Below are 57,671 nucleotides of genomic sequence, written 5' to 3'. Positions count from 1 at the left end.
GTCTCTTAATTGAGACAGGTTTTATTCTGTGATCCCGCTGGGACTCGAACCCAGGGCCCATACATTAAAAGTGTATTGCTCTACCAACTGAGCTACGGAATCAATCACCCCTCGTTTGTAACGGGAGTGCAAAGATAGGAATTATCTGATTCCCACCAAATTTTTTTGAAAAAATATTTAAACCTCTGAAAATGAGTAGTTTATTTACCCGTAAAAATCGCTTTATAGCGAATCACCGGATCATCCTTCTGCGATGGGTCCAGGATATGTAACTGGTTATACTTACCCGCTACCCAATCCGCTACTGCATTATCATAATACGGTGAACCTGGATTACCACTCTGCCCTCCAGGATAGATGCCATAAGCCTCCGTTTTGCCTGTCAACTGTACGATCATCCTCCAGGAAGGACCATGCGTTTTCTTCGTAGCATTCACCACATTGGCGCCGCCACCTGTATTCAGGTTCATCGCACTGAATGCTGGTAATGCTCTCGTTAAATGACGGATATCCGTACCACGGTATTTACCCCAAGCAAGCTTGCCTGACTTATCTACCGGCGCTAAATCATTCACTGTAGCTACAAAAGATGCATATACCAGATCTGATAACGTCTCTTTCTGTGGGGTGTGAATATTATCAATGAAATGTACACTCGTATCTTTCAACAACATCATCAACGTTGCCACCGTTTGCGGGAATGGCAACCATACACTGTCTGCCGGCTTCACATTATCCAACCACAACGTATCTTCGAAATGAGTCCACATCACGTTGAAGATAGTACCAGCACGACTATCAGCAGATTGTACTGCATCCCAGTCGCTCAGCTCCTTCCAGTACCCACGCTGCTGCGCACTTAATGCGGCCGTATCCATATGCTGCTTAAACAACTTGATTGCTGTAGCAGCAAAGAGGTTCTTGTTATCATTTTGCAAGCCCATCATATCCTGAGGCGTAATACCATTCATCTCCGCTAACCTTTCATTGATACGCTTTCCACGATACAAATCAAACTGACCATACAAATTATACGGATAGGTTTCATCTGTTGCACGCTGGTTGGCTGAGCTAACAAAACCCCTTGCCGGATTCTTGATATGCGGCAGCTCTTCATGTGGAATATATCCCTGCCATGCATAGGTGCTATCACCTCCTGGCATCACCAGTTTTCCCTGGTCTTTCCAACGTGTCGGAAACTGTCCGTTATGCCAAATGGCTATGTCGCCGTCTTTATCTGCAAATACGAAGTTCTGCGCCGGACACTGGTATGTACTCAATGCATCAAGGTAGTCGTCGTAATTCTTAGCCCTGTTCAGTTTCAGGAAGGTCAGAAACTCATTGGAAGGGTCCAGCGCTTTCCAGTGCATCGCCAGGAAATGCTGCCCTGTAATCTGTTCAGGGAAAGTATTATCAAACATTACCGGGCCCCAAACAGTATAAGCCACGGTATCTAGTACAGTGGCACCACCGCGCACTTTAATATTTTCAATACGAAGGTCAGCTTTGCGATAGCTGCCATTAAACATATATTCTGTTTTACCATTACGGAAATCCATACGGTAAAAATCTTTTACATCTTCTTCTCCATTCGTAACGCCCCAGGCTATATGATCATTGAAGCCAATAATCACGCCTGGCGCACCTGGTAAACTGGCGCCATATACGTTCATGGCTGGCGTGTGTATCTGTACTTCGTACCAAAGACTAGGCAAGCTCAATCCAAGATGCGGATCGCTACAAAGAATAGGCGCGCCCAATCTTGTTTTACTTCCTGCTACCGCCCAGTTATTACTACCGTTTGCAGGATCGGGATTGTTCATCTTATATTTCATATAAGCGGCATCCATCTCCAGTATACTATCAGGTGGCGGCACCGCTTTCACGGTAGCAGGCGAATACATCGTTCCCTTAGGAATGATAGGATCCGTACTATCCAGGAAATCCGGGTACATTAAATTAAAATCTCTGATGTCATAATACTGACGCGCTTTCGTATAGCCAAGGTCGTTAGCAAACCCTGATAAATCATGCGCCATATATTTTAACAGGTATGCAGCATTGATTAACTCCCACTTCTGTGGTTTGTAGTCCAGCAGCTTGTATTCAACAGGCAATGTAGCATCTGTTAAGGTAGAGATATAAGCATTTACACCTGCAGTATAAGATTCCAGCGCTTCTTTGGTGTCAGGATTTTCCATCATCATCTTCAATGCCTGCTCAGCGGCATATCCCATTCCTCTCCTCCGGGCTTCCCGATCATAATTGATCATCTGAGGTCCGAGGATTTCTGACAAACGGCCTGCAGATGCAAATGTCTGCAACTCCATCTGCCAAAGCCTGTCACGCGCGGTGACATATCCTTGCACATAATAAGCATCTGCCGCATTGGAAGCGAAGATATGCGGCACCATACGGTCATCAAACCATACTTCCGCACTACCCTTGAAACCTGGTAGCTTGATTTGCTCTTTTTTCTCATCAATGGGTTCGGCATTTACCCAAAAGCCCTGCTGGGGACTTAACAATTTTCCTAATGGAGGAACGGAACCTATTTTAGTGTTCAACGCCCAGGTCAACGATAAAGTGATGGCGCCGGTTATCACTGCGGGGATTATTCTCATATTAATTCATGGGATGTAATATGTAAAATACATCAAATTTGTTTGAAAACAATCATTGTTTTAAGACATCTAACAACTGCTGTATTTCCGCAGTGGTATTGAAGCTATGCAATACAACGCGTAGTCGTTCTTCCCCCTTTGGCACCGTAGGATGTAATATCGGTCTTACGTCCAAACCAGCTGCCTCCAATGCTGCTGCCAACGTTCTCGTATACGCGTTACCTTTAGTAATAATAGCCTGTATCGGTGTATCGCTATTGATTAATGTGAGATGCCCGGCATTTTTTCTGAAATAAGCAATAAGTGCTTGCAAAGATGCCCTCGCATCTTTCATATAGGGAAATAAACTGTAAGCCGCCTGAATAGTAGCAATAGCCGTTGGCGGTAATGCTGTTGTATAAATAAATGCCCTGCAGAAGTTGATCAGATAATCTCTCAACACCTCAGATCCCAACACCACAGCACCATGACAACCTACCGCCTTTCCAAAAGTATGTACTCTCGCAAAACATTGATCTGCCAGTCCTAAATGCTGTACCAGCCCTTCTCCCCTGCTGCCTATCACGCCGGTAGCATGTGCTTCATCCACTATCAGCTGGCAGTTCAGCTCTTTACACATCGGCGCAATCAGCGCCAACGGCGCCATATCACCATCCATAGAATATACCGATTCTACGGCCACAAATATATTCCCGCTCCCACGCTCTATCTTCTGTTGCAGGTCGATCATATCATTGTGCTTAAACGCCCATGACTGTGCGTTCGATAATCGGATACCATCGCGTATGCTGGCATGTATCAATTGATCGTAAATAATAGTATCACCTTTTTGCGGCACCGTCGAAAAGAGTCCCAGGTTTGCATCATAGCCCGAATTAAAAATCAGCGCTGCCGGCGCGTGATGAAAAACGGCCAGGTCCTGTTCTGCTTCAGCTATCCAGGGATAATTTCCTGCAAGCAACCGGGAACCTGTACTACCCACCAGGTAAGGCCTTTCCTGTAAAAGGTTATGCACAGCCTCCTGCATAGCCGCACTGCGCGCAAGTCCCAGGTAATCGTTGGAACAGAAATCGACCAAAGCGCCCGACAGGCGCAGGCTACGAAAGGAGTGCGCTTCGCGGCGCTCCTGTAACTGCTTACGTAATATATCTTCCATGGTACTGATTCTTATGCCAAACCTGGCAAATTAACCGAATGACGCGTATCTTCGCAAAAATTATCTCACTGCTGATATTATGAGTAAAGTTTCTATATTAGGCCTGAAACTCCCAACGGATCCCCGCTGGGTAAACCTCGCCGCTATTTCCTTACAGGATATTCTGACAGACCACGCCTATTGCGAACAAAAGGCTGCTTCTTCAGCGATATCCCTCATCCAACGCAATCCCGACAGAGAAAGACTGGTAGCCGAACTAGCTCCCATCGTTACGGAAGAATGGGGCCATTTCCGCCAGGTACTCGCCGAACTGAAAAAAAGAGGCCTCCCTCTGGGTAAACAAAGAAAGGACGAATATGTTAACGCCCTGCTGAACTTTAAAGTAAAAGGCGGCAGCGCGGAAGACTCCCTCCTCGACAACCTCCTCATCTTCGCCCTCATCGAAGCACGTAGCTGCGAACGTTTCCGACTACTTAGCGAAGGCCTCGAAGATGAATACCTCCGCGAATTCTATCGTAAGTTCATGGTATCTGAAGCAGGCCACTATCGCCTCTTCATCGACCTGGCCAATGAATATTTCCAGGAAGATAAAGTAAAAAACCGCTGGCAGGAATGGCTGCGCCAGGAAGCTGAAATCCTTAAAGAGATTGAAGTTCGTGGAGACAGAATGCACTAGAAATTAAAGCCCAGGTTGACATAAAACTTCAACCTCCCACTCTGATCACTATACATCATAGTGGCCTCAATAGGCCCAAGCCGGCTACTGTAGCCAGCTCCAAGTCCATAGCCACTCAGATATTTATATTTACCGGTGGTGCTGGCGTTTAAATCATATACGGCAGCACCTACCCTCGGTATCGCAAATACGTTTCTTAACACCTCCCATTGCCACGCCACCTGCACCGCACTGATACTAGTGGTATTCACCTCCCCCTCATACAATCCCACAAACGGCACCTGATTATGCATCACATCATTCATACCACCCACAAAATAAGTATTCACACCTGATACTTCTCTTCCGAAATTTACCATGCCTGTAGCATCTAATTCCAATGCAGACCTGTCATTAAACGGAATATAATATTTCAACTTCAGATTTGCATACTGGAAGTTCTGAAAGCTAATACCAACGCTGTCTACATCTATCGGCGTTCCATTCACACTCACCCTGATACCGGAATGCTGATTGTAAATATATCCCGACTGAAAATCCAGCAACATACCACTGGTAGGATACATCTTTCTGTCAAGCGAGTTAATACCAAAATATCCATATGAATTCAACTGATTGGTACTTCCTCTTAACTCCAGATAAGGACTGAAAGTAGGTTTATATTTGATATACTCCCAGCGTGTACCAGCCCCCATAGCCATTATACCATTAAATGCAAATTGTACGTTCATCCCTACATTCGCATATTTATTACGGTATTGCTGCATTTTATCAAAATGCTCATCATAGAAATTAATCCCATTATTTTCATAGTAGGTATTCAGGCCGAAACCGAAGTTCCGCCTGCGTCCTAGGTACTTGAAATACTCTGCCTTTAATCGCGGATTTTCACTGATGCCCAGCGTTACAAAGGAGCGGGAGTTTTTGATAATAAAATTTCTTTGGGTTAGGTTAATGATCGCCATAGCATTGGTAAACGTATTATAGTTCAACGCAAACTTCACGGCTGTCAGCGAGTTCTCCTCCGCAGTAATATCCATCCGGCTTTTACCATACCCTTCGGGAGAAAGACTATAGGTGATCAGTTTATAGAAACGTGTACCAAAAACATTATCCACTGCACTCTTCAGCTGCTCTGCGCTGTAACAGCCCCCAGGCTTGAGTCGCAGACGCTGAATAAAAAATTTCTCATCGGAATGTACTAAACCGCTTACATGTATACTACTTATTTCAATATCTGTAGAATATGGTAAACGATTAGCCACAAAGGATGCTGGCTGAATCTCATTCAACGAATCTGCCAGATGCCTGAAGTAAGGATACATTTCGCGACCTACACGTTTTCCGGCTTCAATGATAGAATCCACACTACCAAAACTCGCTGCAGAATAAGGTTCCAGCTCTTTCTGCAAAGAAATATATACGTCGCATAACTTCCTTTCCATTTCAAAATCGGAAGCATCTTTATAAAAACCTAACTGGTAAATAATATCAATGGGCGTTATCAGCTGATCAGCTTTTCTCAGTCCACCGCTTACATTAGAGCCAATAACAATATCAGCGCCCATATCTTTGGCGGTGACAACCGGAAAGTTACGAACTACGCCGCCATCTACCAGCTTATGTTTGCCGATAGTAACCGCCGTAAAGATAGAGGGGATGGCCATACTGGCGCGCAGGCTCGTTACCAGTTCGCCACTATCCAGTGTCACGATTTGTCCGGTGGCTACGTCAGTGGCTATACATTTAAAGGGAATATTAAATTTTGTAAAGTCTTTTTCATCTTTTGCAGGCCAGCATAATTTAGCGAGCTGCAGCCATAGCGCCTCCCCGGAAATCACGCCGGATGCTAGTTTTGGCCTGCCATATTCAAATGGAATTTCTATAATATACTTGTTGTATTCCGCTTTTTCTTCATAAGCGATGTCTCTGATCGTAGGTTGATTACTGAACAGGGAATTCCAGTCCATCTTCCTGGCTACCGCTTCAATGGAATCACCACTATAACCTAACGCGTACAGGCCTCCGATAATGCTTCCCATACTCGTTCCCGTTACATAGTCTATTTTCAGGCCCGCACTATCAAGCGCCTCCAGTATGCCAATATGCGCTAATCCCCTGGCGCCGCCACCACTAAGGGTGAGGCCCAGTTTGGGGCGCTTAGCCTCCTGCTGCCCATTGGCAACGGTATACATACCTAGAAATACGACTAATAAGATGCTGCTAATGATTCGGTAACGTCCTGGGTTCATGGTTCTGATTGCACTATTCTAAAGATAAAGAAAGATTGTATGCGGAACTTCTCCTTTTCCTGTTTGATACTCGATAAATATTTATTAATTTATGGGGATATCATTATTCCACAGATTTATTCCATCCATCCATTTTACACGTTCATGGAAACACTAACCAGATCTAAATCCATTTCTGCCACGAAAAACATCTGGCAGGTAATCCTGGCTTCATCAGCAGGTACACTGATAGAATGGTACGACTTCTACATTTTTGGTAGTTTGTCTGCCATTATCTCGGAAAAGTTCTTCCCCCCGAGCAACCCTGACCTGGCCTATATTGCGACGCTGGCCTTTTTTGCCGCCGGCTTTATCGTAAGGCCTTTCGGAGCTATCGTTTTTGGCCGCCTGGGCGACATCGCCGGCAGGAAATACACCTTCCTGCTTACGCTGCTGATCATGGGTGGATCTACATTTGCCATAGGCCTCATTCCTAGCTATCAAACGGCGGGCATCATAGCGCCGGCGCTGGTATTGATACTACGGCTCCTTCAAGGCCTTGCACTGGGCGGAGAATACGGCGGCGCTGCTACCTATGTAGCGGAACACTCGCCTGCCGATAAACGCGGCTATTATACCAGCTTTATTCAAACTACCGCCACCCTCGGACTCTTTGTATCGCTGGGCGTTATCCTCGCCACCCGCACCAGCATGTCGTCAGATGCCTTCAACAGCTGGGGATGGCGCATTCCTTTCCTCCTGAGCATTTTACTGGTGATCATGTCTTACTATATACGTATACGACTACACGAATCGCCTTTATTTGCACAAATGAAAAAAGAAGGTAAAACTTCTGCTAACCCAATCAAAGAAAGCTTTGGCAATAAAGAAAACCTGAAACTGGTACTCATCGCACTTTTCGGCGCAGCCATGGGGCAAGGCGTGGTATGGTATACCGGGCAATTTTATGCGTTGTCTTTCCTCCAAAAAACAATGAACATAGAATTTGTGCAGTCGAACCTCATTATAGCGGCAGCACTGCTTTTAGGTACGCCTTTCTTCATCTATTTTGGTAGTCTCTCCGATAGGATAGGTCGTAAAAAGATCATGCTCAGCGGCATGCTCATAGCGGCACTGGCATATTTCCCCATCTATTCCGCTATGGACAACATCGGTAATGTCAGCAAAAAAACGGAAGACGTCTCCCAATATCGGATTGAAACTAATTCACATACCAACGATCAAGGAGAGACCATACTGGTAACCACCAAAATACATATGTTTACCGATGGCACCACACTCAAAACCACTGGCAGTAAAGAAGAGAAAAATGAGAAGAATGAAATCACGGTGAGTCGTACCAACATGATATTCCTGATACTATTAGTTTTTGTACAGGTATTCTTTGTAACGATGGTATATGCGCCTATAGCGGCTTTCCTTGTAGAGCTGTTCCCTACGCGCATACGCTATACCTCTATGTCGCTGCCGTATCATATTGGCAATGGTGTATTCGGAGGCTTGCTGCCTACCATCTCCACCATCCTGGTGACAGACTATAAGCATCATCTGGCGGGATTGGTATATCCAATTGCTATCGCATTGATTTGTTTTGTGGTGGGGTTGTTTACAATCAAGGATAATAGAGGGGCTGCACTCTGACAGCTAGGCATATTTACAAAAAAGCGCTGATGCCTTTGGCATCAGCGCTTTTTTGTGCGGGGAATTTTTTTGGACTACGACTAGAAAAAATCCCCCCGCACCCCCATTATAATAACTGTTGCTGAAATACCGCTAACAACGGTGCCAGTTGCAAATCAGGATGTCCCGCCTGCAATTCTTTTATTTTAGCAATATACGTTTTCAGAAACTGTTGATGCTGCGATGTAGCCGGATTAAAAGGCCTGTGCGCCGCCGCCCTGTTGATATCTGCAATGGTATGCAATATCTCCTGGGATGCAGGATGAATACAATTTTGCACTACTTTCTCCCACACATAGGCAATCGCCTGATCGTTGGGATGTACCATATCTTCTTTATAAAAACGATAATCGCGTAAATCATCTATCACCAGCTCATAGGCAGGGAAATAATACAATCTGTCGAATTTATTGACAAGATGATGCACTGCCTGTAGCAGCACCGCTTTGCTGAGATTATTTTCTACCACCCCATCTCGTATATACCTCACCGGACTCACTGTAAACAGCAGCTTGGCTTTCTTGTTACGGAAAAACAGCCGATGCATAACGTTATCCAATGCTGTAATGATTTCTTCGGCAGATATCAGCTTTTTATAGAAATGTCCAGCCGGCACTTTGTGATTATTGGCTACCAGCTTATTATTTTCTTTGAGAAAATGAGCGTGTGCAGACCCCAGCGTGATAACGAGCCAGTCTGCCTGCTCCAGAAAAACAGCCGCCTCCTGTTGGTGCTGGTTAATTCGCGCCAGAACTACATCAGGATTAGCATCAGAAAACCGGCTATGATGATCCCAGCTATGCCAAAGATCATTGTGCAGGAAAAGATCATTTTTCGTATATACTTTCCCGTCAAGATAGGAAGTGAGCGCATGTGTTATGCTCAACGGATTGAAGAGTATCCCATGCGGGTTGATATTGACATCGAAACGGTGTGACTGTAACTGTGCGCCTATTTCTTCTGCAAAGCAGGAGCCCATCAGCAGCAGTTTATCACTGTACTCCACCGCCTGTTCCAATGGCGTTATAGGAAAGCTAAGGTGAAATTGCATGTAATGCTGTTAATCTTTAAAAACTTTATCCGCCAGTGCCTGTGCATGAAGCAGTGCTTCACGGTCCAGCGTTAGCGGCGCCTGTTTTTGTTCACAGAAAGCAATCAGGTTTTCGGTGGCCAGGTTGCCTACCAGCTCATCTTTAGCCATAGGACAGCCACCAATGCCTTTAAGGGCGCTATCGAACCTACGACAGCCATGCTCCCAGGCCGCCTGTACTTTCTCCTCCCAGTTGTGTGGCGCGGCATGAAAATGCGCACCAAATTCCACTTTGGGATATGCAGGTATAAGATGACTGAATAAATTGGAAATCGTTGCTGGATCTGCAACACCTACAGTATCTGCCAGGGAAATCGTATTGATCTCCATCTTCACCATTTCTTCTACCCAACGTAATACTATCTCCGGGCTATAGGCATCTCCGTAAGGATTACCAAAGCCCATGGAAATATATACCACCAGTTCTTTATTATTTTTCAGACAGAGTTCCTGCATGGTATGTACCTGCTCCAGCGATTCCGCAATCGTTTTGTTCGTATTGCGAAGCTGAAATGTTTCTGATACAGAGAAAGGAAATCCCAGGTAACGTATTTCATCAAATGTCACTGCCTCTTCCGCTCCACGAACATTAGCCACTATAGCCAGCAGCTTACTTTTGCTGCCATCCAGCTGCAAACGGGGCAATACCTGCGCGGTATCGGCCATCTGCGGGATAGCTTTAGGAGATACGAAACTGCCGAAATCAAGGGTATCAAATCCTACTTTCAACAGTGCATTGAGGTACTGCACCTTTTCATCCGTGCTGATCAACCGGTGCCAGCCTTGCATGGCGTCTCTTGGGCATTCTATCAGTTTAAGCATATGCGATGTTTGGAATTGGCAGTGAGTAAACAGGCGGTTTAGAGTCGCTGTTTCATGGCTTCGTACAGGATAATACCTGCGGCCACAGAAACGTTGAACGACTCAAAATTACCGGCCATGGGTATACGGAATAATACATCTGAGGCCTTTTGTAAGGCCGGATAAACACCATTATCCTCAGAGCCCATGATAACCGCTACTGGTTCTGTAAAGTCACAGTCGAATAATTTGGTTTCAGTTTCCATTTCGCTGGTCAGCACTTTAATACCATTCAGGTGAAGGGTATCAATAGCTTTCAGCAAACTATTCACGCGGCAGATAGCAATTTTTTCCAGCGCGCCGGCAGAAGATTTCATTGCTTCTTCATTGAGGGAAGCCACGCCTTTATCAGGGATGATAATGGCCTGGGCACCACAGCAAACGGCACTGCGGGCAATAGCCCCAATGTTCCTTACATCAGTAATGCCATCGAGGATCAGGAATAAAGGCGTTTGTCCTTGCTCTGTTACATGCGAAATCACATCCTGAAGGTCCAGGTAAGTAACGTTACCGGCAAGGGCAATAACACCCTGGTGATTAGCCTGGGTAAGCCCATTCAGCTTTTCCACCGGTACCAGGTTAACGGGTATATTAAAATTTTGTGCTTGTTCTTTGATCTGAGGAATAATATCTCCGGTAGCAGTACGCAACATGAAGATGCGTTCAATAGGTTTGCCACTGTTGATGGCTTCTATTACTGGCTGGCGGCCGATAATCAGCGACGACTGTTTCGGGCGGGGAGTTGCATATTTCTTGTTATGAAGCCCCCCTGGTTTCTTATTAAATTTTCTTTCCATTGCCGCAAAGATACTCTTCCTTGCTGACATAGCGATTAATACCCTAACAGCTTCAGTTTGAGTCGCTGTATAGCCGCTACAGACAATGAGTCGGTAATTTCGAAATCCCTTACCATCCTGTATGCTTCCTCAAAAGGTACTTTTTTTACTGTCAACTGCTCGGTTTCTTCCGGCGTAGATTCGCCCTGCTCCAGTCCCCTGGCCAGGTAAATCACCGCAATTTCATCTGTAACAGAGTTAGACGTATCCAGCTTTACCAGCAGTTCATATTCTTTTGCTATCAGGCCGGTTTCTTCCAGCAGCTCTCTCCTGGCGGCATCCAGCGGATCTTCATCCAATGCGCCGCCACCTTCCGGTATCTCCCAGCTAAAACGCCCCAGCGGAAAACGATACTGTCCCACCAGATAAGTATTCATTTCTTCATCCAGGGCAATGACGCCCACCGCAATATTCTTGAAGTGCACTACCCCGTAAATGCCGGCATTACCAGCAGGGTTCAGCCCTTCGTGATGCGTAATGCTGATCCAGTTGTTCTCATATTTCGTTTCACTGGAATGAATTTTCCAGGGATTTTTGTGCATATCCATCCTGCAAATAAAATGAAAATAGATGATGATAAATTATACGGACAGATAATAATAGAAAGAATTTGAATCTTTTTTATATCCTTTTTTTTCATACAGTGACTGCGCGTTGGTGTTAGACACATATGTCTGCAACATCAGCCACGCCGCATCGGTTTTCTTAGCAAGCGCCTGTGCGGCATCCAGCAAGATGGAGCCCGCACCTTTACTACGATGCTCTTCCAATACAAAAAGGTCGTTCAGCAACCAGGCTTTTTTCATAGACACCGAACTAAAAATTGGGTATAACTGCACAAAACCCACAATTTCATCCAAATCCATCGCCACATAAATGATGCTGTCCTGCTTCTCTATCCTTTCGTTGATATACTTCAGGGCGCCGTTGAAATCAGGAGCCTGATCATAATAGCTGCGATATGCATCAAATAAAACGGCTACTTCATTGGTGTGAAGCTCTGTGGCACGTACTACTTCCATAAGATATATTTTATTAAGATTTTTCAGTCTCAAATTAACTCCTTTTCAGGAGAAATAGTTCAGGGGATTTTCGCGCAACATGTAAGATACGCCTGCGGCGATTTTCACGCAAAGCAGCAAAAGGAGCAAAGCAGCAAAGACCTGCGTTGTGTTGTCCTTTAAGAGAAAATGATTTTCTGCTAAAACAACATAACATATTCCTTTGCTGCTTTGCTCCTTTTGCTGCTTTGCGACAAACAAAAGCGCCGAAGGCGCCAAAGTAATAGCCCAGATGCCTGATCCGGTAGATACCGGCGCGGCATCTGACTATACTTCTACCTTAAAAAAAAATACATCCTTTCGTATAGCTATTACTGTTGGGATGCCAGTTTCTTATTTTTTGCCACTGCATTATTTACAAGATATACACCACCCAGTGTCACCAAACTACCCAGTCCCATCAACCATGTCAATCCTTCTCTCAATAACAACCAGCCTAACAGTACCGCCACGATCGGATTAATATAAGCGTATACGCTTGCCAGTGAGGGCGGCAAATTATTTAACACAAATACATAGGCAGAATAACTCAGCAACGACCCCACAAAAATCAGGTAGAGCAGGCTTTCCCATAATTCGCTGTCAAAGCTGGATAGTGTGATATGCTGCCCCATAAATAAAGTGGATATCACCAACATCACCACTCCACTGAAAAACATCTGGAAGCCTGCGCCATACAAAAAGTGTACACCTAAAGCCCACTTAGCCGTCAGTACAGATCCTAATGCCCAGAAGATACAGGCCATGAATGATAACAGGATGCCAAACTGAAAATCAGGATTTACCAAACTGGAAAGATAGTTATAGAAAATACCCGCCACTCCTGCAAATCCCAGTATCAAGCCAATGATCAGCTGTATGCTGATCCTGGTGCGTTGTACCAGGAAATAACTGAACAGCGTAATCCAGATAGGCACTGTAGCCGCAATGATAGCGCCAAGGCCACTGGGTATATATTGCATGGCCCATGTCAATAATCCATTACTACCACACAACATCAACAAACCGATCACAAACAATTTGGATAACACAATACGTTCTGGCAGCTTATATCCACGTATCAGGAAGAAAAGAATGATAAGGAGGCCTGCAGCTCCCTGACGTAGGCCCGCCAACGTGATACCGTGTATATGCCTTACGCCCACCCTGGCGGCGAGGTAGGTGGTTCCCCAGAATACGCTTACGATGGCCAACGCAATGTAAGCCGTGCGTGTTGACTTACGCATCTCTTTATTATTTATGGATTAACAATTGTTGTATGGTTGCCCATACCATCTCTATATCTTTATCGGTAGTACGCCAGTTCACCAAAGCCGCTCTGATGGCTGGTTGTCCGTTATAAACGGTGCGGGTCATATACACTATGCCACTATTATTGATACGCTCCAGGAACTGATCTACGGCGCTAGCCTGTTCCTCTGCTTCCACGTCCATAGTAAAACACACCACGCATAAACGGACCGGGGCCAATAGTTTCAGCACAGGCTCGGAAGCAATGTATGTTCCGAGCTTTCTTGCCAGGCGTACATTATTTTCTACGATATAACTGTATCCTTCTTTTCCATAGGCCTGTAGCGTAAACCATACAGGTAAAGCGCGCAGCCTGCGGGAGTTTTCAGGGATATAATTGGAGTAATGAAAAGTTGCAAAAGGATCGCCGAGATAAGCGGCGCCTGGGTTCTGGAATACAGTCAACTGCAATGCCGGATGTTTGGCAAATATCATGGCCGCATCATATGGTACATTGAGCCATTTATGTGCGTCCACAGTGATGCTGTCCGCTTCTTCCCAGCCTTGCAGTAAGTGCGCGAATTCCGCACTGCAGGCGGCGAAGCCGCCAAAGGCAGCATCTACGTGGAGCCAGCAGTTATATTTTTTCTTGATGGCCACCATCGCTGCGATATCATCAAAATCTACGGTATTCACGGTACCAGCACTGGCCACTATAATATAAGGTTGTCCTGGATGTTCACGTAGGTAATATTCTAACGCGTGGAGGTCCATCGCTTCGCGGTTAGGAATGGTAGGAATGCGAACCAGGCTATTCCTTCCTATCCCTAGCATAGACATGGATTTCAATATACTTGAATGCGGCACTGCCGCCAGTACTTTTATTTCTTTGAGTGCGGAGATACCATCTGCCGCAATGTTGACACCTTGCTGCTCACCTACCCACTGGCGTGCAATTGCCATCCCGGTGAAATTAGCCATGGTGGCTCCGCTAACAAAGGCACCCAGGAAATGATCTGGCAATCCAAATAATGCTCTCAGTTGATGCAATACATCTTTTTCCAGCTGTACAGCTACTGATCCGCTATTGGAAGCATTCATATCCAATGCCGAAGTTATCCAGTCACCCATTAATGCAGCTGGTGTAACACCACCTGTTACAAAACCCCAATAGCGTGGCCCAGAGGCAGCTGTAAGTGCATCACCATAATGTTGTCTGAATTTTTCGAGGGTAGCGGCTCCACCCAAACCCGCTATAGGTAAGGAAACAGAGGGAAGCGATCGAATCTCCTTATGCGGCGCTAGTTTATCCGTTGCTGATAAAAATTTGCTGCTGAAGTCTTTCGTAAGTTGTAATAACTGATCTGTGTATTTTAAGTCGTCTGTTAGTCTCATCAGTGCCAATTATTTTATAGAAGAAATCTTTCGCTTTCCCAGCACAAAATTGAGAATAATTAAACTCTGAAAACAGATGCAGTTTTTTGTTTTTTGAGGATATCAGATTTTTTCTTGGGGAGGGAGCCTTCGGCGCCAAACATTTCATGCAAAGCAACATAAGGGGCAAAGCAGCAAAGGATTATGTTATGTGGTTAAGCAAGATTTCTTTTCTTACATAACAACAAAACGCAGGTCTTTGCTGCTTTGCCCCTTATGTTGCTTTGCGGGAAACAAAAGCGCCGAAGGCACCCCTTTGCGGGATAAAAAACTACACCGCGCGAAGCCCGGTAAACAAATCACCACGTTCATGGTCCAGCAACCAGCGCTTACGCCATAATCCGCCGGCATAGCCGGTTAGCGCGCCACCGCTGCCGATAACACGGTGACAAGGTACAATAATAGCCAATGCATTTTTTCCATTGGAAGTACCAACAGCACGAATACCTTTTATATTATTCATACGTCGGGCCAGTTGCATATAGGTAACCGTATGACCATAAGGAATATCCAGGAGGTGCTCCCAGACGTTTTGTTGAAACGTTGTCCCTGTTTGTTGTAACGGTATATCAAACTCGCGCCTGTCGCCAGCGAAATATTCAAACAGTTGCTGAGCGCATTCCAGCAATAGTGGTGGCGCTTGCGGGAAGTCTTCTTCCGGCGAGTCCGTAAAGCTAACGGCATTAATATAAGCCGCAGTGCCTGTGATCAGCACAGGCCCAACGGGGGAGTCTATACGAAGATGATACTGCGTATTCATATAATTTAATGGGGTAGTAGTGTTCTCCAAAGATAAAAAGTTGCATAAGCGGCATGCTCTTTCCAAACACCTGTCAGCTCCTGCAGTTGTGCCGGCGTAGGCTTTGCGCTCAGCTGCAAGCGTTGCTTGATGGCATTATGCAAGCCAGCATCTTCCAGGGGCAAGGCCTCCGGAAAACGGCGGTATTTCATCAGAATGTAATTCGCCGACCAGTTGCCGATACCCTTCAATGCGATCAAACTTTCTCTGGCAGTGACATAATCCTGTTGCAGCAATGCCTCGGCAGTAAGCTCTCCTTTCACCATGGCGTTAGCCACAAAGATCAGGTAGGCAGCCTTACTTCTTGAAAACTGCAACGGAGTAAGCACTTCTGGCGTTAAGGCAGCAATTACTTCCGGTGGAGGGAAAAGATGATAAGTATTACCCGCTACATCCAGCTTGTAGCCAAATTCAGTGATCAATCGCTGGCGCAGCGTATATGCGAAGGCCAGGTTTATCTGCTGCCCGATGATCGTCCAGCAGATGGCTTCAAACAAATCAGGGATACCAACTAAACGCAGCCCTTTATATTGTGCAGGTAATCCTTTCAGTAAAGGATCTTTATCAGTATAACGATAAAACTTATCAAGATTAGCATCTACATCCAGCCAGTGACTCACATACTGCCGAATATACTGCAGCCCTGATTCACTTACCGGCGCCGGCTCATCTGTTGCAGTGAGCGCCACCGGCAATACCTCCACTGTTAACTTATCAGGATCAGGCGCCGACACTGTGATCAACGCTACGCCTCCATCAACGGCCACCAGCCGCTGTAACTGCTCTCCACGAATAAAATGTAATATCTCCTTATCCGAACGCCCCAGAAAACGCAGACACTCCTGGAAGGAAAAATTCTCCGGATTGCTGATTGCTACAAAAATCTCCTGACCCTTCATATCCTACAAAAATAAAAAAATGCACCACAGTACCAAGCCCGATTCTTGCTATTCTTTTCAACTACAATGATTTAACATCTCACTGAAATTACATAAAAAAACAGATCTAATTTTTATTATTTTTGGGCATATCAGATTTTTGCTGCCATGATAAAAACCGCCGAACATCTTTACCTCCAGGTTGCTGATAATATAGAACAGCTGATAGAAAAGGAAGTCCTTAAAATAGGCGAGAAACTCCCTTCTGTACGCAATCTAAGCAAGCAGCAAGGCATTAGCCTCTCCACCGCTTTTCAGGCTTACTATCACCTGGAGTCAAAAGGACTAATAGAATCAAGGCCTAAATCGGGTTACTATATCCGTTTTAATACCCGCCGTCTGCCAGATATCCCCAGCCGCTGCGAACCGGTAAAAAAAGCAGCAGAGGTAACGGTTACAGAAATGGTGCAACAGGTGTTTCACCATATGACCAGCGATGATATCATGAAATTTTCTGTAGCCACGCCCCCTCCTTGTGTATTACCAGCGGCCAAGATGGCAAAGGCAGTAGTACAGGTAATGCGTGAACTGCCACATTATGGTATCGGCTATGAAGGTGTTAGAGGCAACCTCCGGCTACGCCGTCAGATCGCACTACTGTCGCTCAGCTGGGGTGCTGCACATACAGAAAATGATGTGATCACTACCAATGGTTGCGTAGATGCATTGACGTTATGCCTTACCGCCACCACACAACCGGGCGATACCATCGCCATTGAAAGCCCCTCCTATTACGGCGCACTTCAACTGGCGGAAAGCCTGGGCCTGAAAGTACTGGAAGTACCTACACATCCTACTACCGGCGTAGACCTCGCGTATCTCGATAAAGCTATCCCCCGCCACAAGATCAAAGCCTGCCTGTTCGTTCCCAACTTCAACAACCCGTATGGCTGTTGCATGCCGGACCAAAACAAACGTGAGCTGGTAAAGATTGTAGAGAAATATGATATCGCCCTCATCGAAGATGATATCTATGGCGATCTCTATTTTGGTAAACAACGCCCTGCTACCTGTAAAACCTTTGATAAAAAAGGAAATGTCCTCTATTGCAGCTCTATTTCAAAATCAGTAGCACCGGGCTTCCGCGTAGGCTGGACTATCCCCGGAAAATATATCGAGAAGGTAATACAGATGAAGCAAAACCATAGCATCGCCTGCTCTACCGTACCACATGCAGCCGTAGGCTATTTCCTGGAGACAGGTCGCTATGAAAATCATTTGCGTAATCTTCGTAAATCACTGCATACGCAATGTCTGCGTTATACGCAGGCCATTATGGAATACTTCCCTGAAAGTACGCGCGTAACCAGGCCTCAGGGTGGTTGCGTGTTGTGGATAGAGCTGGAAGAACATATCAATACCTTTGAATTGTTCCAGCTGGCACTAAAATCAAAGATCAGCTTCTGCCCAGGAAGGATTTTCTCGCTGCGTGATAGATACTCCAATTGTCTGCGTATCAGTTTCGGCATACCATGGTCCAAACAAGTAGATGACAACCTGAAAACATTAGGGAAATTGATCAGAAAGATGAGTTAATATGTAAATCATTATCTATAAAGAAAGGGCGCCACCAAGCAAAATGGGGGCGCCCTCTTCAGTTAATATGTTGTTGTATTAAGGATTAGCATGTTCCACCGCATATACCAGGTCATCTACATATTTATGCAGTTGCTTCAGGTCATCCGGGTCCAGTTTTTCTGCGGCCAGTTTTTTCTCATAGTCTCTCTTCAAGGCATCTAGTTTATCAACATATTGATTTCCTTTCTGATCACTATTCGTATTTACCAGGTCCGACAGATACTTATGGAACTCATCTGCCATTCTTTTTGCATTTTCTTTTTTAAAGTGCGGCACTGCAATTTTTGCCATAGCAGCATCGATATTGGCAACGATTGTTTCATTCTCTGCCGCTGCGCCACTGGCGGTTCTGTCAGCATCAGCCGTAGCGGCTTCCTGTTCTGATCGCGCCGCTTCATTGGCTTTTTTCTCCGCCTCTCTTTCATCATGTTTCTGAGGGTTCTGGCAAGCTACCGTGGCGGCCAAGGCCAGCATCAGAAAATAACCTGCAGATTTCATAACTATAAAATTAATTGTCTACGAATAATTACATCATATTAAAAACACTATTAGCAGATAGATGGTTTATTGTACAGACTGCAGAGGAGTATAAGACTATGTTAAAAAAGAAAGACGTCCCAACAATAATTGAGACGTCTTTTATTTATCGAGAATAGAAAAAAGCCTGTTAGATTATCAACCTGCGAGTGGATGCACTGCAAACCCGCCATCTACCTGAATTTCAGAGCCAGTGATAAAGCTGGCATTTTCTGAACTAAGAAAGAAAACCAGTTTCGCTACCTCAGCAGGGGCACCAATTCTTTTTAGCGGAATAAGGGTGCTCATGTGTTCTAGCAATTCATCTGAACCACCCGCCTTTCCGAAAATAGGCGTTTTAATAGGGCCAGGACTTACTGTATTCACTCTGATTTTCTTAGCCGCTAGTTCTCTGGACAATGTTCTGGCGAGTGAGTTTAAGGCCGCTTTGCTGGCGGAATAAACAGACGCGCCTGGCATACCTGTAGTGGCGTTAATTGAGGAGAGGAAGATGATGCTGGCACCTTCATTCAGTAATGGTAGCAGGTATTGCGTAGTGAAGAAAGCACCTTTGAAGTTAATGTCCATGGTATTATCGAAGATTGCTTCGTCGGTACCTTCGAAGGCTGCGAATTTCCCTACACCGGCATTCACGAATAATACATCGATGGAGCCATAACGGGTACGTATATACTCCGTTAATTTCTGGGTGTCGTCGATGCTTGCCTGATCAGCAGTGAAACCATCGGCAGATCCGCCGAGCTGCTGTACTGCTTTCTGTACAGCAGCTTCGTTACGGCCTGTTATCAATACTCTATATCCTTTGCTCAAATATTCTTCTGCTGTTGCATATCCTATACCGCTGTTGCCACCAGTGATGACAACTGTTTTATCTTGATATTGTGCCATTGTTTGATTTATTTAAAAGTATCGATATATTATTTTGAAAAAAAGCGCCTTAGCGCTATATATGAAAACGGCATGGTCAGCCTGCCAGTGGGTGTACGGAGAATCCTCCGTCTATGCTGATTTCTGCACCATTAACGAAGGAAGCGTCTTTGGAGGTAATGAAGCCTACCATTTTAGCTACTTCGTAAGGTTCCGCTACACGGCCCATAGGTACAAGAGAGGCCATATGGTCCAGTGCTTCCCGGCCTAGTCCTGCTTTTTCGAGAATAGGCGTATTCACGGGGCCTGGAACGATGGTATTGACACGTACCTTTTTAGGGGCCAGCTCTCTTGACAGGGTGCGTGTAAGGGAGTTTAACGCAGCCTTGCTGGCTGAGTGTACTGCTGCGCCAGGCATTCCGCCGTTAGCATTGCTGGAAGAAAGGAAGACGATACTTCCGCCTTCTTTCACCAATGGTAACAACTGCTGTGCAGTAAAGAAAGCTCCCTTGAAATTGATATCCATGACTTCATCGAAGAGCGCTTCTGTCACCGATTCGAAAGGGCCGAATTTGCCCACTCCTGCGTTGATGAAGAGTACATCTATTTCGTTGTAGCGCGACCTGACATGATCAGCGAGTTTTTGAATATCCGCCAGGCTGCCCTGGTCGGCCTGGAATCCTTCTGCAGGGAAACCAAGATTATGTACTGCCTCTTGTATGGCTCCCGGATTTCTACCAGTGATCAGCACTTTGTAACCTCTTCCCAGGAATTCTTCTGCTGTGGCATATCCTATTCCGCTGTTACCGCCTGTAATCACTATCTTTTTCTGTTCTTTCTTTGTCATTGATGCTTGCTGTTACTAAAATGTTGAATTGGTAGAAATCCCTTGGCTATACTTGATTATATGGACTCAAACAAAACCCGCAGTACGCGTAGCTGTTGGATATTATTTGAGGAAAATCCAGTATTCGATTTTTGGCGATACAAACATGGAAGAAAAATTTGGGGTGCGCCGTACTCCGGCGCGGAGCAATGAATGATTCTTAATGGCAAGTCCGAATAATTTTACAAAGCCCGATGGATTGTATTACTACCGGCAACGCCTCGCTAGTGTACCTTAACCTGTCTTTAGTTTTTTTTCCAGTCTGTTGTAGCAACTTGCCTTTATTTAAGATAATCCCTTCCCTCGTTTGTGCCGAGGGAAGGATATCCTCACACCATTACTGTACTTACAACTGTTTGTTTCTTTTTCCTGGTCCAAACCCGGTGCCCGTACCGGGGACGTCCCCTATTGATTCATTCGATTTATTTAAAACTTTCGATGTTTAAACATTTAAAAAAAGAGATTCTAAATCTCTCATATCTATACATTTAAAAATATCAATGTTTAAACGGATAAAAAAAGCCGAGCACGGCTATCTTATTGTTTATCAACTTAGTTTTAGAAAGAACATGCTCAGCTGTTTCATCATCTCTTTATTGATGGTCAGCTCTAATACACGGCCATTCTTCGTTGAATTAAGAACTCCACTGTCTACCAAAATCTTAACATGGTGAGACACCGTAGGCTGAGATAAGCAAGTCAGACCACACATATCGCCACAAGCCATACTTCCCTTCTTCGCGATCTCCATCAGAATAGATAATCGGTGTCTGTCCGCTATGGCATTGGCTGCTTTTTCAATTAATCCCAAATCCATGATGCAAATATAGGAACATTTTCGAAATATCGAAATTTATCAATGAATTTTTTTCGAGATTATTTTTCGGGAGATGATGAAAGCGGGTAAGTACGGTTAACCACACACCAGGAAATCAATATTTACTAAGCTTATAATCTCTGTTAAATAATACCCATCCTATCACCGCCCCTATCGGATAAGGCCATAATACGAAATAGGCCATATGCGCAATGCAAGCGATATATACAATGAGCAGGCCTGTAAACCCAATCACAGACAACGCCCACCAGCAAAGCCACCTGCTCAGCAATTTCGCCCGCAAATGTTCCTCTGATAATAGAAATGCTGGTATAAATACGATAAACATCCAGCCTCCTGCCAAAAGGATAATAAATAAGAAATAGTGGAAGTAATTAAGGTTATGCATGAATCCCGCGGTACTTCCAGTTTCATAAATACTGGAAATCAATAAATACAGCACCGTTGAGCAAAAGCTTACCAACAGCGGCCAAGTAAAACAAAAGTTGATGTATTTGCGCATGGTACAGGGATTTTATAGCTAATCATCTCGCACCAATCATCTACACAAAAAAAACAATACAATATAATAATGCTCCACTCACATCCTACTGCATAACAAGCTACGGTTAACTACCTGCTATGATTTATACTGATCATATTCCTGCGGCTCCTTCTCCAGGGCCTTGTTAAACAAAAACCAGCCTACCAGACTTCCGGCAATATGCGCCACCACTGCAATATAGATATAGGCAGTTCCCTTCTCTAAGCTGATAGCGCCGGGTTTTATCGGGAACGCTGCACTGATTAAAAAGATTAAATAGGCGCCTGGCAGCAACCACCACGACAAATACCTTTTAATCGGGCTTTCACGTATTTCTGATCTGCTATTCAGGAAAACAGGTGCAAACAATATTGCCAGTAAAACACCCAACCGTATAATTTCGATAAGGGTAATACCTAATCGATACCCTGCAAAATCAGCGCCCTGATCTACCGGACTTACAACGATAGTACATAACACCGTTAAAAGGATAGTCAGCGTCGCAGGATAAATCACACACCAACTGTAATACTTACTCATAGACATAGGCTACAGGGATCTCCCATTAATATTATGATAAACTCAACTTTACTCAGGATCATGTATAGTTGCAGTATACTCTGTTTTATATTTTTTCCTTCCAATTAATCCACCCACTAAATAAGGGCTTAGCATTAAGAAGCCAAAGCTTAACACCCAATATAAAAAGAAAGCACATAGCACCAGCAACATTGTAATTGGCCCTATCCACCAGTATAACCAGTTTTGAGAGGTGCGTTTTTGTTTTTCTTCGAATGCAAGTAAGAACACAGGCAGGTAGGCCAGCGCAGCTAATCCTCCGACAACTAACGTAGTAACAATCAGATAGCTTTTGAAAAAATTACCACCATATTGTATAAACTCTTTGATAATGAACACCAGACTGATTACAAAGGGATATATAACGCAGAAACGATAATACTTGAACATAGGCAGCATATTTCATGAAGTCTTCATCTGGTTGTTTAAGCATCATGCCGGCCATATTCTTTCATGAATTCTTTCAGGTCGCGGTCAAACATCACATATGCTGCTACGCTACCTGCAATATGCATTACGGCGCCCACCAGAAAGAAGCAGTACATGCTACCATCGAAGAAAGCAGCTGCGCCCTTTCCGTTTAACAACAAGTAGATGAACCAGGTTCCTGGCAATAACCACCAGGATAAAAATCTTTTAACGGCGTTTTCCCTGACATCCGCTCTGTTATTGAGGAAAACAGGTAAAAACAGAACGCCTAATATGATGGAGAGTAATATCACCATGAGAATGCCCGCACCGGTGGTTGTCTTATAATTAAGCCAGTTATGGCCTGCAATCATTGCACCGACTACAAACCCCAAAATTAAAACAATGGTGAGGATAGGAGGAAACACCACACACCAACGATAATACTTGAACATAAACTACAGTAATAATTTAATAGCGTGTTGGCAACACAATACAAATATCTATTTAAAAAACCATATCTCCATCGCTATTATGCTACTGGATAAAAAGCTTTACATGTGCTGGAATTCTACGGTAAACGTAGTACCGTGGTTTTCTTTGGAAACCACACTGATAGTGCCTTTATGCAGGCGCACTATTCTTGCGGCCAGCGACAAACCGATACCATTACCATCAGCATATTCCTTGTTTTTTCCACGGTAAAAAGGGGTGAAGATATTCGGAAGGTCTTGTTTGGAAATACCTACGCCTGTATCGATAAAACGCAGGAGGGTATGATCTTTAAACCAGGTTACCACCACCTGCATTTCATGGGAAGCAGAGAATTTACAACCGTTTTCCATGAGGTTCACGAAGGCCACTTTCAGTAAGTATTCGTTTCCTGCAATGGTTAGCACATCGCTGTCTTCCATGCTTTCCTCGAAGTTGATATGTATGCGGTAGAAAGGATGCGTTTTCAGCAATTCTTTCCGGGCTTCTACCAGCACTTCATCGAGGCGCATGTCTTTGAATTTGATCTCAGCAGGATCATAGCTGGCTTTTGCCAGGTCCAGCAAGCTATTGGAGAGCTTCACCAGTTTCTGTGCATCGGAGATGGCATGACGCATACTGGCAAGATATTCATCTGCAGGCCTTTCCCGGGAAGCGGAAATCTCAAGTTCGGCCATCATGGCTGTCAAAGGTGTTCTCAGTTCATGAGAAATATTAGATACGAATTGTTTCTGTGCATCAAAAGATTGTTCCAACCTGTCCAGCATCGCATTGAAAGTGATTGCCAGTTCTGCAATCTCGTCTTTCCCATTACCTTCCTGTAAGCGCAAATCCAGGTTGGTAGCGGTGATTTCCTCTACTCTGTCTACCATGTCTGACACAGGTTTCAGGGCCTGACGTGCAAACAACTGACCGGCAACAAACACCAATATTACAGCGCCCAGGAAGGAAAAGGCGAGTATATAAGCCAGGTAACGGAGCCTCGCCAGTCCGTATTCATCTTCTGCCACGGCTGTTATCAGGTATACCTGGTTATTATGTTTATAGACGAAGCCCACCACCTGTAATTTCCCCTGTTTAAACATCAGCTCCTGCTGCTGGGAGATTTTTTTCAGCATCACCGGTGTTTCTTTCACTTTGTCGATATCCACGGCATCGTGGTATAGCAGGTGGAAAGCCGTATCATAGATGGCTACTTCTTCTTGTGAGAGGCTACCGGAAGAATTCTTATATATCAGCTGTAATACCTGTGGATCTATTTGTGCATCAAACAGGAGGTTAGCTTTGGTAATAGCCTGCTGGCGCAGGTTTACATAGTATTCATCTTCACGATCGTTGGCATACGACACGTATACCGCTGCTACAAATAAGAGTAGCAAGGCTGCGATGATGCCGGTGAACAATAAGGTCAGCCGCGTTCGGATTTTCATGTTATCCTGCTTTAAAAATGAATCCCATACCGGGTTTGGTATGTATCAGTTTTACGGAAAATTCTTTATCTACCTTTTTACGAAGATAATTAATATAGACGTCAATGAAGTTAGTTCCTGTATCGAAATGTGTATCCCAAACATTTTCAGCGATCTCGGTGCGGGAAAGTACCCGCTCATGGTGTTGCATCATGTATTCCAGCAAGCGAAATTCTTTTGGGGTGAGATTGATCTCTTTTCCGCCTCTGGTAACGATTTTCGTTTGCAGGTTCATTTCCAGGTCAGCGTATTTCAGCTTTGCTGGTGCAGCTTGTACCGGCTGTGTATTTCTTTTCAATAGGGCGCGTATACGTACCAACAGCTCCCGTAAGTCGAATGGCTTTACCAGGTAATCATCTGCACCGGCATCAAAGCCTTCTACCTTATCATCAGTGGTACCCAGGGCGGTAAGCATCAGGATAGGCATATTAGGCAGCGCATTACGAATGCTACGGCTTAATACCAGTCCATCTGTACCTGGCAGGATAATATCAGTGATAACCAGTTCAAATTCCCCAGTAAGCGCCAGTTTAAGTCCGGCGTCTCCGTCGCGGGCCAGGGTAACTTCATAGCCTTGCTCCTCCAATCCTCTCCTGATAAGCATTCCCACGCGGGCTTCATCTTCTATTACGAGTATACGGATCATATCCAAAGGTCTGTAATTCTTGGTAAACGCTATTAAAGTTCGTAGTCTTTTAATAATTTGGCGGCAAATAATCCTAAAAAGTGAGCAAACCAATACTTGTCATCAAATTTGGAACGGCGTCTATCACCAGGGAAAATGGTGATCTGGACGAAACCGTTATTGCCGGAATAGCGCGTCAGGTAGCGGAATTGCATGAAGCATACCATATCGTGCTGGTATCGTCTGGCGCGGTAGCTGCGGGCAGACAGTTTATGAAGCACTATGGTGGCACTATCAGCGAGCGTAAGGCCGCAGCCGCCATTGGCAACCCCCTGTTGCTAAACAAATATAGCCGTTATTTTGCCCCCTATGGCATCGCAGTGGCACAGAGCCTCTGTGAACGCCAGCATTTCTCCGGGCGTGAACAGTTCCTACAACTGAAACGTACCTACGAAGAATTATGGGCTAACAATATCATCCCCATTGCCAACGAAAACGATGTGGTAAGTAGTACAGAGCTGAAATTTTCTGATAACGACGAGCTGGCAACCCTTATTGCTGTTGGATTTGGTGCCTCTCTCCTACTATTCAGCACCTCCGTTGCAGGTGTACTGGACCGTGAAGGAAAGGTAGTTAAACAGATAGATGAAATCGACCAACAGGCGCTGGGCCTTGCTGACAAAGAGAAATCAGCGCTTGGACTCGGAGGCATGGTATCTAAACTGACCTTCGCGCGACTCGCGACCCGCATGGGTATCCGTGTGGTCATCTTCGGTATTCGTACCACGGATGGTATTTTACAAGCCATGAAGGGCGATACAGGCACCCTGTGTTTACCACAGCCCTGCAGTATCCCCGCCCGCCGTAAATGGCTGGCCAGTGGCAGTCTTGTTACCGGTCGTGTACTCATCGACGCAGGCGCACAGGAGGCACTGGAAAAAAGACATAGCTTACTCGCCGTAGGTGTGAAGGAAATACTGGAGAAATTCGAAGGCGGAGAAGTAATTGAAATCGTTAATGAACAAAATATCGCTATCGCAGTAGGCAGAGCAAAGCTCTCCTCCGACGTGCTGGAACAAAACGGCAAGCAACAGAACACAGAGGTAGCACATGCTGATGATATCGTGCTGCTTTAAATAATCCCCGACATGCATACCATACTACCATTGCTGGAACAGGCAAAGAACGCTTCTTCCTCTTTACGCCAGCTTGCTGACGCCCAACGCCAGGAGCTATTACATGACCTCGCAGATATGCTGCTGGTAAGAGCCTCCGAAATCATGACTGCCAATAAGCTGGACCTGGACCGTATGCCGGACGATGACCCCAAAAAAGACCGTCTCTTACTAACAGGTGCGCGTATACGTAGCTTGGCCAGCAGCGTTAAAGACATCGCCCGTTTGCCCGACCCTGCCAACGAACTCCTGCTGGAACGCCACCTGGACAATGGTTTGCTGATACAGAAAAAAACTGTTCCATTAGGCGTTGTTGGTGTTATCTACGAATCACGTCCCAACGTAACCGTAGACGTAGCCGCCTTATGCATCCGCAGTGGTAATGTATGCGTACTTCGCGGCGGCTCCGATGCGCTGGATACCAATACCATCCTGGTGTCCCTCATCCAGGAATGCCTGCAAAAATATAATACAGATATCCATGCTGTTCAGCTACTGCCCACAGACAGGGCTTTCGTTACCGAAATGCTGACAGCAGTTAAATATATTGACATCATCATCCCACGCGGCTCACAACAGCTGATAGACTTCGTAAGAGCTAATTCCAAAGTGCCTGTTATCGAAACAGGTGCAGGTGTTTGCCATACTTATGTTGAAAAATCTGCAGACCTGGAACAAGCCGCGTTGATCGTTACCAATGCTAAGGTATCCCGACCATCTGTATGCAACGCCCTGGATACCGTTTTAGTAGATAGTGCTGTGGCAGCGGATTTCCTACGCATATTGACGCCGCAACTAGCAGCTCATCATGTAGACGTATATGCGGAACCGTTAGCCTTCCAATATTTGCAGGCAGCCGGTTATCCTCAGCTGCATGCTGCCACCCTGGAAGATTTTGGCCGTGAATTTCTCTCGTTGAAATGCTCCGTAAAAGTAGTAAGCGGCCTGTCAGAAGCGCTGGCGCATATCCAGGAATACTCCAGTAAACACAGTGAAGCTATCATCTCCCGCGATCCCGCTGTCAGCGAGGAATTCCTCAACGCCGTAGATGCCGCTGCCGTATACGTCAACGCCTCGACGCGTTTCACCGATGGCGGCGTATTCGGACTGGGCGCAGAAATAGGGATTTCCACCCAAAAACTACATGCCCGTGGACCTTTTGCATTAGAAAAACTAGTGACAGAGAAATGGGTGGTGTATGGTGCAGGCCAGATCAGGGAATAAATTTTTGTAATTGCGCCTTTGCAAAAAGGGCGGCGCCGAAAGCACCGCCCTTTTTGTGGAGAAAGCTATAACAGAAGCATCAGGCAATAGTAACACCGGTGTTCAAATAAACATCCTGTATGGCATGTAGCAACGCTACACCATCCACCATAGGCCGCTGGAACGCCTTTCTGCCAGAGATAAGCCCGGCCCCACCCGCACGTTTATTAATCACCGCAGAACGTACTGCATCCGCTAAATCTTCGCTACCCTTGGAAGCACCACCTGAATTGATAAGTCCCATGCGCCCCATATAGCAGTTAGCCACCTGGTACCGACAAAGATCTATTGGATTATCACTGGTAAGTTCTGTATAGATACGCTCATCCAGTTTTCCATAAGAAGAACCGCCAGTATTCAATGCTTTAAAGCCACCATTGACTTCCGGTAGTTTTTGTTTGATGATATCTGCCTGGATGGTAACACCGAGATGATTGGCTTGTCCGGTTAAATCCGCCGACAGATCATAGTCCACATCTTTCTTGAAAGCGTCGTTGCGCAGGTAACACCAGAGTACTGTAGCCATTCCCAGTTCATGGGCATGTTCAAATGCCTGCGCAATTTCTACCAGCTGCCTGTCAGCATTTTCGGAGCCGAAATATATAGTGGCTCCTACTGCTGCTGCACCGAGGTTCCAGGCTTCTTCCACCGTACCGTATAATACTTCATCAAAACGGTTAGGATAAGTAAGCAACTGGTTATGATTGATCTTAACGATGAAAGGTATTTTATGGGCATATTTCCTGGAAACTGCCGCCAGTACACCAAAGGTGGAAGCTACTGCGTTGCAGCCACCTTCAATGCCCAGTCTGACAATATTCTCAGGATCAAAGTAAGCAGGGTTCTTTGCAAAAGAGGCGCCGGCACTATGTTCCACGCCCTGATCCACTGGAAGGATAGACATATAACCCGTTCCTCCCAGGCGGCCACTACCGAAGAGCTGACCCAAACTACGCAATACCTGCGGGTTACGGCTACTAGGCCCATAGATATCATTCACCGTGTCGGGTCCCGGCAGATGCAGCATAGATTTATGGATAGTATTGCTGTTGTGCGCCAGCAGCATCTCACTGTCTTTTCCTAGTAATTCACTAATTTTTTCTAAGGATAACATACGATTGCTTTTTATCTCTCTAAATTTAAATAATTAAATCTTCAAAAAGATAAACAGCTGGTTACTTGTCTTGTTCTGTGAACATTCCCAGTCTGCTATGACACCCCCAACGATTTTCGTATCTTTGCGCACCAGAAATTAGTATTAACAGCGATATGACGACCCGTATAGCAATTATCAGACATGGCTCGACAGCCTGGAACAAAGCAGGAAGATTACAGGGAAGCTCTGATATCCCCTTAGATGAAGAAGGCAGAGAACAAGCCCGCAGATTAGGACAACGCCTCATAGGCGAACCCTGGGAGCTGATATATAGCAGTCACCTCGACCGTGCAAAAGAAACTGCCCGCATTATTGCTACAGCAATTGAGCTGACAGACATCCGTCAGGATGATCGCCTGCGCGAAGCCAGCGGCGGTCAGATAGAAGGCACCACAGAAGCAGAACGTATTGAACAATGGGGGGCTGAATGGAAACAGTTAGACTTAGGCGTAGAAACCACAGAAGCCATCGTTAACAGAGGTATGGCCTTCTTCAACGACCTAATCGCGCAACATGAAGGAAAAAATATCCTGATTGTTAGTCATGGTGGATTTATTCGTAAATTGATAGGGCACCTTGTACCAGACGCACCGCACCAAACTATGTTAAAAAATACCGCAGTGACAGAATTACTGCATTCAGATAATAGCTGGAGTTGCCATCTTTACAATTGCGTTCAACATTTGGAAGAATAACCACCTCTTATGTTACATACAGACTTTTATCCATTCCCCGTTCTCAGCACCGACAGGCTGATACTCCGTGAGCTGCTGCCCACAGATGATGCAACTATTTACCAGCTCCGCGCTGATCCGGAAGTAAACAAATACCTGGACCGGGATCCCTGTACCAACCTGGAGGCCGCACAGCGGTTTATTACCGCTATCAATAACAATGTCGCCAATGCAGCAACACTTTATTGGGCCATCACCGCAAATGATGCGCCTGATCTCATTGGCACAATCGGCCTGTGGAATTTTGATGCCGATGAAGACAGTGTGGAAATAGGTTATGAGCTGCTCCCCTCCTGGCAGGGAAAAGGGTTTATACAGGAAGCCATGAGCGCTGTTCTTAGTTTTGCCTTTAAAAAGATGCATGCCCGGAAAATAGCCGCCAACGTGGTTCCTGCCAACCTAAAATCCATACAAGCCCTGGAAAAACAAGGGTTTCAAAAAGTATGGCCTGATGGAATCGCAGCAGAAATAACCTTTGTACTGACAGCAACAACTGTCTGAACTATCTCCCTAACTATAAAGCCTATACGCTAATATCTCCGGCATTGTGGCAGCACAATTAATGCCAGAATCCCTGCGCTTTAATCTGGCCGTTCTGGAAACCTTTTTCCCGCAGAAATTTACGTGTATTTGCCACCAGGTACGAGTTTCCTGCCAGGAAGAAGGTATAGTTTTTAGGTGGCAGCTGCTGTAGCATGGCTGATAAATAGTCGAAATAATTTTCATCACGGGATACTGGCGTTAACTGCAGCCATCGGCACTTGTCTACGAATTCCTCCTTATGTTCGGGCTTATTCACCACCATAATTCCCGTAGCTGCGTTGCCGTTAGGCGACAACTGCTGTAAAGCACTGAAATGTCCTATAGCCGATTGATCTCCCAAAAAGATGGGGTAGGTATCCTGTGCCGGCGCCTGTTTTACCGCATCAATGCTGGCATAATGCAGGGCATCATCAGGTTGAAGACTACGCACCCACCGGCACCCACGGCCATTGTGGCCGCCGTCGATAAATAAAGTACAGGTTTTAGTGGAACAATCCCATTGCGCAGGCGTATAGTCGCAATAGTGAAAGCTGGCAGTCCTGCAAATAATGCGCTGTACTGTATTCCAGTGCGCTGGTTTTGCTTTTGGCAGATGCAGGTCAACTTCATAAAAATCGCCGGTGTCCCAGGTACGTACCGCCAGTACTTTACCTGTTTTTATAAAGATATTCTCGAGTAGGGATACTTCCCTTTTTTCTATGCTTGTAATCATGATACAAAGCAACTGCGAAATCTCTTTTTAAATTGGCACAAACAAAGGGAACTATAGGACTATTTACGGAATTCCTTACGAAACGATAAGGCGGTTACACCGGCCTGCTTTTTAAACATACGGGTAAAATATCCAACATCTTCATAACCTAATTCATAAGCTATTTCTGTAACGGTAAGCGTCGTATAATACAGCAGGCGCTTGGCTTCCAGCACTACCTGGTGCTGGATATGCTGAGAAACAGCAATACCGCTTACCTCTTTGATGGTATCGTTGAGATGTGTGGGCGTGATATGCAGGGCTTTGGCATAATCACCTGGACTCTTCCAGTTTTTGAAATGCTCCTGTAATAATAGCTGAAACTCTCTGTTGATGATGGCCGCCCGATTATCTGGTTTCCTACCTGTCTGCAAGGCTTCTAAGTTGCCGGCAACGAGGCCCAGCATACCTTGCAGTATACTATGCATGGCAAAGGCGGTAAAGGCATCATCGGACTGTTCACGGAGCTTCATTAATATCTCCAGCATTTCACTCATCTGTTCCATTAGCAGGGCGCTGGCATCGAAGGTAGACGTATCCCGGAAATAGGCCTCCAAAGTAGGTTTCAGCGCTACCGGCATCAAACTGGGATCAAACGTAAGGGAGTACCCCTCCATATTTTTGATTTCTAACAACTGATGTACCTGGCCCGGTAGCATCAAGCCGATAAAACGTCCTGATTTTTGTACAGTCCGAAAATCAATCTTCGCCTTATACCCGCCACCATAAGCAAAGACCATGAGGTAATGCTCATCACGATGCGGCGCATAAATGTCATGGTCCATGTTTTCAGGTGGATCCTCATGTGAATGCACCTGCATCCCTGCCTTTGCATCAACAGGAAGCTTATATCTGGGAATAGCAGCCCTGGAAGATTTCATAGTCCAAATGTAGGAGCTATTCGCTAATCTGCATGGAAATTATTTCTTCTTCCAGATCGTATTGAACCCACCGGTAAAGCCCAATGGCAGCAGCTCTGCTACCTGACAATCCAGCGACTGCAACGATTTCACTCGCTTGGTAAGCATAGAAAAAGGGAAGACGTCTTCTACGAAGTTGGTACGGGATATTTTAATAATATCGAAGTTATTGGCAGAGGCCAGTGCGCGAAGATCTGCGCGGGTAAAGAATTGTACATGATCCAGGTTATCCGCCTGCGACTGCACCGTGGTACCTTTATATCCCAATGCACCTTTCACTTTATTGACAAATGCTTGCAAACCCGGATTCCTGCGCACTTTCAGCATAGGCTTAGTCACAAAAACCTCTCTGGGACCCATGCCGTTAGGTACCGTAACTATCAAAGTACCATTATCTTTCAATGACTGATAAATTGTTTTTAACAACACCCCCGGATCATGCAAATGCTCCAGCACTTCGCTGCAGATCACCGCATCATACTGTGCGCCACTGGCTACCAGCTCTTCCGCACTCATCACTTCAAATCTAACATTAGCTAAAGTATTTTTGCTACGGGCTACTGCTATTGTTTTGTCGCTGACATCTATGCCCAGCACATTATAGCCAAACTGGCCCAGGTGACGCGTAATAACGCCATTACCACATCCTACGTCCAAAATATTTGCGTTAGCCGGGATAACCTGCTGCAGACTGTTGGTGATAAAATTCAGGCGCTTAATATCTGTTATGCGCTCATATTCATAAGTAATCTTGGGGGACATCATAAAAATCTAAGTGCGAATAAATAAAGGCAAATCATTACCATCTTAAATGGTTCGGTAAAAATACGATCTGCCTGCGGAAAAACCTATCCCCCGTTAATTTGAAGCGCCGTAAACAAAGCAGCCTTGTAACTCGCTCCTATAGGCAATTCCAGTGCATCCACCTCCACCACATTACCCTTGATCGCCTTCACACTTGATAACTTCACCACATAAGAACGATGTATGCGCATAAACAAATGTGCCGGCAGCAATTGTTCCAACTGCTTTAAATGCATACTGAGCAAGAGTTTTCTATCTTTCAGAAAAACATAGCTATAATCTTTCTCTGCTTCTATATACCTGATCTGGTCATATTCCAACCGTATTAACTTACTGCCATCGCGGATAAAGAGATAGTTGAGATCTGGCTTCTCTGCTGGCGGCGCAGACTGCAATGCCTTTGCAGCAAAGCGTTCCCTGGCCTTCTGTGTGGCTTGTAGAAATCGCTGATAAGTAATAGGTTTCAGCAAATAATCCACAGAGTTCAATTCAAAACCTTCTACCGCAAAATCAGAGAAAGCAGTAGTAAAGATAACCAATGGAGGCGCTGGAAGTGACCTAAGGAAATCTGTACCAGTGATGACCGGCATTTGTATGTCCAGCCATAACAAGTCCACCTGGTTGGTATGTAAAGCCTCATAGGCTTCAATGGCGCTGCTGCAAGCAGCTACCAATTGAAGCCCGGGTGTCTGGTTTATGTAACTGATGATGATGTCTCTGGCAATCGGTTCATCATCTACCACCATACAATTCATTACTCTCATAATACTAATTGCAGTTTTACCTGGTATTGCAGATCATTGCTGTTAAATGTATATTGATATTTCCCCGGATAAAATAATTCCAGTCGTTTTCTCAAATTCTGTAAACCTATACCACCACCGGATTTCAGCTGTTTATCGTCATCTACTGTATTCACCACCTGTAAATCCAGATGTCCGTTACTCACCAGCAAGACTATACGAATATAAGCGCCGGGTTTATCTGCACTAAATTTAAATGCATTTTCGAGGACGGGCAGCAATAACAAAGAAGTTATCATATACGGCTGCTCATCTGTCGTCACCTGCAGCACAGCATTGGTATGGTTCAATCGTACCTTTTCCAGGCTAACATAATCACGCAACAGCTGAATTTCTTTGCTGAGTGGCACACTGTCGGTTCCCTGATTGTAAATAGTGTAGCGGAGGAAAGCAGATAGCTGGGCCACTGTGGAGGCAGCGCGTTCATTATCTGTTTTTAGTATCAGCCCATAGATATTATTGAGCGAATTAAACAGAAAATGTGGGTTTATCTGCGATTTTAGGAAATTAAATTCCAATTGGATATTTTCTTTTTCAAGCTGGCTGGCCGCCAACCGTTGACGGAAGGACTGCAAGGTAAGCTTGATAGCAAGCGGCGTAGCCAGTGAATATATAAGATTGATCAGCATGCCCATGGAGAGCACTTTAGCTAATAAGCGCCCAGACCAGTTGGCCTGTAGGAATTCAGCATAACCGTTACCACTGGATCTTAGCTGCGCCATACAACTGGAACAGCCCTCCAGTATTGGTTTTTCGGTCAGTGCATTTACCAGGGCATAAAAAATCACTATCAACAAGAAACCGATAATGGCGGCAGCATAGTTGCGTTTTCTCACCCAAGGTACCAGGATATTGATGACGGCATAGTAGCTGGCAGCAAGTGATATGGTGCCAATGGCGGCGAGCTCCCACAGCACGGAAGGGTCAAACTTGTTGAAGATATTGAATGATATCGTTGTCGTATAAACGTTGGTGGCGAAGATCACCATCCAGAACAGGATATGCATGGCTGCTCGCAGGCCCATATTGTTGTGGATTCTTTCGCTGATGCTTGCAATATTCATAATGCTAATCTCAAACAAAGAAATTCGCCTGTTAAATTTATTCTATACAGATCAATACCCGAGCTACAAACGTCATTTTTTCTCCAACGAAAAAGCTAATCACCGGGATAATTCCTGATGACTAGCTTTTCAATAAAGTGAGTTATTTTAAGGCGCTCAAAACGGATTTGCCTATAACGCCCGCCCATGCTGCATATCCTTCGGCGGTAAGATGTACGCCATCTTTTTTGTAATACTTTGGATTCAAATCTCCATTTTCCAGGATCATGGTGGTGGCCAGCTGTTTCACCAGGGTGCGACTTTCTGCCGGCACTATTGATTCCAATATTCCTTGTATCTGTTGGTATTTTACTCTTTTGTAATGATCGGCGGTGAGGCCAGCGGGCAATGGCCCCAGGAGTATAACCTTGGTTGATGGCATATTTTTAAGCAGCCACTGGTAGATTTCTTTGATACCAGCAGCGATTTCTGATCCGGCATCATCATCGAAATTATTGACACCGATCGTTAACACCAGCACTTTAGGCGCGGCTTTCATATAACTACCATGCTGTACTCTCCACAGCACATGCTGCGTTCTATCGCCTGATATACCGGCGCTTTCCCAGGAATGTCCGCGGTACAGGCTATCAAATACAGCAAAACCGGGCTTGCTGGTCACAAAATGCCGATGACCACCCGTGCCCTGCGTAATAGAGTTGCCCAGCATCAGGATATCCAACGGCTTTGATGCATCAAGGAGGTTATTGATATCATCGTATTGTCCCCACCAATCTTTTCCATCACTCCAGCCGGCCGCTGCTCTATATTCCACGCCTGGCGTAGCGATAGCAGCAAAATTTGTTTTATGCCCGGCAGCAGCGAGGATAAAATCCACGATAGGCTTGGGATTAGGCAGCGAATGCGGGTGATGCCCCATGCCTGGCTTATGGATCACAGTAATATCGCCGCCAGCAGCTTTCACTGCTTTTTCAAACAAGGCTGTATTTTCAGCAACGGGTACAAGATCATCTGCATCGCCCACTACATGTAGCATAGGATAAGCTCCTCTAACGATAGCAGCTACATTATAGAGCGGACTTCCTTTAAATTCCAAGGCTGCTTCCTCTGTCGTAAATCCGTAATCAGCCTTAAATTGCGCCCATTCCTTATCGGCGCGTTTATGCGTGATTGTGCCTCCAGGCCAGCTTAGCAAGTCCAACACAGGATTGTCGGCATACACGCAGGATACCTTATCAGGATTTACGGCAGCCCAGTTATAAACATATATACCTCCCCTGCTCATTCCCTCCATGGCGGCCTTTTTCGCCAGGCCATTGCTATGCAGCAGGTCATAATATTTATTCCAAAGACTTACCGCTTCCTTGTTACCAAACAATTCGCTGGCATCGCAATACACCACATGGTAGCCTCTTTCCAGCAATGCGATATCCGTCTGCGGTTCATGCCCCCAGAATCTGGCACGCCATATCCATGGCTGTCCGGGCATGACACGATGTGGCTGTACAACTTTACATTCACGGTTATTGAAAGTGAATGTGGTCATTTTATAGCCATAGAAAGAGGAGTATGTTTGGTTATATTTAAGTTTCGGGAAGATATCAAACCCCTTCTGAACGGGCTGCTGCACCACTTCATAGAGTCGTCGTGAAATAATCGCCGTTCCTAACGGTGAGATATGCACTTTATCGGGCATCATATTTTCTTTGCTCAGCAGCATATCCACATTCACTACTTCCGCTCCCGTTTCATAGGCTGTTTGCTGTATCAGTTGCACCGTCTGCTGGCGTATAGGCTTTTCCGTTATAGCACTGCTATCCGGCATATCAGCAGGGATCGTCAGCAACAGCACGACACGCGCATCGGGATTGGCTACACGAAAAGAGCTGATAAGATCTTTCAGGTCGATGGCATAATGTAGCAGTTGCTGGTTATCCGGCGACTGAGTATCTGCAATGCCGGGTTCTATAAAAACCAGGTCAGCAGCGAATTGCAGCGCCTCTTTATACTCATTGGTTTTCCAGTAAGGCAGACGACCGGTTTTGAGTATACCAGTGCCGGCTACACCAAAATTCTTCACCTGGTATTTGTCAGACAGCATCGTCTGTAATTGAGCGGGGTAAGCATTTTTTTCTCTGTTGGCGGTCCCGTCGGCATAGGTATAACTACTACCTATACACGCAATTTTTACAGGTGCCTGTGCGATCACGTTAAAAGCATGGCTCAGCAAGCATAGTAGCACGCTGAGGCAAAAAAGGATGTTTTTCATTTCCGTAGAATAATTCATTGTCAAGAAACAACTTTTAATGCGAAAATAAAAGCTGTGCATACGTTTACGTGAAAACATTCCGCCAACGAAAAGAGGGCTGCCATTGGCAGCCCTCTTTTCGTTGGAATAAGTCCGGATATTATTTTAGCAATTGTTGCGCTCTGTATAAATTATCAGTAGTCTGAAGGATTTTACTTTTCAGCTTAGTATTATAATCAGGATGATCTCTCAGGAAATCCTGCACCACCTGCCATGCCGCGGCATCCTGGTAGTTAGAGAAAATAGCGCCCAGCCATGATTGCGGAAAGAAGATATCGCCGGTACGTTGAATTTCTTCCAGCATATTCAGACTTTCCGGGAGGAACTTTCTCGAATATTGCTGACGCAACGGATGATGAAGGTAAGCCAGCCCCACGGCCACCCAGGATTCTTTCGCCCTGTTTTTCCTTTCTTTCAGGCTATTGAAGAATTGTTCTCTGGTGGCCGCATCAGGTGATAAAGCAGGAATAAGAAATGTTAATCGATCTTTCTTATCGTTGTCTTTCAGGCGTTCCTGTTGCTGTGTGATTACAGATACATCTCCCTTTTTCAGCGCAATGGTCAGTGCCAGCGAGATATAATCTTCTTCCGACAGCTTCACATTTTCCGGTGCTTTCTGTGTTTGCCAGATATTAAATACTTTCTCACCTGCTTCCGGACTTAAGTAAATATCCTGGTAAGCTTTGAACAGCAGTTTACGATTATTCGGTGTTGTTTGTTTTTCCATGGCATCCCAGATCTTCTGCTCCATAGAAGCCACGATGGTGCTACGTTCCGCTGGTTTGGTAAATTCCCAGAAGAGTGTAGAGATATATCCGGTGAGTTGTTTCAGGTTAGTTTCTTCCTGTTCTGTGGCTAATGCCTCTGTGAAAGCTGCCAGTAATTCTCCAGGAGCATATGTCCTGTTAGCCAGCATGTTCTCATAAGCATTGACATAAGCGGAGGCTCTGTTGATAGGGCTTTTCAGGCGACCTATTTTAGATTTCTCACTCGGATCGGAAGGGAACAATCCATAGCCTAAACCGTTGCCATTAAAGAGAATGAAAAGTGGTCTTGGCTTGCCTGTTGCTTCAGGGATATCCATTGCCTGCTCCTGCATATTTACACGAATGCTGGTAGTAGCATCCGGATACACCAGCGTGACATCAAACGATTGAGGCCATAACCTTGCCGCGCCGGATTCAGGTTGTTGGGTTATGCGTAACTGACTAATTTTGTCTCCATCAAAATTCAGCTGGTAGTCAAACACAGGACGTCCTGGCTGATTAACCCACACGGTATTCCATTTGTAAAGATCAGCAGTGGTATATTTTGCCAGTATTGCGATAAGATCGTCCCAGGTAGCGTTGCTATAGGAGTAGGTATGCAGATATTCACGCACTCCTTTCTGGAAGTTTTCCTTGCCCATGAGCAGTTCTATCTGGCGCATCATAATGGGTGCTTTGTGATAGATGATATTACCGTACATGGTGCCAGCATCCTGGAGGTTATCTAGTTGTTGACGGATAGGATTAGCGCCAGCAGTACGATCTACGCCATAGGCAAGATTGTAGTGGTCCTGCAGGAAACGTAGATTAAAAGATTCACTGCCCTGGAGCTTTTCCGCCACTTTATCCGCCATAAAATTGGCAAATACTTCTTTCATCCAAACGTCGTTGAACCATTTCATGGTTACCAGGTCGCCGAACCACATATGTGCCGTTTCATGGGAGATCAGGTTGGTACGTGACAGTAGCTGGTCTCTGGTGGGGTTTTGCAGGAACAGGGAGGCTGCTTTGTACTGCACTTCTCCCGGATGTTCCATACCTCCAAACTGAAAGTCAGGAATGGCAACGAAACCTATTTTCTGGAAAGGAAAAGCGATCCCAGTCCAATCTTCCAGGAAGCGGATGGCTTCCTTATGTAACCTGAATACAGAATCTATATTAGCGCCAGGATCTTTTTCGCGGTAAAGAAAAGTAGCATTGCGACCATCCAGGTTTTGTTCCGCCTGGCTATATTTCCCTGCAGTAAAAGAAAAGAGGTAGGTAGGTAATTTCTCTGTTGCTGCAAAATGATAAACAGACGTTGGGTTTACTGCACTGGCAGTATCTTTTGAAAGCCCATTGGCCAGCACTTTCCAGTCGCTAGGCACTTCCATGGTCAGTTTAAATTTCGCTTTCAGGTCTGGCTGATCAAAGCAGGGGAAAACAAACCTTGCTCTGTCGGGCACAAACAGTGCATAAAGATATTCTGCGTTGCGGTTGAGGGAGCCCTCACCGGCAGTAAACGCAATACGGATGGTATTTTTACCTGCTTTCAGGTGCTCAGCTGGTATCACCAGGTGTTCCTGTTCTATTACAGGGGTGATAGTTTTATCATTTACCACCAGTGCGCTGATATTAGCAACTGGTTGTTTAAAATCCAGTTGTAATGGCTGTACAGCTTCTTTGAGGGCAAAGGTGATTTTCTCCTTTGCAGCGATAGTGGAAGCTTTGTCAGCCGGTATTTTCAGCGACAACGCATAATTAATATCAGAGATAACTTTATGTCTGTATGTGGCAAGTTCCAGGGAAACTCCTGTAGTTACAGGTACTGGGTGCTGTGCTTGCGCAAATGTAGCCGGTGCGGTTGCTGTCAGCAACACCAGGCCAGTAAGCAATGCTTTCATCAGAATTTGTTGGCTGGTAATAGTAAAGGTGTAAATATAAATCATTTCCTGTGGAGATCGTAACGGGATAACGCTGGCAGATTTCATTTAACTTAATATTGAAAAAAATTATGCGGATTTTTGTCCCACTATGACCAGGCCGATCGTCATAGGGGTATAAAAAAATAAACTATCATGAAAGAGTTCGCACTAATCTTCCGACTGAACAATTCCTCAGACGCAAAGCCTTCACCAGAGCAGCTACAGGAGAGAATGAACTGGCTGGCCAGCATAGCTGCACAGAACAAACTAGCCGATAAAGGCAATACCCTATCTCCTGTGCAGGCAAAAACTGTAAAGCCAGGCGGTATCGTTACAGATGGTCCTTTTGCAGAGATAAAAGAATTTATCAGCGGTTATATTATTGTTCGTACGGAAACCATAGAAGAGGCGGTAGCCATCGCACAGGAGAACCCAATCTTCAAGGTAGGCGGTAGTATAGAAGTCAGGGAACTAATGAAGCCACATGACCACAAATAACGCCACTGCACAACTTCTCCCCCATTTATTCCGACGTGAATTCGCCAGGATGACGGCTGTACTATGCCGTCATTTTGGCCTTAAACATATAGAGATTGCAGAGGATATCGTGAGTGAGGTATTTTTGATTGCAGCTGAAAACTGGGCGCTGAAAGGTATTCCTGACAATCCTTCCGGATGGTTATATACAGTGGCAAAAAATAAAACCAGGGATTATCTCAAACGACAGCAGATCTTCGAAACCACTGTCACTACTGCGTTACAACAACACGAGTTCAGCATCTTCCCAGAAATAGATTTCACAGAACAGCTGATCAATGATAGTCAGCTGGCAATGATATTTGCGGTATGTAACCCACATAATGCACCCGAAGCACAAATTGCGCTTGCATTACAGGTATTATGCGGATTTAGCATAGAAGAGATTGCCCGGGCTTTTCTCGCTAAGCCAGAAACTATTAAAAAGCGGCTGCAGCGCGCCAAAGAGCGACTTCGTAATGAATCATTCCGTTTAGACACCCTCCAGGAAGAAGAAGTGCAACATCGCCTGGAAACCGTGCAGACAACGATATACTTGTTATTTAATGAAGGCTATTTCTCTCAGACCAGCTCATTGACTATACGCAAAGAGCTATGTGCAGAAGCCATCAGGCTGGCGCTGGTGCTCACAGATACAACGCTGACCAATACACCTGCTATCAATGCGCTACTGGCTTTAATGTGCTATCAGAGCTCCAGGCTGGATGCACGTACCAATAATGAAGGGGAGACACTCCTCTTCGAAGAGCAGGACCGTTCTCGCTGGGACCAGCAGCTGATCGACCGGGGAAATTATTTCCTCGTTAATGCCTGTACCGGCAATGAATTGAGCAGATACCATATTGAAGCCGCCATTGCTTACTGGCATACCACACCGGATACGGAAGCCAAATGGCCGCATATCCTCGACCTCTACAATCAACTGATAGTAATCGTTTACAGCCCCATTACTGCCCTGAACAGGGCATTTGCTCTTTCAAGGGTTTATGGCGTGCAGGAGGCTATTAAAGAGACACTTAAACTACAACTAACCGAAAGCAGTTATTATTATGCATTATTAGGCTATCTATATCAGAAAATCGCTCCCCAAACCGCTATAATCCACTACCAGCAAGCTATCTCCCTGACCCCTTCTATAACAGCAAAACAAACGCTTACCCGCCTGATGCGTCAAATTGCAGATAAATAACACTGGTTATCATCAATTTATACATATATCCTCCATTTCTTAATCTAGGTTAAGACGCTTTCTTAATCCAGTTCATTGCTCACGGAGCAGATACGTCGGAAATTTGTATCACAAAACAAAGCAACGACGTATATGAGCAAGTATATATTTCATAAGGAAGACAGCCGCCACCATGAGTTTAACGAATGGCTCGACAGCAAAAAGACGTTCAGTTTTGCGGATTACTATAATCCTAAAAGGATGAGCTTCGGGGCATTGCGCGTGTTCAACGACGACACAGTGCGGGCTGCAAAAGGATTTGGCCGTCACCCGCATGATAATATGGAGATCATTTCCATACCGCTGGAAGGAAGCCTCATCCATAAAGATAACCTTGGCAATGAAAAAGTTGTTAAGGAAGGAGAGATACAGCTGATGAGCACTGGCAGCGGCGTTTTTCACAGCGAATACAATCATGAACAGGATAAGGCTACGCGCTTTCTGCAAATATGGATATATCCAGCACAGCTCAACAGCGCACCTGCTTACTCACAGGTACAGCTAAACGAAGCAGACATCCAGCATAAATTTGGCACTATCGTGGCGCCGGAAGCAGGAGCACATACCGCCCGTATCCAACAGGATGCCTGGTTAAGTATTGGTCGCTTCGATGCTGGTGAAACATTTAGCTATGATATCCGCAAAAAAGAAAATGGCGCATATGTATATCTCATTAGCGGCAACGTGGAAATAGACGGACATAGCTTGTCTGCCGGCGATGCCCTCGGCATCAGAGATGCCAGCAGCTTTAACGGAACAGTAAAAAGTCAGCATGCCGAAATACTGGTAACAGACGTACCGATGAACCTTGAAAACTAAAAGATCATGACTAGTAAATTATCGCTTAACCTGCTGGCAATAGGCTATCATCCTGAAATCATGCAGGTATTGCATAGGCTCATGAACAGCCACTCTGGATGGAAAGGCAGCATAGCAACAAGTCTGGAAGAAGCTACCAGCCTAATTTCCAACAACACCTACGATGGTATTTTACTTGCCGTAGGCGTTACACCTGAAGATGAAAACTTCATCAAAACACAGGTAGACATAACAGCACCCGATACTAAAATTATCCGCCACTATGGCGGCGGTAGCGGCCTGTTAGAAAATGAAATCAGAACAGCATTTGAAAATATAACCACTAAATAAATTACTATGAATAACAATATTTTAGGCCTTCACCACATCACCGCCATCGCAGCAGATGCGCAACGTAACTATGACTTCTATACCAAAGTAATGGGACTGCGACTGGTAAAGAAAACCGTCAACTTCGACGATCCTGGTACCTATCACTTCTATTTTGGAGATGAACATGGTACACCAGGCACCATCCTTACCTTCTTCCCTTGGGAAAATATTTCTAAAGGACAGGCAGGTACTGGTATGGCCACCGAAATCGCCTATAGCGTACCTCAGGGTAGCATTGAATTCTGGAAAGAAAGGTTTAAAAAATATAATGTTCCATATACAGAAGTTAGTGAAAGATTTGGAGAGAAAATCCTCAGTTTCACAGACCCTGATGGACTGCAGCTGACCATGGTAGAACCTTCTAAAGTAGATACCAGAACGGGCTGGACAACCGCCGAAGTCAACAAAGACGTGGCTACAAAAGGTTTTCACAGTACTACATTGATGCTTCGTAGTATTGAACCTACAGCAAAAATCCTGACAGATATCTTCGGCTACGAACTGCAATCACAGGAAGGCAATCGTTATCGTTTTGCTACCAATGCAGTAGAACAGGCTAACCTGATCGATCTGCTGGAAGCACCAGATGGCCCTCGCGGATACAATGCCGGCGGTACTAACCACCACGTAGCATTCCGTGTTGCTGATGATAATATCCAAATGGAATTCAGAGATAAGATCCTGCGTAAAGGATTACAGATCACACCGAAAATTGACCGTGACTACTTCTACTCTCTTTACTTCCGTGAACCAGGTGGCGTATTATTCGAAATCGCTACCGACAATCCAGGATTCACTGTAGATGAGCCACTGGAACAACTTGGCACCAGTTTGCGACTGCCTAAACAGTACGAACCAGCGAGAGAAGAAATTGAAAAAGTGTTACCTGTTTTACACTAAATCACTTGTGGTGGCTGTGTTCATTCATAGCCACCCTATTAAATATCAAACAATAGGAAGGAACTAATTATGGCACATCAATATAAAGTTATTGCTGCTGGCAAACCAGTAGCAGAAGCAGAAAAGGCATTGATCATGATTCATGGCCGTGGCGCTACAGCCCGTGATATCCTTACATTGGCGCCACACTTACATACCAGTGATTTTGCTTTGTTAGCGCCACAAGCCACTGGCAACACCTGGTATCCACAGTCATTCATGGCCCCCGTCGCTGAAAACGAGCCATGGCTAAGCAGTGCGCTGGATGTTGTTAAGCAATTGACCGATGAAGTAATTGCTGCAGGTATCAAAAAAGAAAATATTTATTTTCTGGGCTTCTCACAAGGTGCTTGCCTGACAATGGAATTTATTGCTCGCAATGCGGCAAAATATGGTGGTGCGGTAGCCTTTACCGGTGGCCTGATAGGAGAAACTATTAACACCAATAACTATAAAGGTGATTTTGGTAAGATGCCTGTATTTATAGGCAGCAGCGATCCAGACTTCCATGTACCAGTATCCAGGGTACACGAAACCACCAAAGTATTACAGGATATGGGCGCAGATGTAACCACCGCCATTTATCCACAGATGGGACATACCATCACACAGCATGAAATCAATGAGGTCAACCGTTTAATATTCAAGTAAGCCCTCGGGCTTACTTTTTTTTGTGCATACTATTTCTCACCTTACTTAAAAACTCTGGTGATACACCCAGGTAGCGTGCAATCTGATTCTGTGGCACGCGCTGTACGATGTCAGGATATTTTTCCATGAAGGCAATATAACGTTGCTCTGCTGTTTGAGACACCAGGCTGTGAAAGCGGCGTTGCAAAGCAAACAACGAACGTTGTACCAATAAGCGAAACAATGTTTCGAATTTAGGAATGTTCTTATACAGCTCTTGTTTACTTTTATAGTCAATGATCAGAAGTTCCGAATCTTCCAGCGTTTCGATAAACATATTGGATGGCTTCTGTTCAGTGAAGCTGTACAAATCGCTTACCCACCAATTTTCTATGGCAAATGATAAAATCGTTTCTGTTCCATCTTCACTTAAAAAATAAGTGCGTACACAACCCTTTACGATAAAGGCTTCGAAATCACAGACCTCTCCTTCCTGTAATAAGTAAGTACGTTTCCTCACCCGCTTGAATTTCAGCAGCGAATGAAAATACGCCCGTTCTTCCGGGGTAAGGCTGATACACTTGTCCGTAAATTGATCTATAAGCTCATACATAGTATAAAGATAGGTAGCTCCCGGTAAAATAACCAGTCTCCTTTTTTTATATCCCCTTATGTTTGGCTACAACAAACCACGATTTGGTTATCTGTGTTATTTCCATAGACAGCAACTTTGTTTTCATAAAAATGAACATATGAAGATCGTATTAACAGGTTCTGTAGGAAATATCAGCCAGCCGCTGACAAATAGTTTGGTCCATGACGGTCATGATGTTACGGTGATCAGTACCAATCCTGCCAAAAGATCCATCATCAATGAATTGGGCGCTACGGCAGCCATTGGCTCTATTGATGATGCAGATTTCTTAAGCCAGGCCTTCAAGGGCGCCGATGCCGTGTATTGTATGGTGCCGCCTAATTTCAGGGAGCCAGATCCAGTGGCTTATTACATCCGTGTTACAAATAATTATGCAAAAGCCGTTCAGGCAGCGCAGGTTAAACGGGTAGTATATCTCAGCAGCTATGGTGCTGACCAGGAAAAAGGTACCGGCGTTATCACCGGTTCGCATGAAGGTGAGAAAATTCTGAAAGCCATACCAGGGTTATCATTAACGTTTGTACGCCCAGGTTATTTTTATTATAACCTGTTAAGTTTTGTGAAGATGATCAAAGCGACAGGTTTCATCGCTGCCAACTATGGCAGTACGGATAAACTATTGCTGGTAGCGCCTTCAGACATTGCCGCAGCAGTAGCGGAAGAGCTGCTGCACCCTCAAACAAGCAACAAGGTGCGTTATGTAGCCAGCGATGACCGTAGCTGCAATGATATTGCGGCAGTCTTAGGGAAAGCTATCGGTATACCTCACCTGCAATGGAAAGTACTCACTAATGAAGAGATGAGAGCCGGGTTATTGGCCAATGGCGTGCCTGTTGCTATGGCGGAGTCGCTGACGGAATTAGGAGCAGCTACACATAATGGTAAACTGCGTGGCGACTTTGACCTGCATCCCATAACTTTGGGGAAGGTGAAACTCGAAGATTATGCCGCCACTTTTGCGGCGGTGTTTCATGCAACTAATTTGGATGTACCTTCAGGACACGAATAATTTACAATGCCCAGAAAAACTATTCTCCACGTCAATACGATCAGTGAGTTTCACAAGCTAAGGCAGTTACCTGCTCCGGAGCATCCATTGATTAGTGTAATAGACCTGGAAGCCATTGACTATAACACCGCTAAAGACAGCAGCTTTGCGCCGGGATTTTATTCCATCGCGCTGAAACGTAATCCAGGTGCTAAAATTAAGTATGGGCAACAGCAGTACGACTTCGACGAAGGGCTTATGTTCTTTATTTCTCCCGGGCAGATATTTAGTATAGAAGCAGATCAGGAACTGGCGCCGGAACATTCAGGATTGATTTTGTTAGTGCATCCTGATTTCCTTTGGCATACGCCATTGGCCAACAAAATACGGCAGTACGAATATTTCGATTATGCAGTAAATGAAGCATTGTTTTTATCTGAAAAAGAAGAAAGCATCATTACAGGCATTCTGCGGATCATACAGGAGGAGTTGCATAGCAGTATTGATAAATTCAGTGGAGATATTGTTGTGGCACAATTGGAAGTACTTCTGGCGTATGCAGAGCGCTTTTACCAGCGACAGTTCATTACCCGTAAGATCAGTAATCATAAAGTACTGGAACAACTGGAAGAACTGCTACAGGCACACTTCAGCGACAAATCCTTATCCTCTGCTGGTTTGCCGGCGGTCCAGGATATTGCAGCCGCACTGCATTTGTCGCCCAACTATTTGAGTAGCCTGCTTAAAACTGTGACCGGAAAAAGTACCCAGCAGCATATCCATGATAAAATCATTGCTATTGCCAAAGAGCAATTATCGACTACCGTATTATCAGTCAGTGAGATAGCTTATGAGCTGGGGTTTGAGCATCCTCAATCTTTTAGTAAATTATTTAAGGCCAGAACAAATTTATCGCCATTAGCTTTTAGGAAGATGTATAATTAATCGGTTTAATACAAATTAGAATTAACATCCTGCTATCATTTAATCAATAGCTATTTCCGTATATTTAAGTATGGAAATATATTTTGAAGGGCCGGTAATGTGGGCCCAGTTGGATGCGAATATGCATATGCGACATTCAGCTTATGCGGATTTTGCTGCACAGGCAAGAATGAATATGCTAACCAGTGTTGGACTGGAGGTCAAGGATCTGATGCGATTGAAGATGGGGCCTATTCTTTTCCGGGAAGAGTTGATCTATCATCGGGAGGTGGGACCAAATGATTACCTGAAAGTTTCCTGTGTGATCAGGAAGTCCAGGAAGGATGGCAGCAGGTGGTCTATTCAGCATGAAATATACAGAAGGGATGGCGAGAAGGCTGCTACTGTTAATGTAGATGGCGCGTGGATTGATGTAATCAAACGGAAACTAACTGCTTTACCGGAAGATCTGGCGGCAAAGTTTCAGACATTGCCATACAGCGAAGATTACGAATCGCTGGATTAATAAGCTACTACAGCAAAAGATATCAAAAAGAAAGTCCGCTCCAAACGTCGAAAGGAACGGACTTCTTTGTTTCTGGAACATTAGCGAATGGTAACCGGTTTGTCTTTAATGTAAATTTGCCGGTCAGATTCCAACTCCTTGATAAAAGGGAGGTTGTTTTGTATATAGGCCTTGGTGGATTGTTCGAAGTAGCTGTCCAGCTGGAAGAATTTAGCAGCTCGTGTGGCGCCGAGCAGTTTATTCATTCTTCTGAAGTAGCGTAACTGAAGATGGCTATATTCCATATCATTGCTCATCAGCTGTTTGGTGAGTGAGTTCATTTTTCTTTCGTCGATAGAGGCAAATTCTTCGTTATACATTTTGAGTAGGGCCAGTCTTTCTGCCTGCCATGGCCTTTTTTCATTTTCATAATCAAACAATGCTTCCTGGAATGACTTTACTTCCAGTGGAGAAATACGTAGATAATCCTGCATAAGCGCTTCTTTGTTTTTTCCGAAGATTTCCATTACGATATCCTCATCTTCGATTGGCATAGCCACCGGAGTAGCTTGCGCAAATAAGCGCAGCGGCATGGTGGCGCACAAAACAATCAACAAACAAAAGAAATTTTTCATGATGACGTATTTTATGGTGATCGGTTAAATGAGATCCACCACCGGACTGCGCTAAACCATCGTTGGCCAGACATGGCCATTGTTGATGAGTAAACGATGTCACCGTCAAAGGGGTAACTGCCTTAGCTAGTAAGTGCTAACGGGGCTCAATAAATGCCAGGGTTTCATAAGATAGTAGTTCCGGAAAACACGATTAATAAATTCTCCGCTCCCGGTCCGTACCGTTTTGCTCCGTACTTATTCGCTGTGACGTAATCTTACAGATGTTGCGGTTACCTTAAAGCTACGGTTCCATTGAATGTAAAACGACAATGCGGTTTAGATCTCTGTCTACGTAAAATTCTCATTCCATGAACTTCTCAACGGTTTTAAGATTAAAAAACAATACGCCCAATCTAAACAGGTTTAGTTTCTGTCCGACGAACATGCACGTTAATATGATAGAATAGACTTAAATAAAAAGATGAATCAGAAAAAATATTTGCGGAGTGAGAGCACTCCGCAGTCATTCATTATAATTCCACGTTACGAAAAAGAAGTATCTTTTATCAATTATATAAATCCAATCTTTTATATAAATATTGATACAGGCTTGCTTATTTCGACTAAAAAAATTACTTGATGACGATTGCGGTGGTAGGTTATGCTCAGGAGTTAATCATTTGATTCGCAGGAGTTCAAATTTAAATGCTTCTTTTTTATCCACCAAAAAAATAATTTTTTCCACAATTAAACAAAATAGGAAACCTTAAAATGGGGTACTCAGCAATAAAAAAGGGCCGCCTCTTTTGCTTAGAGACGGCCCATATTTTTCAAAAGAAATTATAGTTCTGCACCTTTGATAAACACCTTACCTCTCGACCCCCATTGTCCTACGGATTTCATCAGATCATTATGCAGTTGCGTTCTTGTAACAACCTTTCCTTTTTTAGGAGGCTGCATCACTGCTGGCTGCGGATCTTCCACCAATACTTTTGTGGCAAACCAACTAACGTGATCATGTGGTAAGGCCACACCTAAAATCATTCCCGGCAAACCAGCGAAAGACTCCGGCCCACCTGGAGCAATAATCTGCTCTGTATAAAACGCCACCACATAAACAGAATCCATAATCACCGCATTGGCACGCCTGCATTCAAAACCAGCAATGTTGCGGGTTTCATCGGTTATCTTCCAGTCTATCTTTCTAATACTATCCTGTATCAGATAATTTGTTTCAAACAGCGCTTTTTTAGTTACCGTTCTGTTAGACGCAAAAATATTGTACACAATATTTTCGGTACCTGGTGGTTGCTCAAAACCCTTGGGATTATTGTTTTCTTCAGGGATATAAACAGATGCTGTATCTGTAAAATAACAGTTGAAATAAGTGTTTACAAACTTCTGCGGATAACGCTGCTTGCTCATATCTTTCCACGTTGAGTTTTCTTCATCTTTAAACAACTCATCGATATACGCATGCATGTTCATCTTGCGCTCGTATTGTATTTTCCCTTTGTGCAGAAATATATCTACCTGGGCATTCAGCTTGCCTGCACCAAACAGGCAACATATAATAACTACTGCGATTCTTCTGATCATAAACTATAATTATTTTGTTGCTGGTGCGCCACCAAATTTTTTGAAGTTCCAGATAAAGCTCAGCATAGCATATCTCCCAATGATACCATAGGTTTGCTGAGTAACTGTATTCGCATTCATATACCGGTTAATACCCAGTCGCTGCTGCAGAATATCCTCTACAGAAGCCCTGATCTGGAAGGCCTCTTCCTTACCAAATTTCTTTGCTACAGCAGCACCCCAGATAGCCTGGTTATTGTTGCTGGTAAACAACGCCGTCTTAGGACGAATACTATACTCGATATTTGAACTTAAATCCACACGGCCCGGAAAATGATAGGTTACGTTTTCACCAATGGTATAAGTGGTATAGGAAGTAGTAAGATTTTTCTGAATGGAAGATACGCTGGTATTATAGTTAACAGAGACGTTGAAACTGTTTTCGTATTTCTTTTCCTTGAACGTATTCATCTCCACTCCCAGATTAATATTAGTTGATTTCGTTTCGTTCTTAACCAGGTTTACATAATTGACTCTATTGCCAATACTGCTATTGGTATAAATATTAACACGAGAATTCAGCGGCTTTACCTTCCAATCAAATCCCAGATTCAGGTATACACTTGAATTGCCATTTACGTTTACGGTGGTGGTGGTACTTCTGCCTCCTGCATCTGTAATAACGCTGGTTGTAAAATCATTGCTGGCAATATTAAAGCCGAGTCCAGCCCAGATACCCTGCTCTGTCATCACTTTATACTGATTGAAGGAAAAAGAAAAGTTATTAGTGAAAGATGGTTTCAGGTCAGGGTTTCCAACAAAAATATTGATCTGGTTATCATTGCTTACCAATGGTTGTAATGCCTGGATACTTGGCTGACGCGTATTTCCTGAGTAATTAAATCTTATACTTTTCTGAGGTCCTAAATTATAGGAGAACCTGGCATTAGGATTCCAGTTTACAAAGCTTCGTTTCCAAACGTTACCGGTAAACATATTCTCCTGTGTGTAATTGGTAGCACCAGCAATAGCATTGGCGCTGAACTTCACTTTCTTATCGCTATACACAACACCCAGACCTCCCTTATTCGTCATTACATTATAGCTAAAATCATTGCTATACAAGGAATCCAGCTCACCATACTTTCCGCTTCCATCTTTATTAAAAGAGCTTCTGCCAGATTGATTATTATTTACATCCAGTCCGTAAGTCAATACGAGGCTTGTTCTCTTGCTAAGCGGCTCTGTATAGGTAGCAGTTCCGTTAAGTCGCAGCATTTCTGAATTGCTGATCTTTCGTTGATCAACGACCATCATCGTATCCAGTTTTCCTTCCTTATAAACATCTGCCTCTGACTGTTGCAAGCCAGCTTTATTGTCTTTGTTATAGTTCTGGGAGATATTCAAGGAGATGGTACGACCTGTTTTTTTCAACTTCTGACGCCATAATAAGCTACTGGAAAAATTGCTTACCTCTCCGTTGCCACTTCTTATATTTTTGCTTTCATTCAGCAGGTTACCTGCATCATCGGTAACGGTGCCATGTGATCGGGAGAAGGTGGTGCTATTATCTTTTGAGCCGGAAACTGTCACTTTAACGGAGGACATGGTATCGATTTTCAGTTCATATGCACCGTTGGCCGTCATCCTGGAGGTGGAGTTTTTAGAACTGCTGGTATCTTTCGATATTTGCACCTGATTATTCAGTACGTTCTGGTTCAGGTTTTGAGACCACTGTTCCACGCCAAGATGCATGGCTTTTGCATTGAGGTTTACCCTATGTTTATCTTCATTCCATTTATCTTCGTAGTGCACGCCACCGTTTTGCGCCAATGGAAATCCTTGTCCATTATAGTGTCCATCCCAACCGCCGAGATCATCGCCGCCGGAGCTGGAATAATAAAAGCCACCGCTATCGTCCATGGTCATATTTTCTGAATTGCTGGAACCAAATCTATCTTTCTCGTCCCAGTCCAGGCCTGTTTTTCCAAGATTACCAGCAATGCCGTAGGCGGCAAATTTCTTTTTACCTCTGAAGAGGTTAAACATAAGCTGCGTATCAAAATAGCCTTCAGTAGCGCCACCGGCAACTGCTTTTCCGAAGTAGCCTCGTTTTTTATCTTCCTTCAGTTTTATATTGATGGTACGGGATTTCTCTCCATCGTCGACACCAGTAAACGCTGCCTGATCGCTTTGTTTGTCGTAGAGTTGTACTTTATCTACCATGTCGGCGCGGAGGTTTTTTGTTACCAATGTAGGATCATCACCGAAAAATTCTTCACCATCTACCAGGACTTTTTTTACCGATTGACCCATGGCGGTAATTTGCCCTTTGCTGTTTACCTGTATGCCCGGTAATACTTTCAGGAGGTCTTCCACGTTGGCATTGGCAGCTGTTTTAAAGCTATCCGCATTGAATTCCGTGGTATCGCCTTTAAAGCGTATAGCCGCTACCTGTTGTTTAATTACGACTTCCTGCAAGAGTTTTGATTTCTGAATAACGCCAACATTGCCCATGTCTTTAACAGTAGCAGAGTCTAACGTTACCGGCTCTACGTAATCAGCAAACTTGGGATAGCTGATCGAAACGAGATAAGCGCCAGGCTGGAGATCTTTTAGTTCGAACTTCCCATCTGCGGTGGTTCGTTGGTACTTGCAGAGGATGGAGTCTTTTGCGCGAAGTACAGCTACCACTGCGTTGGGCAGATGATTTCGGTTTAGTGTGTCAGTTACTTGTCCCCTGATTACTGCGTGCTGTGCGTGCAATCCCTGAGCAAAGCAGCATAGGGAGAGGAAGAATAGAATTTTTTTCATTTACAGGCCTTACGGGTTTAGTACAGATTTTCATTTACGCTCGTCACATGGTGCCAGTAACGTCAAAATTGCGGCGAAAATTTCATATGGAATTTATCAAGCCTGATAAACAACTGTTAAATCATAGTCTAGTTATCATGTAGAGGATTAGGGTTAGTGCACGAAATGAGTAGCAGATGTTTGGTTGATTCCCGTTGTTAGCCTGAACACCTTCGGCATTCAGGCTAACAACGGTGCGTAGTATTACAAGGTGTTAACCAAATCGATCAATTCATCAGCGGAGAGTTTTACGGCCATATCAGCGCCTTCCAGCAACTGATCGGCGAGTTCTCTTTTAGTATTGTGGAGGGTAAGGATTTTTTCTTCGATGGTATGCATGGCTACCAATCTGTAAATGGTTACAGGTCTTGTCTGGCCTATACGCCTTGCTCTGTCGGAGGCCTGCTCTTCGATAGCTGGGTTCCACCATGGGTCGAGGTGAATAACATAATCCGCAGCGGTGAGATTGAGTCCAAGACCACCGGCTTTGAGGCTCACCAAAAACAGGTCTGCCTCTCCTGCCTGGAATTGGTTTACCAGTCTGGCTCTTGTTGCAATAGGCGTGCTGCCATCCAGATAGAGGAAACGTATACCTTTCTGTAACAAAGCTTCTTTTACCAGGTCCAGGTGTTTTACAAACTGGCTGAAAACAAGGGCCCTGTGGTTATTCTCTAATAGCTCGTCCACTATTTCCAGGAAGGCGTTCAGCTTAGCGCTTCCCATTTCGAGCTGACTGTCTACCAGTTTAGGATGGCAGGCGGCCATTCTTAATCGGGTAATCTCCGCTAAAGCACGGATATGCCTTTGTGCGTTGTTGCCTTCCTGCGCAGTCAGCGACTCCAATGCACGACGGCGAACGGCTTCATACAACGCCGTTTCTTCCGGCGATTGTTCTATCAGCTTAATAATTTCTGTACTTGGTGGCAATTCCTCCAGTACAGCGGTTTTCGTACGGCGCAACATAAAGGGAGACAATATCCGTTTCAGCTGCTTTTTCACATTGCTTTCCGGATTCCTCAACGATGGGAATACATATTGTTTATTGAAGAAATCCAGACTACCTAATAGTTCAGGATTCAGGAACTTAAAGAGGCCCCAAATTTCAGTCAGGTTATTTTGTATAGGCGTTCCCGTTAGTGCCAGTTTAAAACCAGCCTTTAGACTATATGCAGCTTTAGCGGTACGGGTTTGATGGTTGCGTATGATATGCGCTTCATCCAGCACAATGGTGGTCCAGTTGCGGTTTGCGAGCAACTGTTCTTCTGATTGCAGCAGGCCATAAGTAGTGATGATTACTTCGAAAGGCCCCGCTTTTTTTATGATGGCGGCGCGGTTGCCACTGCTAAGGTCTGTAAACTGTAAGGCTGGCGCGAAACGCATGCCTTCACTGATCCAGTTAGGTAATACAGAAGCCGGGCAAACAATCAGCGCCGGCCCTTCGGCTGCGCGATGCAATAATAACGCCAGCGCCTGTACGGTTTTTCCAAGGCCCATATCATCCGCCAGGCAAGCACCTGCGCCCCATGAGGCCAGTTGCACCATCCAGCGGTAGCCTTCTTCCTGATAGTTACGTAAGCTGGTTTGTAAACCTGCCGGCACCCCCGGCTGAATGCTTTTTGCCTTTTGCCATTTCGCCAGCATGGCTTTCCATTGCTTATCCGTTTGCACCTTTTCCATGTCCAGCAATGCTTCCGCTGCAAAAGGCGCCAGCATAGGGCGTATACGAAGCTCCTTATCGTCCTGCATGATGAAGGCTGCCAGATCGTATATCCGTTTGCGTAAGTTATCTTCCAGGGAGATGATCTCCCCATTTTTTAATGTTACGAATTTGTGTCTCTTTACAGCTTTATCATCCAGCAATTCTTTAAGAGATAATACCGTGTATTCATCTACGTAAATATTGGCATCGCAGGTAAACCAGTGATCTTTTTCTTTAATAGAGATCTGCAGATCTTTGAGATCTACTTGTTTGCTGATGCGATAACGCTCTCCTTCCGGCCATTCTGCTATGGCCAGTTCCGGATGTTCGCGGATAATTTCCAGTAGCTGTAAACAATCGGCAGGATCCTCAAAAATTATCTGATCATCATCAATCTCCTGAAGCATACTTTCCTGGATATAGCCGAGTAATTTATTGAAATTAGCCAATTCCAGTTCCTGATCTCGCAACGCCTGGCACCGTTCTCCGTTCATAATCCCCAATACGGATTTCCCTCCCAGTCCAGGTTTGCAATAAGGCGGATCAGTTTTAAAAGGTTTGATGAAGAAAGCGGCTTTCAGCCCTGTGTTCATCGGAAGTAGCTGTACTACTATGCGGGCATCTCCCTTGATACTCCTGATATCAGCAGGGGTATCAAGTATATCCGCATGGATGGTGAAGTAGGCCGATAAATGCTGCAGGACTTTTGCCAGCTTATCTTTCCCGGAAGAAGGAACAGATTGCAGCTGTTGCAATGTGCGCAGCAGATGCTGCTGTTGCGCGTTTACAGGAATCACTTTCAGTCTGGTCAGACTTTCCCTTATAAAGATGACCGGGCTGGTATAATCATCGATATTGGTTTTAAAAGAAAATCCTTTTGCATGTGTAAGCACAGACAATTCAGGTGTTGACTTGATTACTTCTACCGGTGTTTCGCCGTCGTCTTCACTGAAAAGTAGCGGATGGCCTGCAATTTCCTGCCATACGCGTTGTTCGAATGACCAGGAGTCTGCGCCGGCGTTATAAAAGCTGACACGTTGCACGGTGCTGCCTATACGAAGATCCTGATCAGTCATACCTTCTGCAGTGCCGTCTTTCAGTCGTGACAAGGCGATGTTGCGGCCACGGCTCCAGCCAGTGGCTTCTTTATACTGCTGTTGTAAAGGTTGTATCGTATATCTCCCCAGATCAACGAGATAGGCAATACGAAATTGGCTACCTGCTTTTTCTTTTTTCTTTTCTTCCGTTCCCAATAAGGCATTCAGCACCCGCTCCCACTCCGGCACCAGTACGGAGCCTGTACCTAGTGGCTGAAGGCCTGTATCCACCAATGTTTGCTGGTAGTACGATTCATAGCCTTCATATCCTTCGTCACGAGTGTAGTAAAGATATTCGAGGGTAGGCATAGCGTAACCGTTGGCAACAGCTTTTGCCAGCAAGAGGCGACAACTGGCCTGGTGTATCAGCAGCAGCTTATTTTTGGGATGGTACCATTTCAGTGCCCACATGCTTAGTAGTAGCATCAGGCGTTTATCGGGTTCTTTGGCAGCCATTTCAAATATCAGCTGCAAGAGGTTTTCCGCTTTTTCGCGCTTGCCCATATGCAGATGCAGCAGGGCGATAGCAGGGATAATGGCAGGAAAATGTTTACGCTCGTAGAATTCCGTCACCTTTTGCATCTGTGGCGTAGCCACCGAAACTGGTAGCAATGCCAGCGTACAGGCATAATAATATGCCATCAGCGGTGTGGTGGGAATAATATTTTTTTTGTCAGATGTCCGTTGTTTTTTGATGCCTTGTTCGAAACTACTTTTGGCCTGATCATTCGCTTTTTGATAGAGGTGATATACTGCATTGGCGAAGTAATCATCAGCGGTGGCAGGCTTGGTAATCAATGTGAGCTGGCCTTGCAGGGCAGCTGTTTCCGGAACGATGTCGTTGCTACTAAATGGTTGTAATGCATTTTTCAGTTGCCCGATAAAACCCAGTGGTTGTAATTGTTGGAGCTGGAACCGCACAGACCAGGCAAACATGGCTTCTACAGCGGAGGTATCGAATAATTTGAGCAGGAAATTATAGGCAGGGCGGCCGGCGAGGCACGCCAGGTAAGGTAAGTATTCAGAAAGCTGTTGTTCTATTTTGCGGATAGGCAGGGATAAAAGCGATTTATCACCAATAAAAGCGGCCACCAGGAGACGTTGTACTTCCTGAAGGGATGCATGAGCGCTATAGAAATGAAAATCATTCGCCGGTACTTTCTGCAGCATTTGCTGGTAGCTGGCTTGCATGATATTCTCCGGGAATAGTTGCAGACAATGTTCCAGCGGCAGGAAATAATTTCCCGAAATATTACGATGCAGTAGTTCTCTATCGCCCAGGTGCTGTAACAGCGCACTGGTTTGTGTAGGCTGAAGCAGGCTAAGCGTAGCTACTGCGGCGTTGAGCGTGGGTTTATCCACCGGATACATATAAATAGACAATATATCTATCATCATTTTTTCATCCTGGGACAGCGTGCGGTATTGCTGCTGGAATTGAGCATCTTCAAACATAATCGGCAGTGAATATCAACAAATTTAATATTTTCCTGCAAAGGGTCGGGCATACGGACTTGCATTAGTAGCCTGAAATGATTAATTTGCAGCTATGTTTACACCATTCATTACAAACGTACTTCCTCCTCCAGTAGTAGCATAATTGCGCTACAACCGGATTTTTCACATCATTATTGGTCTTTCTCAGAGGCCATGCAGGTTTGTATTGGTTGTTAGCTCACTCCTCTTTTTTACTTATTTCATTTTGTTTTAATCAATACAATTATTGAGATGAAAAAATCATTTCTTCTCCTGCATACATCTATTCTGTTAGCTGGATTTACGGGCATTTTTGGTAAGCTGATTTCATTGAATGAAGTATCGTTGGTGTGGTTCCGGTTAAGTCTTTCGTTTATACTACTATGGATAGGCCTGAAGATAAGCGGTCGTTTTGTAAACTATGGCCGGGAGGCAACTCGAAAAATGGCGCTGAGTGGCATTCTGCCAGCGCTTGCCTGGGTATTTTTCTATGCCAGTATTAAATACGGTAATGTTTCTGTAGCAGTGATCTGCTTTTGTATGACCGGCTTCTTTACGGCGGTATTAGGACCTGTCATTCAACGGCGTAAACTGATTATTTCCGAGCTGCTACTCAGTATGCTCACGGTTGCGGGCATCGTACTCATTTTTCATTTTGACACAGCATTCAGGACAGGTATTATCCTGGGTGTTATTTCTTCCTTGCTGAATGCCTTTTATATCATCGCTAATGAGCAGCTGGTAAAGCGTTATGAAGCGAGTATGATTAATTATTACCAGATGCTTGGAGGCGCCATTACGGTAAGTCTGCTACTCCCCTTCTACGTTTATACGTTTCCGGGAGTGAGACTGTTACCAGATATAACCGAATTAGGCTACCTACTGCTGCTAGCTTCTTTCTGTACAATCGGCATTTATGTATTGGTAGCTGAAGCCTTAAAGCAGATATCCGCATTTACGGTCAACCTGTGTTTCAACCTGGAGCCTGTTTATAGTATTATTCTGGCTATGCTTTTCTTTAATGAAGGCCGTATGCTAGGGATGACATTCTATATAGGTTTAGTGTTGATATTGTTATCCGTCATCTTGCAAATGATATTATCAGGAAGAGGCAAAACACCTG

General features: G+C 44.8%; 52 protein-coding genes and 1 tRNA gene (1 of these 53 only partly in view). 17 read left to right on the top strand and 36 right to left on the bottom strand.

Annotated elements, in window-relative coordinates:
- Nucleotides 1-29: 29 nt before the first annotated feature.
- The 3 genes from ACE38W_RS01685 to ACE38W_RS01675 form a co-directional block, all read right to left on the bottom strand.
- Nucleotides 30-102: transfer RNA gene (locus ACE38W_RS01685), tRNA-Lys, on the bottom strand.
- Between the two features lie 98 nt (nucleotides 103-200).
- Complete coding sequence (locus tag ACE38W_RS01680) at nucleotides 201-2,624, bottom strand: penicillin acylase family protein (RefSeq protein WP_375828488.1); 2,424 nt, start codon at nucleotides 2,622-2,624, stop codon at nucleotides 201-203.
- 52 nt (nucleotides 2,625-2,676) lie between these two features.
- Entirely contained in the window at nucleotides 2,677-3,780 is a 1,104-nt protein-coding gene (locus ACE38W_RS01675; RefSeq protein ID WP_375828487.1) for an aminotransferase class I/II-fold pyridoxal phosphate-dependent enzyme, read from the bottom strand.
- A gap of 79 nt (nucleotides 3,781-3,859) precedes the next feature.
- On the opposite strand from ACE38W_RS01675, the gene ACE38W_RS01670 reads away from it, so the two are divergent.
- The gene (locus ACE38W_RS01670; protein ID WP_375828486.1) at nucleotides 3,860-4,456 is read left to right on the top strand and encodes a tRNA-(ms[2]io[6]A)-hydroxylase; all 597 of its coding nucleotides are present in this window, start codon (nucleotides 3,860-3,862) and stop codon (nucleotides 4,454-4,456) included.
- Here ACE38W_RS01670 and ACE38W_RS01665 read toward each other — a convergent pair.
- Nucleotides 4,453-6,708 (bottom strand): patatin-like phospholipase family protein, encoded by a 2,256-nt coding sequence (locus ACE38W_RS01665; RefSeq protein ID WP_375828485.1) that lies wholly within the window; start codon nucleotides 6,706-6,708, stop codon nucleotides 4,453-4,455. The two genes, ACE38W_RS01670 and ACE38W_RS01665, sit on opposite strands and share 4 nt — an antisense overlap.
- A 144-nt stretch (nucleotides 6,709-6,852) precedes the next feature.
- On the opposite strand from ACE38W_RS01665, the gene ACE38W_RS01660 reads away from it, so the two are divergent.
- The gene (locus tag ACE38W_RS01660) at nucleotides 6,853-8,349 is read left to right on the top strand and encodes an MFS transporter (RefSeq protein WP_375828484.1); all 1,497 of its coding nucleotides are present in this window, start codon (nucleotides 6,853-6,855) and stop codon (nucleotides 8,347-8,349) included.
- 106 nt (nucleotides 8,350-8,455) lie between these two features.
- On the opposite strand, the gene ACE38W_RS01655 is transcribed toward ACE38W_RS01660, so the two are convergent.
- From ACE38W_RS01655 to ACE38W_RS01615, 9 genes are all read right to left on the bottom strand, one after another.
- A complete protein-coding gene (locus tag ACE38W_RS01655; protein ID WP_375828483.1) occupies nucleotides 8,456-9,439 on the bottom strand; it encodes a GSCFA domain-containing protein in 984 nt (327 codons plus the stop codon).
- Between the two features lie 9 nt (nucleotides 9,440-9,448).
- Complete coding sequence (locus tag ACE38W_RS01650; protein WP_375828482.1) at nucleotides 9,449-10,300, bottom strand: hydroxymethylglutaryl-CoA lyase; 852 nt, start codon at nucleotides 10,298-10,300, stop codon at nucleotides 9,449-9,451.
- 38 nt (nucleotides 10,301-10,338) lie between these two features.
- Nucleotides 10,339-11,166 carry a 23S rRNA (guanosine(2251)-2'-O)-methyltransferase RlmB gene (gene rlmB / locus ACE38W_RS01645; RefSeq protein WP_375828481.1) on the bottom strand — a complete coding sequence of 276 codons (828 nt, stop codon included), beginning with the start codon at nucleotides 11,164-11,166 and terminating at the stop codon, nucleotides 10,339-10,341.
- 5 nt (nucleotides 11,167-11,171) lie between these two features.
- Complete coding sequence (locus ACE38W_RS01640) at nucleotides 11,172-11,717, bottom strand: NUDIX domain-containing protein (protein WP_375828480.1); 546 nt, start codon at nucleotides 11,715-11,717, stop codon at nucleotides 11,172-11,174.
- Between the two features lie 39 nt (nucleotides 11,718-11,756).
- Nucleotides 11,757-12,197, bottom strand: a complete 441-nt coding sequence (locus ACE38W_RS01635; protein ID WP_375828479.1) for a GNAT family N-acetyltransferase — start codon at nucleotides 12,195-12,197, stop codon at nucleotides 11,757-11,759.
- Between the two features lie 350 nt (nucleotides 12,198-12,547).
- A complete protein-coding gene (locus tag ACE38W_RS01630; protein WP_375828478.1) occupies nucleotides 12,548-13,462 on the bottom strand; it encodes an EamA family transporter in 915 nt (304 codons plus the stop codon).
- A 7-nt stretch (nucleotides 13,463-13,469) separates the two neighbouring features.
- A complete protein-coding gene (locus ACE38W_RS01625) occupies nucleotides 13,470-14,861 on the bottom strand; it encodes a pyridoxal phosphate-dependent decarboxylase family protein (protein WP_375828477.1) in 1,392 nt (463 codons plus the stop codon).
- A gap of 310 nt (nucleotides 14,862-15,171) precedes the next feature.
- A complete protein-coding gene (locus tag ACE38W_RS01620) occupies nucleotides 15,172-15,660 on the bottom strand; it encodes a methylated-DNA--[protein]-cysteine S-methyltransferase (protein ID WP_375828476.1) in 489 nt (162 codons plus the stop codon).
- Nucleotides 15,661-15,665: 5 nt separating this feature from the next.
- Complete coding sequence (locus ACE38W_RS01615) at nucleotides 15,666-16,598, bottom strand: DNA-3-methyladenine glycosylase family protein (RefSeq protein WP_375828475.1); 933 nt, start codon at nucleotides 16,596-16,598, stop codon at nucleotides 15,666-15,668.
- Between the two features lie 147 nt (nucleotides 16,599-16,745).
- Here ACE38W_RS01615 and ACE38W_RS01610 point away from each other — a divergent pair, with 147 nt between their 5' ends.
- Nucleotides 16,746-18,173 (top strand): PLP-dependent aminotransferase family protein, encoded by a 1,428-nt coding sequence (locus tag ACE38W_RS01610; RefSeq protein ID WP_375828474.1) that lies wholly within the window; start codon nucleotides 16,746-16,748, stop codon nucleotides 18,171-18,173.
- Nucleotides 18,174-18,251: 78 nt separating this feature from the next.
- Here the strand turns inward: ACE38W_RS01610 and ACE38W_RS01605 are convergent, their stop codons facing one another.
- From ACE38W_RS01605 to ACE38W_RS01560, 10 genes are all read right to left on the bottom strand, one after another.
- Nucleotides 18,252-18,713, bottom strand: a complete 462-nt coding sequence (locus ACE38W_RS01605; RefSeq protein WP_375828473.1) for a hypothetical protein — start codon at nucleotides 18,711-18,713, stop codon at nucleotides 18,252-18,254.
- Nucleotides 18,714-18,890: 177 nt separating this feature from the next.
- Complete coding sequence (locus tag ACE38W_RS01600) at nucleotides 18,891-19,640, bottom strand: SDR family oxidoreductase (RefSeq protein WP_375828472.1); 750 nt, start codon at nucleotides 19,638-19,640, stop codon at nucleotides 18,891-18,893.
- Nucleotides 19,641-19,716: 76 nt separating this feature from the next.
- The gene (locus ACE38W_RS01595; RefSeq protein WP_375828471.1) at nucleotides 19,717-20,466 is read right to left on the bottom strand and encodes an SDR family oxidoreductase; all 750 of its coding nucleotides are present in this window, start codon (nucleotides 20,464-20,466) and stop codon (nucleotides 19,717-19,719) included.
- Nucleotides 20,467-21,052: 586 nt separating this feature from the next.
- Complete coding sequence (locus ACE38W_RS01590; protein ID WP_167018826.1) at nucleotides 21,053-21,322, bottom strand: helix-turn-helix transcriptional regulator; 270 nt, start codon at nucleotides 21,320-21,322, stop codon at nucleotides 21,053-21,055.
- Nucleotides 21,323-21,437: 115 nt separating this feature from the next.
- On the bottom strand, nucleotides 21,438-21,731 hold the full coding sequence (locus ACE38W_RS01585; RefSeq protein ID WP_375828470.1) for a hypothetical protein: 294 nt from the start codon (nucleotides 21,729-21,731) through the stop codon (nucleotides 21,438-21,440).
- Nucleotides 21,732-21,962: 231 nt separating this feature from the next.
- Nucleotides 21,963-22,406, bottom strand: coding sequence for a hypothetical protein (locus ACE38W_RS01580; protein WP_375828469.1), 444 nt, complete (start codon nucleotides 22,404-22,406; stop codon nucleotides 21,963-21,965).
- Between the two features lie 48 nt (nucleotides 22,407-22,454).
- On the bottom strand, nucleotides 22,455-22,835 hold the full coding sequence (locus ACE38W_RS01575; protein ID WP_375828468.1) for a hypothetical protein: 381 nt from the start codon (nucleotides 22,833-22,835) through the stop codon (nucleotides 22,455-22,457).
- A gap of 35 nt (nucleotides 22,836-22,870) precedes the next feature.
- Nucleotides 22,871-23,308, bottom strand: a complete 438-nt coding sequence (locus ACE38W_RS01570) for a hypothetical protein (protein ID WP_375828467.1) — start codon at nucleotides 23,306-23,308, stop codon at nucleotides 22,871-22,873.
- A 99-nt stretch (nucleotides 23,309-23,407) separates the two neighbouring features.
- Nucleotides 23,408-24,775, bottom strand: a complete 1,368-nt coding sequence (locus ACE38W_RS01565) for an ATP-binding protein (protein ID WP_375828466.1) — start codon at nucleotides 24,773-24,775, stop codon at nucleotides 23,408-23,410.
- 1 nt (nucleotide 24,776) lies between these two features.
- Nucleotides 24,777-25,460: a response regulator transcription factor gene (locus tag ACE38W_RS01560; RefSeq protein WP_375828465.1), complete on the bottom strand. Its 684-nt coding sequence runs from the start codon at nucleotides 25,458-25,460 to the stop codon at nucleotides 24,777-24,779.
- 80 nt (nucleotides 25,461-25,540) lie between these two features.
- Between ACE38W_RS01560 and proB the strand changes: the two genes are divergently transcribed.
- Both proB and ACE38W_RS01550 read left to right on the top strand, forming a co-directional pair.
- The gene (proB, locus tag ACE38W_RS01555) at nucleotides 25,541-26,575 is read left to right on the top strand and encodes a glutamate 5-kinase (RefSeq protein ID WP_375828464.1); all 1,035 of its coding nucleotides are present in this window, start codon (nucleotides 25,541-25,543) and stop codon (nucleotides 26,573-26,575) included.
- A gap of 12 nt (nucleotides 26,576-26,587) precedes the next feature.
- Nucleotides 26,588-27,838, top strand: coding sequence for a glutamate-5-semialdehyde dehydrogenase (locus tag ACE38W_RS01550; protein ID WP_375828463.1), 1,251 nt, complete (start codon nucleotides 26,588-26,590; stop codon nucleotides 27,836-27,838).
- Between the two features lie 79 nt (nucleotides 27,839-27,917).
- Here ACE38W_RS01550 and ACE38W_RS01545 read toward each other — a convergent pair whose 3' ends face one another.
- Entirely contained in the window at nucleotides 27,918-28,991 is a 1,074-nt protein-coding gene (locus ACE38W_RS01545; protein ID WP_375828462.1) for a class I fructose-bisphosphate aldolase, read from the bottom strand.
- Between the two features lie 155 nt (nucleotides 28,992-29,146).
- On the opposite strand from ACE38W_RS01545, the gene ACE38W_RS01540 reads away from it, so the two are divergent.
- Nucleotides 29,147-29,728 carry a histidine phosphatase family protein gene (locus ACE38W_RS01540; RefSeq protein WP_375828461.1) on the top strand — a complete coding sequence of 194 codons (582 nt, stop codon included), beginning with the start codon at nucleotides 29,147-29,149 and terminating at the stop codon, nucleotides 29,726-29,728.
- 9 nt (nucleotides 29,729-29,737) lie between these two features.
- Nucleotides 29,738-30,268, top strand: coding sequence for a GNAT family N-acetyltransferase (locus ACE38W_RS01535; RefSeq protein ID WP_375828460.1), 531 nt, complete (start codon nucleotides 29,738-29,740; stop codon nucleotides 30,266-30,268).
- Between the two features lie 58 nt (nucleotides 30,269-30,326).
- Here the strand turns inward: ACE38W_RS01535 and ACE38W_RS01530 are convergent, their stop codons facing one another.
- The 7 genes from ACE38W_RS01530 to ACE38W_RS01500 form a co-directional block, all read right to left on the bottom strand.
- A complete protein-coding gene (locus ACE38W_RS01530; protein ID WP_375828459.1) occupies nucleotides 30,327-31,022 on the bottom strand; it encodes an SIP domain-containing protein in 696 nt (231 codons plus the stop codon).
- 59 nt (nucleotides 31,023-31,081) lie between these two features.
- Nucleotides 31,082-31,942: a helix-turn-helix domain-containing protein gene (locus ACE38W_RS01525; protein ID WP_375828458.1), complete on the bottom strand. Its 861-nt coding sequence runs from the start codon at nucleotides 31,940-31,942 to the stop codon at nucleotides 31,082-31,084.
- Nucleotides 31,943-31,981: 39 nt separating this feature from the next.
- Nucleotides 31,982-32,746, bottom strand: a complete 765-nt coding sequence (locus ACE38W_RS01520; RefSeq protein ID WP_375828457.1) for a class I SAM-dependent methyltransferase — start codon at nucleotides 32,744-32,746, stop codon at nucleotides 31,982-31,984.
- Nucleotides 32,747-32,829: 83 nt separating this feature from the next.
- On the bottom strand, nucleotides 32,830-33,549 hold the full coding sequence (locus ACE38W_RS01515) for a LytR/AlgR family response regulator transcription factor (RefSeq protein ID WP_375828456.1): 720 nt from the start codon (nucleotides 33,547-33,549) through the stop codon (nucleotides 32,830-32,832).
- Nucleotides 33,546-34,652, bottom strand: coding sequence for a sensor histidine kinase (locus tag ACE38W_RS01510; RefSeq protein ID WP_375828455.1), 1,107 nt, complete (start codon nucleotides 34,650-34,652; stop codon nucleotides 33,546-33,548). The genes ACE38W_RS01515 and ACE38W_RS01510 overlap by 4 nt, the downstream gene beginning before the upstream one ends.
- Before the next feature lie 142 nt (nucleotides 34,653-34,794).
- Entirely contained in the window at nucleotides 34,795-36,921 is a 2,127-nt protein-coding gene (locus ACE38W_RS01505; protein ID WP_375828454.1) for a GDSL-type esterase/lipase family protein, read from the bottom strand.
- 139 nt (nucleotides 36,922-37,060) lie between these two features.
- Nucleotides 37,061-39,697, bottom strand: a complete 2,637-nt coding sequence (locus ACE38W_RS01500; RefSeq protein WP_375828453.1) for a M1 family metallopeptidase — start codon at nucleotides 39,695-39,697, stop codon at nucleotides 37,061-37,063.
- Nucleotides 39,698-39,784: 87 nt separating this feature from the next.
- On the opposite strand from ACE38W_RS01500, the gene ACE38W_RS01495 reads away from it, so the two are divergent.
- The 6 genes from ACE38W_RS01495 to ACE38W_RS01470 all read left to right on the top strand — a co-directional run bounded on the left by ACE38W_RS01495 (nucleotide 39,785) and on the right by ACE38W_RS01470 (nucleotide 44,177).
- On the top strand, nucleotides 39,785-40,129 hold the full coding sequence (locus ACE38W_RS01495) for a YciI family protein (protein ID WP_375828452.1): 345 nt from the start codon (nucleotides 39,785-39,787) through the stop codon (nucleotides 40,127-40,129).
- On the top strand, nucleotides 40,116-41,357 hold the full coding sequence (locus tag ACE38W_RS01490; protein ID WP_375828451.1) for an RNA polymerase sigma factor: 1,242 nt from the start codon (nucleotides 40,116-40,118) through the stop codon (nucleotides 41,355-41,357). Before ACE38W_RS01495 ends, ACE38W_RS01490 begins: the two co-directional genes overlap by 14 nt.
- A 132-nt stretch (nucleotides 41,358-41,489) precedes the next feature.
- Nucleotides 41,490-42,215 carry a pirin family protein gene (locus ACE38W_RS01485; protein ID WP_375828450.1) on the top strand — a complete coding sequence of 242 codons (726 nt, stop codon included), beginning with the start codon at nucleotides 41,490-41,492 and terminating at the stop codon, nucleotides 42,213-42,215.
- A gap of 6 nt (nucleotides 42,216-42,221) precedes the next feature.
- Entirely contained in the window at nucleotides 42,222-42,545 is a 324-nt protein-coding gene (locus tag ACE38W_RS01480; protein WP_375828449.1) for a hypothetical protein, read from the top strand.
- A 6-nt stretch (nucleotides 42,546-42,551) separates the two neighbouring features.
- Nucleotides 42,552-43,487: a ring-cleaving dioxygenase gene (locus ACE38W_RS01475; RefSeq protein ID WP_375828448.1), complete on the top strand. Its 936-nt coding sequence runs from the start codon at nucleotides 42,552-42,554 to the stop codon at nucleotides 43,485-43,487.
- Between the two features lie 69 nt (nucleotides 43,488-43,556).
- Nucleotides 43,557-44,177 (top strand): alpha/beta hydrolase, encoded by a 621-nt coding sequence (locus ACE38W_RS01470; RefSeq protein ID WP_375828447.1) that lies wholly within the window; start codon nucleotides 43,557-43,559, stop codon nucleotides 44,175-44,177.
- A 10-nt stretch (nucleotides 44,178-44,187) separates the two neighbouring features.
- Here the strand turns inward: ACE38W_RS01470 and ACE38W_RS01465 are convergent, their stop codons facing one another.
- The gene (locus ACE38W_RS01465) at nucleotides 44,188-44,769 is read right to left on the bottom strand and encodes a Crp/Fnr family transcriptional regulator (protein WP_375828446.1); all 582 of its coding nucleotides are present in this window, start codon (nucleotides 44,767-44,769) and stop codon (nucleotides 44,188-44,190) included.
- Nucleotides 44,770-44,908: 139 nt separating this feature from the next.
- On the opposite strand from ACE38W_RS01465, the gene ACE38W_RS01460 reads away from it, so the two are divergent.
- The 3 genes from ACE38W_RS01460 to ACE38W_RS01450 all read left to right on the top strand — a co-directional run bounded on the left by ACE38W_RS01460 (nucleotide 44,909) and on the right by ACE38W_RS01450 (nucleotide 47,249).
- Nucleotides 44,909-45,820: an NmrA family NAD(P)-binding protein gene (locus ACE38W_RS01460; protein ID WP_375828445.1), complete on the top strand. Its 912-nt coding sequence runs from the start codon at nucleotides 44,909-44,911 to the stop codon at nucleotides 45,818-45,820.
- A 6-nt stretch (nucleotides 45,821-45,826) separates the two neighbouring features.
- Nucleotides 45,827-46,744, top strand: coding sequence for a helix-turn-helix domain-containing protein (locus ACE38W_RS01455; RefSeq protein WP_375828444.1), 918 nt, complete (start codon nucleotides 45,827-45,829; stop codon nucleotides 46,742-46,744).
- Between the two features lie 70 nt (nucleotides 46,745-46,814).
- Nucleotides 46,815-47,249, top strand: coding sequence for an acyl-CoA thioesterase (locus tag ACE38W_RS01450; RefSeq protein ID WP_375828443.1), 435 nt, complete (start codon nucleotides 46,815-46,817; stop codon nucleotides 47,247-47,249).
- 80 nt (nucleotides 47,250-47,329) lie between these two features.
- Here the strand turns inward: ACE38W_RS01450 and ACE38W_RS01445 are convergent, their stop codons facing one another.
- From ACE38W_RS01445 to ACE38W_RS01430, 4 genes are all read right to left on the bottom strand, one after another.
- Nucleotides 47,330-47,863 (bottom strand): hypothetical protein, encoded by a 534-nt coding sequence (locus ACE38W_RS01445; RefSeq protein ID WP_375828442.1) that lies wholly within the window; start codon nucleotides 47,861-47,863, stop codon nucleotides 47,330-47,332.
- Between the two features lie 822 nt (nucleotides 47,864-48,685).
- Nucleotides 48,686-49,444 (bottom strand): GLPGLI family protein, encoded by a 759-nt coding sequence (locus ACE38W_RS01440; RefSeq protein ID WP_375828441.1) that lies wholly within the window; start codon nucleotides 49,442-49,444, stop codon nucleotides 48,686-48,688.
- Between the two features lie 9 nt (nucleotides 49,445-49,453).
- The gene (locus ACE38W_RS01435) at nucleotides 49,454-52,237 is read right to left on the bottom strand and encodes a TonB-dependent receptor (protein WP_375828440.1); all 2,784 of its coding nucleotides are present in this window, start codon (nucleotides 52,235-52,237) and stop codon (nucleotides 49,454-49,456) included.
- Between the two features lie 243 nt (nucleotides 52,238-52,480).
- Nucleotides 52,481-56,527 (bottom strand): DEAD/DEAH box helicase, encoded by a 4,047-nt coding sequence (locus ACE38W_RS01430; protein ID WP_375828439.1) that lies wholly within the window; start codon nucleotides 56,525-56,527, stop codon nucleotides 52,481-52,483.
- A gap of 273 nt (nucleotides 56,528-56,800) precedes the next feature.
- On the opposite strand from ACE38W_RS01430, the gene ACE38W_RS01425 reads away from it, so the two are divergent.
- A protein-coding gene (locus ACE38W_RS01425; protein ID WP_375828438.1) for a DMT family transporter crosses the window boundary here: on the top strand, nucleotides 56,801-57,671 show its 5' portion. The gene runs 11 nt beyond the window's last position; the window shows 871 of its 882 coding nt (coding positions 1-871); the start codon lies at nucleotides 56,801-56,803; the stop codon falls past the right edge of the window.

Source organism: Chitinophaga sp. Hz27 (genome assembly GCF_042263525.1).
In the GTDB taxonomy this organism is placed as follows: Bacteria; Bacteroidota; Bacteroidia; order Chitinophagales; family Chitinophagaceae; genus Chitinophaga.
The sequence above is the reverse complement of the archived record's forward strand: the minus strand, read 5'-3'. Positions and strand labels throughout refer to the sequence as shown.

Bases quoted from the DNA above. Each gene is read 5' to 3' on its own strand.
- ACE38W_RS01680 (WP_375828488.1), bottom strand. From the start codon at position 2,624: ATGAGAATAATCCCCGCAGTGATAACCGGCGCCATCACTTTATCGTTG.
- ACE38W_RS01675 (WP_375828487.1), bottom strand. From the start codon at position 3,780: ATGGAAGATATATTACGTAAGCAGTTACAGGAGCGCCGCGAAGCGCAC.
- ACE38W_RS01670 (WP_375828486.1), top strand. From the start codon at position 3,860: ATGAGTAAAGTTTCTATATTAGGCCTGAAACTCCCAACGGATCCCCGC.
- ACE38W_RS01665 (WP_375828485.1), bottom strand. From the start codon at position 6,708: ATGAACCCAGGACGTTACCGAATCATTAGCAGCATCTTATTAGTCGTA.
- ACE38W_RS01660 (WP_375828484.1), top strand. From the start codon at position 6,853: ATGGAAACACTAACCAGATCTAAATCCATTTCTGCCACGAAAAACATC.
- ACE38W_RS01655 (WP_375828483.1), bottom strand. From the start codon at position 9,439: ATGCAATTTCACCTTAGCTTTCCTATAACGCCATTGGAACAGGCGGTG.
- ACE38W_RS01650 (WP_375828482.1), bottom strand. From the start codon at position 10,300: ATGCTTAAACTGATAGAATGCCCAAGAGACGCCATGCAAGGCTGGCAC.
- rlmB (WP_375828481.1), bottom strand. From the start codon at position 11,166: ATGTCAGCAAGGAAGAGTATCTTTGCGGCAATGGAAAGAAAATTTAAT.
- ACE38W_RS01640 (WP_375828480.1), bottom strand. From the start codon at position 11,717: ATGCACAAAAATCCCTGGAAAATTCATTCCAGTGAAACGAAATATGAG.
- ACE38W_RS01635 (WP_375828479.1), bottom strand. From the start codon at position 12,197: ATGGAAGTAGTACGTGCCACAGAGCTTCACACCAATGAAGTAGCCGTT.
- ACE38W_RS01630 (WP_375828478.1), bottom strand. From the start codon at position 13,462: ATGCGTAAGTCAACACGCACGGCTTACATTGCGTTGGCCATCGTAAGC.
- ACE38W_RS01625 (WP_375828477.1), bottom strand. From the start codon at position 14,861: ATGAGACTAACAGACGACTTAAAATACACAGATCAGTTATTACAACTT.
- ACE38W_RS01620 (WP_375828476.1), bottom strand. From the start codon at position 15,660: ATGAATACGCAGTATCATCTTCGTATAGACTCCCCCGTTGGGCCTGTG.
- ACE38W_RS01615 (WP_375828475.1), bottom strand. From the start codon at position 16,598: ATGAAGGGTCAGGAGATTTTTGTAGCAATCAGCAATCCGGAGAATTTT.
- ACE38W_RS01610 (WP_375828474.1), top strand. From the start codon at position 16,746: ATGATAAAAACCGCCGAACATCTTTACCTCCAGGTTGCTGATAATATA.
- ACE38W_RS01605 (WP_375828473.1), bottom strand. From the start codon at position 18,713: ATGAAATCTGCAGGTTATTTTCTGATGCTGGCCTTGGCCGCCACGGTA.
- ACE38W_RS01600 (WP_375828472.1), bottom strand. From the start codon at position 19,640: ATGGCACAATATCAAGATAAAACAGTTGTCATCACTGGTGGCAACAGC.
- ACE38W_RS01595 (WP_375828471.1), bottom strand. From the start codon at position 20,466: ATGACAAAGAAAGAACAGAAAAAGATAGTGATTACAGGCGGTAACAGC.
- ACE38W_RS01590 (WP_167018826.1), bottom strand. From the start codon at position 21,322: ATGGATTTGGGATTAATTGAAAAAGCAGCCAATGCCATAGCGGACAGA.
- ACE38W_RS01585 (WP_375828470.1), bottom strand. From the start codon at position 21,731: ATGCATAACCTTAATTACTTCCACTATTTCTTATTTATTATCCTTTTG.
- ACE38W_RS01580 (WP_375828469.1), bottom strand. From the start codon at position 22,406: ATGAGTAAGTATTACAGTTGGTGTGTGATTTATCCTGCGACGCTGACT.
- ACE38W_RS01575 (WP_375828468.1), bottom strand. From the start codon at position 22,835: ATGTTCAAGTATTATCGTTTCTGCGTTATATATCCCTTTGTAATCAGT.
- ACE38W_RS01570 (WP_375828467.1), bottom strand. From the start codon at position 23,308: ATGTTCAAGTATTATCGTTGGTGTGTGGTGTTTCCTCCTATCCTCACC.
- ACE38W_RS01565 (WP_375828466.1), bottom strand. From the start codon at position 24,775: ATGAAAATCCGAACGCGGCTGACCTTATTGTTCACCGGCATCATCGCA.
- ACE38W_RS01560 (WP_375828465.1), bottom strand. From the start codon at position 25,460: ATGATCCGTATACTCGTAATAGAAGATGAAGCCCGCGTGGGAATGCTT.
- ACE38W_RS01550 (WP_375828463.1), top strand. From the start codon at position 26,588: ATGCATACCATACTACCATTGCTGGAACAGGCAAAGAACGCTTCTTCC.
- ACE38W_RS01545 (WP_375828462.1), bottom strand. From the start codon at position 28,991: ATGTTATCCTTAGAAAAAATTAGTGAATTACTAGGAAAAGACAGTGAG.
- ACE38W_RS01540 (WP_375828461.1), top strand. From the start codon at position 29,147: ATGACGACCCGTATAGCAATTATCAGACATGGCTCGACAGCCTGGAAC.
- ACE38W_RS01535 (WP_375828460.1), top strand. From the start codon at position 29,738: ATGTTACATACAGACTTTTATCCATTCCCCGTTCTCAGCACCGACAGG.
- ACE38W_RS01530 (WP_375828459.1), bottom strand. From the start codon at position 31,022: ATGATTACAAGCATAGAAAAAAGGGAAGTATCCCTACTCGAGAATATC.
- ACE38W_RS01525 (WP_375828458.1), bottom strand. From the start codon at position 31,942: ATGAAATCTTCCAGGGCTGCTATTCCCAGATATAAGCTTCCTGTTGAT.
- ACE38W_RS01520 (WP_375828457.1), bottom strand. From the start codon at position 32,746: ATGATGTCCCCCAAGATTACTTATGAATATGAGCGCATAACAGATATT.
- ACE38W_RS01515 (WP_375828456.1), bottom strand. From the start codon at position 33,549: ATGAGAGTAATGAATTGTATGGTGGTAGATGATGAACCGATTGCCAGA.
- ACE38W_RS01510 (WP_375828455.1), bottom strand. From the start codon at position 34,652: ATGAATATTGCAAGCATCAGCGAAAGAATCCACAACAATATGGGCCTG.
- ACE38W_RS01505 (WP_375828454.1), bottom strand. From the start codon at position 36,921: ATGAAAAACATCCTTTTTTGCCTCAGCGTGCTACTATGCTTGCTGAGC.
- ACE38W_RS01500 (WP_375828453.1), bottom strand. From the start codon at position 39,697: ATGAAATCTGCCAGCGTTATCCCGTTACGATCTCCACAGGAAATGATT.
- ACE38W_RS01495 (WP_375828452.1), top strand. From the start codon at position 39,785: ATGAAAGAGTTCGCACTAATCTTCCGACTGAACAATTCCTCAGACGCA.
- ACE38W_RS01490 (WP_375828451.1), top strand. From the start codon at position 40,116: ATGACCACAAATAACGCCACTGCACAACTTCTCCCCCATTTATTCCGA.
- ACE38W_RS01485 (WP_375828450.1), top strand. From the start codon at position 41,490: ATGAGCAAGTATATATTTCATAAGGAAGACAGCCGCCACCATGAGTTT.
- ACE38W_RS01480 (WP_375828449.1), top strand. From the start codon at position 42,222: ATGACTAGTAAATTATCGCTTAACCTGCTGGCAATAGGCTATCATCCT.
- ACE38W_RS01475 (WP_375828448.1), top strand. From the start codon at position 42,552: ATGAATAACAATATTTTAGGCCTTCACCACATCACCGCCATCGCAGCA.
- ACE38W_RS01470 (WP_375828447.1), top strand. From the start codon at position 43,557: ATGGCACATCAATATAAAGTTATTGCTGCTGGCAAACCAGTAGCAGAA.
- ACE38W_RS01465 (WP_375828446.1), bottom strand. From the start codon at position 44,769: ATGTATGAGCTTATAGATCAATTTACGGACAAGTGTATCAGCCTTACC.
- ACE38W_RS01460 (WP_375828445.1), top strand. From the start codon at position 44,909: ATGAAGATCGTATTAACAGGTTCTGTAGGAAATATCAGCCAGCCGCTG.
- ACE38W_RS01455 (WP_375828444.1), top strand. From the start codon at position 45,827: ATGCCCAGAAAAACTATTCTCCACGTCAATACGATCAGTGAGTTTCAC.
- ACE38W_RS01450 (WP_375828443.1), top strand. From the start codon at position 46,815: ATGGAAATATATTTTGAAGGGCCGGTAATGTGGGCCCAGTTGGATGCG.
- ACE38W_RS01445 (WP_375828442.1), bottom strand. From the start codon at position 47,863: ATGAAAAATTTCTTTTGTTTGTTGATTGTTTTGTGCGCCACCATGCCG.
- ACE38W_RS01440 (WP_375828441.1), bottom strand. From the start codon at position 49,444: ATGATCAGAAGAATCGCAGTAGTTATTATATGTTGCCTGTTTGGTGCA.
- ACE38W_RS01435 (WP_375828440.1), bottom strand. From the start codon at position 52,237: ATGAAAAAAATTCTATTCTTCCTCTCCCTATGCTGCTTTGCTCAGGGA.
- ACE38W_RS01430 (WP_375828439.1), bottom strand. From the start codon at position 56,527: ATGTTTGAAGATGCTCAATTCCAGCAGCAATACCGCACGCTGTCCCAG.